At 67.3% G+C, this 57,671-nt stretch carries 51 protein-coding genes, 4 tRNA genes and 3 pseudogenes (2 of these 58 running past the window's edge); 43 read left to right on the plus strand and 15 right to left on the minus strand.

Translation table 11 applies throughout. The features are described 5' to 3' along the window. Nucleotides 1-205, minus strand: the 5' portion of a protein-coding gene (locus FHR82_RS37045) for an enoyl-CoA hydratase (protein ID WP_184815297.1). It extends 542 nt beyond the left edge of the window; the window shows 205 of its 747 coding nt (coding positions 1-205); the start codon lies at nucleotides 203-205; the stop codon falls past the left edge of the window. A gap of 275 nt (nucleotides 206-480) precedes the next feature. Beyond that, complete coding sequence (locus FHR82_RS37050; protein WP_184815298.1) at nucleotides 481-930, minus strand: Lrp/AsnC family transcriptional regulator; 450 nt, start codon at nucleotides 928-930, stop codon at nucleotides 481-483. A 75-nt stretch (nucleotides 931-1,005) separates the two neighbouring features. On the opposite strand from FHR82_RS37050, the gene ddaH reads away from it, so the two are divergent. The 3 genes from ddaH to FHR82_RS37065 all read left to right on the plus strand — a co-directional run bounded on the left by ddaH (nucleotide 1,006) and on the right by FHR82_RS37065 (nucleotide 3,258). After that, nucleotides 1,006-1,827 carry a dimethylargininase gene (gene ddaH / locus FHR82_RS37055; protein ID WP_221464752.1) on the plus strand — a complete coding sequence of 274 codons (822 nt, stop codon included), beginning with the start codon at nucleotides 1,006-1,008 and terminating at the stop codon, nucleotides 1,825-1,827. 258 nt (nucleotides 1,828-2,085) lie between these two features. Beyond that, entirely contained in the window at nucleotides 2,086-2,640 is a 555-nt protein-coding gene (cpt, locus tag FHR82_RS37060; RefSeq protein WP_311771455.1) for a chloramphenicol phosphotransferase CPT, read from the plus strand. 51 nt (nucleotides 2,641-2,691) lie between these two features. After that, nucleotides 2,692-3,258 (plus strand): dihydrofolate reductase family protein, encoded by a 567-nt coding sequence (locus FHR82_RS37065; RefSeq protein WP_184815299.1) that lies wholly within the window; start codon nucleotides 2,692-2,694, stop codon nucleotides 3,256-3,258. On the opposite strand, the gene FHR82_RS37070 is transcribed toward FHR82_RS37065, so the two are convergent. Both FHR82_RS37070 and FHR82_RS37075 read right to left on the minus strand, forming a co-directional pair. Continuing rightward, complete coding sequence (locus FHR82_RS37070) at nucleotides 3,243-6,362, minus strand: AfsR/SARP family transcriptional regulator (protein WP_184815300.1); 3,120 nt, start codon at nucleotides 6,360-6,362, stop codon at nucleotides 3,243-3,245. The two genes, FHR82_RS37065 and FHR82_RS37070, sit on opposite strands and share 16 nt — an antisense overlap. Before the next feature lie 9 nt (nucleotides 6,363-6,371). Then, nucleotides 6,372-6,734: a hypothetical protein gene (locus FHR82_RS37075; protein WP_184815301.1), complete on the minus strand. Its 363-nt coding sequence runs from the start codon at nucleotides 6,732-6,734 to the stop codon at nucleotides 6,372-6,374. An 89-nt stretch (nucleotides 6,735-6,823) separates the two neighbouring features. Between FHR82_RS37075 and FHR82_RS37080 the strand changes: the two genes are divergently transcribed. Beyond that, nucleotides 6,824-7,384: a helix-turn-helix domain-containing protein gene (locus FHR82_RS37080; protein WP_184815302.1), complete on the plus strand. Its 561-nt coding sequence runs from the start codon at nucleotides 6,824-6,826 to the stop codon at nucleotides 7,382-7,384. Then, nucleotides 7,381-8,433, plus strand: a pseudogene (locus FHR82_RS37085) (MFS transporter); the annotation flags it as partial. The gene FHR82_RS37080 and the pseudogene FHR82_RS37085, both read left to right, overlap by 4 nt. 30 nt (nucleotides 8,434-8,463) lie before the next feature. On the opposite strand, the gene FHR82_RS37090 reads toward FHR82_RS37085, so the two are convergent. Together FHR82_RS37090 and FHR82_RS37095 are read right to left on the minus strand one after the other, a co-directional pair. Next, nucleotides 8,464-9,003 carry a TetR/AcrR family transcriptional regulator gene (locus FHR82_RS37090; protein ID WP_311771456.1) on the minus strand — a complete coding sequence of 180 codons (540 nt, stop codon included), beginning with the start codon at nucleotides 9,001-9,003 and terminating at the stop codon, nucleotides 8,464-8,466. Beyond that, nucleotides 9,000-10,334: an amidase gene (locus tag FHR82_RS37095; protein ID WP_225944058.1), complete on the minus strand. Its 1,335-nt coding sequence runs from the start codon at nucleotides 10,332-10,334 to the stop codon at nucleotides 9,000-9,002. Before FHR82_RS37095 ends, FHR82_RS37090 begins: the two co-directional genes overlap by 4 nt. A gap of 67 nt (nucleotides 10,335-10,401) precedes the next feature. On the opposite strand from FHR82_RS37095, the gene FHR82_RS37100 reads away from it, so the two are divergent. Together FHR82_RS37100 and htpX are read left to right on the plus strand one after the other, a co-directional pair. Next, on the plus strand, nucleotides 10,402-11,181 hold the full coding sequence (locus FHR82_RS37100) for a siderophore-interacting protein (RefSeq protein WP_225944059.1): 780 nt from the start codon (nucleotides 10,402-10,404) through the stop codon (nucleotides 11,179-11,181). Between the two features lie 82 nt (nucleotides 11,182-11,263). After that, nucleotides 11,264-12,136, plus strand: coding sequence for a zinc metalloprotease HtpX (htpX, locus tag FHR82_RS37105; RefSeq protein ID WP_184815306.1), 873 nt, complete (start codon nucleotides 11,264-11,266; stop codon nucleotides 12,134-12,136). Between the two features lie 51 nt (nucleotides 12,137-12,187). Here the strand turns inward: htpX and rfbA are convergent, their stop codons facing one another. Continuing rightward, a complete protein-coding gene (rfbA, locus tag FHR82_RS37110; RefSeq protein ID WP_184815307.1) occupies nucleotides 12,188-13,069 on the minus strand; it encodes a glucose-1-phosphate thymidylyltransferase RfbA in 882 nt (293 codons plus the stop codon). Nucleotides 13,070-13,240: 171 nt separating this feature from the next. Next, complete coding sequence (locus FHR82_RS37115; protein WP_184815308.1) at nucleotides 13,241-13,732, minus strand: YajQ family cyclic di-GMP-binding protein; 492 nt, start codon at nucleotides 13,730-13,732, stop codon at nucleotides 13,241-13,243. Nucleotides 13,733-13,863: 131 nt separating this feature from the next. On the opposite strand from FHR82_RS37115, the gene FHR82_RS37120 reads away from it, so the two are divergent. The 4 genes from FHR82_RS37120 (at nucleotide 13,864) to FHR82_RS37135 (ending at nucleotide 15,435) form a co-directional block, all read left to right on the plus strand. Next, nucleotides 13,864-13,947: transfer RNA gene (locus FHR82_RS37120), tRNA-Tyr, on the plus strand. 108 nt (nucleotides 13,948-14,055) lie between these two features. After that, the gene (locus FHR82_RS37125) at nucleotides 14,056-14,577 is read left to right on the plus strand and encodes a transposase family protein (RefSeq protein WP_221464754.1); all 522 of its coding nucleotides are present in this window, start codon (nucleotides 14,056-14,058) and stop codon (nucleotides 14,575-14,577) included. Nucleotides 14,578-14,719: 142 nt separating this feature from the next. Next, complete coding sequence (locus FHR82_RS37130; protein WP_184815309.1) at nucleotides 14,720-14,938, plus strand: hypothetical protein; 219 nt, start codon at nucleotides 14,720-14,722, stop codon at nucleotides 14,936-14,938. A gap of 8 nt (nucleotides 14,939-14,946) precedes the next feature. Then, on the plus strand, nucleotides 14,947-15,435 hold the full coding sequence (locus FHR82_RS37135) for a hypothetical protein (protein ID WP_184815310.1): 489 nt from the start codon (nucleotides 14,947-14,949) through the stop codon (nucleotides 15,433-15,435). A gap of 15 nt (nucleotides 15,436-15,450) precedes the next feature. Here FHR82_RS37135 and FHR82_RS37140 read toward each other — a convergent pair. Continuing rightward, a pseudogene (locus tag FHR82_RS37140) lies at nucleotides 15,451-15,804 on the minus strand (IS30 family transposase); the annotation flags it as partial. A gap of 222 nt (nucleotides 15,805-16,026) precedes the next feature. On the opposite strand from FHR82_RS37140, the gene FHR82_RS37145 reads away from it, so the two are divergent. Continuing rightward, nucleotides 16,027-16,239, plus strand: a complete 213-nt coding sequence (locus tag FHR82_RS37145) for a transposase family protein (protein WP_184815489.1) — start codon at nucleotides 16,027-16,029, stop codon at nucleotides 16,237-16,239. A 90-nt stretch (nucleotides 16,240-16,329) separates the two neighbouring features. On the opposite strand, the gene FHR82_RS37150 is transcribed toward FHR82_RS37145, so the two are convergent. Next, entirely contained in the window at nucleotides 16,330-17,226 is an 897-nt protein-coding gene (locus FHR82_RS37150) for a DUF3592 domain-containing protein (RefSeq protein ID WP_184815311.1), read from the minus strand. 1,679 nt (nucleotides 17,227-18,905) lie between these two features. Here FHR82_RS37150 and FHR82_RS37155 point away from each other — a divergent pair. Genes FHR82_RS37155 through FHR82_RS48140 form a run of 4 tightly spaced genes read left to right on the plus strand, consistent with a single transcriptional unit; the run spans nucleotide 18,906 to nucleotide 22,869 of the window. Further along, nucleotides 18,906-19,937, plus strand: coding sequence for a Gfo/Idh/MocA family protein (locus FHR82_RS37155; RefSeq protein ID WP_184815312.1), 1,032 nt, complete (start codon nucleotides 18,906-18,908; stop codon nucleotides 19,935-19,937). A gap of 2 nt (nucleotides 19,938-19,939) precedes the next feature. Next, nucleotides 19,940-21,055 (plus strand): DegT/DnrJ/EryC1/StrS family aminotransferase, encoded by a 1,116-nt coding sequence (locus FHR82_RS37160; RefSeq protein ID WP_311771457.1) that lies wholly within the window; start codon nucleotides 19,940-19,942, stop codon nucleotides 21,053-21,055. 29 nt (nucleotides 21,056-21,084) lie between these two features. Next, nucleotides 21,085-22,383 carry a toll/interleukin-1 receptor domain-containing protein gene (locus FHR82_RS47780; protein ID WP_184815313.1) on the plus strand — a complete coding sequence of 433 codons (1,299 nt, stop codon included), beginning with the start codon at nucleotides 21,085-21,087 and terminating at the stop codon, nucleotides 22,381-22,383. Nucleotides 22,384-22,422: 39 nt separating this feature from the next. Beyond that, nucleotides 22,423-22,869 carry a DUF4231 domain-containing protein gene (locus FHR82_RS48140; RefSeq protein ID WP_184815314.1) on the plus strand — a complete coding sequence of 149 codons (447 nt, stop codon included), beginning with the start codon at nucleotides 22,423-22,425 and terminating at the stop codon, nucleotides 22,867-22,869. 90 nt (nucleotides 22,870-22,959) lie between these two features. Here FHR82_RS48140 and FHR82_RS37175 read toward each other — a convergent pair. Beyond that, nucleotides 22,960-23,752 (minus strand): IS5 family transposase gene (locus FHR82_RS37175; RefSeq protein WP_376706471.1). Its coding sequence is split into 2 segments (ribosomal slippage): nucleotides 22,960-23,428 and nucleotides 23,427-23,752, totalling 795 coding nucleotides; the frame shifts between segments, so codons are not numbered across the junction. Between the two features lie 743 nt (nucleotides 23,753-24,495). Between FHR82_RS37175 and FHR82_RS37180 the strand changes: the two are divergent. The 7 genes and pseudogenes from FHR82_RS37180 (at nucleotide 24,496) to FHR82_RS37210 (ending at nucleotide 29,712) form a co-directional block, all read left to right on the plus strand. Continuing rightward, nucleotides 24,496-25,397 (plus strand): annotated as a pseudogene (locus FHR82_RS37180) (DNA glycosylase AlkZ-like family protein). A gap of 149 nt (nucleotides 25,398-25,546) precedes the next feature. Then, nucleotides 25,547-28,210, plus strand: a complete 2,664-nt coding sequence (locus FHR82_RS37185; protein ID WP_184815316.1) for a putative bifunctional diguanylate cyclase/phosphodiesterase — start codon at nucleotides 25,547-25,549, stop codon at nucleotides 28,208-28,210. Nucleotides 28,211-28,291: 81 nt separating this feature from the next. Further along, nucleotides 28,292-28,364: transfer RNA gene (locus tag FHR82_RS37190), tRNA-Thr, on the plus strand. Between the two features lie 53 nt (nucleotides 28,365-28,417). After that, a tRNA-Met gene (locus tag FHR82_RS37195) sits at nucleotides 28,418-28,490 on the plus strand. Nucleotides 28,491-28,685: 195 nt separating this feature from the next. Further along, on the plus strand, nucleotides 28,686-28,853 hold the full coding sequence (gene rpmG, locus FHR82_RS37200; RefSeq protein WP_184815317.1) for a 50S ribosomal protein L33: 168 nt from the start codon (nucleotides 28,686-28,688) through the stop codon (nucleotides 28,851-28,853). 2 nt (nucleotides 28,854-28,855) lie between these two features. Beyond that, nucleotides 28,856-29,308 carry a MaoC family dehydratase N-terminal domain-containing protein gene (locus FHR82_RS37205; RefSeq protein ID WP_184815318.1) on the plus strand — a complete coding sequence of 151 codons (453 nt, stop codon included), beginning with the start codon at nucleotides 28,856-28,858 and terminating at the stop codon, nucleotides 29,306-29,308. Then, entirely contained in the window at nucleotides 29,305-29,712 is a 408-nt protein-coding gene (locus tag FHR82_RS37210; RefSeq protein WP_184815319.1) for a MaoC family dehydratase, read from the plus strand. The genes FHR82_RS37205 and FHR82_RS37210 overlap by 4 nt, the downstream gene beginning before the upstream one ends. Before the next feature lie 9 nt (nucleotides 29,713-29,721). Here the strand turns inward: FHR82_RS37210 and FHR82_RS37215 are convergent, their stop codons facing one another. Then, nucleotides 29,722-30,435, minus strand: coding sequence for an IclR family transcriptional regulator (locus tag FHR82_RS37215; protein WP_184815320.1), 714 nt, complete (start codon nucleotides 30,433-30,435; stop codon nucleotides 29,722-29,724). A 374-nt stretch (nucleotides 30,436-30,809) separates the two neighbouring features. Then, complete coding sequence (locus tag FHR82_RS37220) at nucleotides 30,810-32,030, minus strand: pyridoxal phosphate-dependent aminotransferase (RefSeq protein WP_184815321.1); 1,221 nt, start codon at nucleotides 32,028-32,030, stop codon at nucleotides 30,810-30,812. 243 nt (nucleotides 32,031-32,273) lie between these two features. Here FHR82_RS37220 and FHR82_RS37225 point away from each other — a divergent pair. The 5 genes from FHR82_RS37225 (at nucleotide 32,274) to rplA (ending at nucleotide 35,191) form a co-directional block, all read left to right on the plus strand. Further along, nucleotides 32,274-32,346 (plus strand) — tRNA-Trp (locus FHR82_RS37225). A gap of 62 nt (nucleotides 32,347-32,408) precedes the next feature. After that, a complete protein-coding gene (secE, locus tag FHR82_RS37230) occupies nucleotides 32,409-32,891 on the plus strand; it encodes a preprotein translocase subunit SecE (protein WP_184815322.1) in 483 nt (160 codons plus the stop codon). 71 nt (nucleotides 32,892-32,962) lie between these two features. Next, nucleotides 32,963-33,847 carry a transcription termination/antitermination protein NusG gene (gene nusG, locus FHR82_RS37235; protein ID WP_184815323.1) on the plus strand — a complete coding sequence of 295 codons (885 nt, stop codon included), beginning with the start codon at nucleotides 32,963-32,965 and terminating at the stop codon, nucleotides 33,845-33,847. Between the two features lie 67 nt (nucleotides 33,848-33,914). Further along, the gene (rplK, locus tag FHR82_RS37240) at nucleotides 33,915-34,346 is read left to right on the plus strand and encodes a 50S ribosomal protein L11 (RefSeq protein ID WP_184815324.1); all 432 of its coding nucleotides are present in this window, start codon (nucleotides 33,915-33,917) and stop codon (nucleotides 34,344-34,346) included. A gap of 125 nt (nucleotides 34,347-34,471) precedes the next feature. Then, nucleotides 34,472-35,191, plus strand: coding sequence for a 50S ribosomal protein L1 (rplA, locus tag FHR82_RS37245; RefSeq protein WP_184815325.1), 720 nt, complete (start codon nucleotides 34,472-34,474; stop codon nucleotides 35,189-35,191). Between the two features lie 70 nt (nucleotides 35,192-35,261). Here the strand turns inward: rplA and FHR82_RS37250 are convergent, their stop codons facing one another. After that, nucleotides 35,262-36,164, minus strand: a complete 903-nt coding sequence (locus tag FHR82_RS37250) for a S1 family peptidase (protein ID WP_221464755.1) — start codon at nucleotides 36,162-36,164, stop codon at nucleotides 35,262-35,264. Nucleotides 36,165-36,245: 81 nt separating this feature from the next. Then, nucleotides 36,246-37,064 carry a hypothetical protein gene (locus FHR82_RS37255; protein WP_184815326.1) on the minus strand — a complete coding sequence of 273 codons (819 nt, stop codon included), beginning with the start codon at nucleotides 37,062-37,064 and terminating at the stop codon, nucleotides 36,246-36,248. Nucleotides 37,065-37,307: 243 nt separating this feature from the next. Here FHR82_RS37255 and rplJ point away from each other — a divergent pair, with 243 nt between their 5' ends. The 15 genes from rplJ to FHR82_RS37330 form a co-directional block, all read left to right on the plus strand. Continuing rightward, on the plus strand, nucleotides 37,308-37,850 hold the full coding sequence (gene rplJ / locus FHR82_RS37260; protein ID WP_184815327.1) for a 50S ribosomal protein L10: 543 nt from the start codon (nucleotides 37,308-37,310) through the stop codon (nucleotides 37,848-37,850). A 26-nt stretch (nucleotides 37,851-37,876) separates the two neighbouring features. After that, complete coding sequence (rplL, locus tag FHR82_RS37265; protein ID WP_184815328.1) at nucleotides 37,877-38,263, plus strand: 50S ribosomal protein L7/L12; 387 nt, start codon at nucleotides 37,877-37,879, stop codon at nucleotides 38,261-38,263. 233 nt (nucleotides 38,264-38,496) lie between these two features. Then, nucleotides 38,497-39,633 carry an ABC transporter ATP-binding protein gene (locus FHR82_RS37270; protein ID WP_184815329.1) on the plus strand — a complete coding sequence of 379 codons (1,137 nt, stop codon included), beginning with the start codon at nucleotides 38,497-38,499 and terminating at the stop codon, nucleotides 39,631-39,633. Next, entirely contained in the window at nucleotides 39,630-40,424 is a 795-nt protein-coding gene (locus FHR82_RS37275; RefSeq protein ID WP_184815330.1) for an MlaE family ABC transporter permease, read from the plus strand. The genes FHR82_RS37270 and FHR82_RS37275 overlap by 4 nt, the downstream gene beginning before the upstream one ends. A gap of 1 nt (nucleotide 40,425) precedes the next feature. Next, entirely contained in the window at nucleotides 40,426-41,262 is an 837-nt protein-coding gene (locus tag FHR82_RS37280; RefSeq protein WP_184815331.1) for an MlaE family ABC transporter permease, read from the plus strand. Between the two features lie 28 nt (nucleotides 41,263-41,290). After that, nucleotides 41,291-42,640 (plus strand): MCE family protein, encoded by a 1,350-nt coding sequence (locus FHR82_RS37285; protein WP_184815332.1) that lies wholly within the window; start codon nucleotides 41,291-41,293, stop codon nucleotides 42,638-42,640. A gap of 61 nt (nucleotides 42,641-42,701) precedes the next feature. Continuing rightward, complete coding sequence (locus FHR82_RS37290) at nucleotides 42,702-43,751, plus strand: MCE family protein (RefSeq protein ID WP_184815333.1); 1,050 nt, start codon at nucleotides 42,702-42,704, stop codon at nucleotides 43,749-43,751. Beyond that, a complete protein-coding gene (locus FHR82_RS37295; protein WP_184815334.1) occupies nucleotides 43,748-44,740 on the plus strand; it encodes an MCE family protein in 993 nt (330 codons plus the stop codon). The genes FHR82_RS37290 and FHR82_RS37295 overlap by 4 nt, the downstream gene beginning before the upstream one ends. A gap of 58 nt (nucleotides 44,741-44,798) precedes the next feature. Next, the gene (locus FHR82_RS37300; protein ID WP_184815335.1) at nucleotides 44,799-45,977 is read left to right on the plus strand and encodes an MCE family protein; all 1,179 of its coding nucleotides are present in this window, start codon (nucleotides 44,799-44,801) and stop codon (nucleotides 45,975-45,977) included. Nucleotides 45,978-46,051: 74 nt separating this feature from the next. Further along, nucleotides 46,052-47,215, plus strand: a complete 1,164-nt coding sequence (locus FHR82_RS37305; RefSeq protein ID WP_184815336.1) for an MCE family protein — start codon at nucleotides 46,052-46,054, stop codon at nucleotides 47,213-47,215. A gap of 67 nt (nucleotides 47,216-47,282) precedes the next feature. Continuing rightward, nucleotides 47,283-48,545, plus strand: coding sequence for an MCE family protein (locus tag FHR82_RS37310; RefSeq protein WP_184815337.1), 1,263 nt, complete (start codon nucleotides 47,283-47,285; stop codon nucleotides 48,543-48,545). Nucleotides 48,546-48,594: 49 nt separating this feature from the next. Continuing rightward, on the plus strand, nucleotides 48,595-49,152 hold the full coding sequence (locus FHR82_RS37315; RefSeq protein ID WP_184815338.1) for a hypothetical protein: 558 nt from the start codon (nucleotides 48,595-48,597) through the stop codon (nucleotides 49,150-49,152). Nucleotides 49,153-49,164: 12 nt separating this feature from the next. Then, nucleotides 49,165-50,277, plus strand: coding sequence for a hypothetical protein (locus FHR82_RS37320; RefSeq protein WP_184815339.1), 1,113 nt, complete (start codon nucleotides 49,165-49,167; stop codon nucleotides 50,275-50,277). A gap of 473 nt (nucleotides 50,278-50,750) precedes the next feature. Next, complete coding sequence (gene rpoB / locus FHR82_RS37325; RefSeq protein ID WP_184815340.1) at nucleotides 50,751-54,245, plus strand: DNA-directed RNA polymerase subunit beta; 3,495 nt, start codon at nucleotides 50,751-50,753, stop codon at nucleotides 54,243-54,245. Nucleotides 54,246-54,339: 94 nt separating this feature from the next. Next, nucleotides 54,340-57,671 carry the 5' portion of a DNA-directed RNA polymerase subunit beta' gene (locus FHR82_RS37330; RefSeq protein ID WP_184815341.1) on the plus strand. Its footprint extends 568 nt past the window's final position, so the window shows 3,332 of its 3,900 coding nt (coding positions 1-3,332); the start codon lies at nucleotides 54,340-54,342; the stop codon falls past the right edge of the window.

The following is a 57,671-nucleotide window of genomic DNA, read 5'->3' on the forward strand; positions in this document are numbered from 1 at the left end:
CGCCCAGCGCGGTGAGATCGGCCCCGGCGCAGAAGGCGGGCGGTGTCCCGGTGACGACGATGGCGTGCACGGTCTCGTCCTGCTCACAGGCCCGGACATGCTCGACGAGCTGCGCGGACATCGGCAGGGTGAGGGAGTTCCGCCGCTCGGGAAGGTCGATCGTGATGACCCCGACCCCGTCGCGCCGGTCCAGCAGAACAGTCATGGCCAGGCACCCTAGCCGCCCGGAGCCCCCACCGGCGGAACCGACCTCCGAGCGAGGACAAGCACCGCGAGGGCAACCGTGACCTGCGAAAACCCACCGAACCGCTCGCGCGCGCGTTGCCCAACCCCCACCCTGTCCCGGGGGCGTCCCGCCTTGCCAGCTTACCGGCTCGCACCGACGAACACCCCGATGTCGATCTTGCCTGTGGATAACTCACTCACCTGTGGACAACCCGCGGCCCTCGATGTGCGGCAGGAAGTTCGGTCCCGACCTTGTCAGCTGACATCCCCCGCCGGCGGCCGCTCCAGCAGCGTGGACAGCACCACCGTCGACACCGTCCGGTCGATCATGTCCACCGCGCGCAGCCGCTCCAGCGCGTCCTCGAGGTGGTGGATGTTCGCCGCCCGCAGGTGGACGATCGCATCCGCGGCGCCCGACACCGTGTACGCGGCGACGACCTCCGGCAGGGGGATCAGCCGCGCCCGGATCCGGTCCGGCGAGACGTTGCCGATGCAGTGCACCTCGACGAACGCCTCGGTGCCCCACCCCAGGGCCTCCGGATCGACCACGGCGGTGAACCCGCGCAGCACCCCGCTGTCGAGCAACCGGTCCACCCGCCGCTTCACGGCGGGCGCCGACAACCCGACGACTTTGCCGATCTCCGAGTAGCTGCTGCGCGCGTCTGAAACCAGCTGCGAAATGATTCGCTGATCTATGGCGTCCACACGCAACATTCTGCTGGTTTCGAGAGCATGTTGCGACATTGATCGCTGCTCTGTCCCCACCGCACAATGTGAATCATGACGGGCACCCCCCGACGCGAGCCGACGCCGCGCCGCTACCTGATGTGCGAGCCGAAGTACTTCACCGTGGAGTACTCGATCAACCCGTGGATGAACCCGGACGAACCGGTCAGCGCCGAACTCGCCGTCAAACAGTGGACCGAGCTGGCGGACACCTACCGCCGCTTCGGTCACCGCGTCGACACCATCCGCCCCGTGCCCGGCCTGCCCGACATGGTCTTCGCCGCCAACTCGGGCACCGTCGTCGACGGCCAGGTGCTCGGTGCCCGCTTCCGCAACCCGCAGCGCACCGCGGAGGCCGACCACTACCGCCGCTGGTTCCTGGACCACGGCTACCGCGACGTGGTGATGCCGACCGCCATCAACGAGGCGGAAGGCGACTTCGCGTGGACCGGCCGCCTCCTGCTGGCAGGCACCGGCTTCCGCACCGACCCGGGCGCCCACGCCGAGGCACAGGAGGTGCTCGGCGTGCCGGTGCTGTCGCTGCGCCTGGTCGACCCGCGCTTCTACCACCTGGACACCGCGCTCTTCGTGCTGTCGGACGACCACATCGCGTACTACCCGGAGGCCTTCTCGCGGGGCTCCCAGCGAGTGCTGGCCCGCCTGTTCCCGGACGCGATCATCGCCAACGCGGCGGACGCGGAATGCCTCGGCCTGAACGGCGTCTCGGACGGCCGCAACGTGGTCCTGCCCCTGGAGGCCACACACCTGGCCGAACGCCTCATCCACGCGGGCTACGAACCGACCTTCGTGGACATCTCAGAACTCCGGAAGTCCGGCGGCGGCCCCAAGTGCTGCACGATGGAACTCAGGGACTGAATCAGTAACTGCCCGTCACGATCTCTCGGCCAGCGTCAGGCCCGAAACCGCTGCTCGGATGTGGTTTCGGTACACCGGCGCTGGCCGAGTCGTCTGTGACCGGCTGTCGACACGTCCCCGCAGACCGTCGGGGTGATCGGCTGCCGTCCTTCAGTCCGCGAAACACCCGTTCGTCCCGCGTAGACCGAGCCGCTCGCGTGCCCACGACTGACTCGAAAACACCGGATTCGGGTGCGGCTGAGCCTCTACTGTGGCGCCGTGACGACCAAGGTGATTGTCCTCAATGGTGGGTCCAGTTCGGGGAAGTCGGCCATCGCCCGATGTCTGCAGGGGGTGCTGCCGCAGCCGTGGCTGACCATCGGCACCGATGACTTCGTCGCCGCGCTCCCACCGGCCATGCAGGACTCCGACGACGGTATCGAGTTCGCGCCCGACGGTGGTGTCCAGGTCGGACAGGAGTTTCGGGAGCTCGAGCTCGCGTGGATCGCCGGTGTCGTCGCCATGGTCGACGCCGGGGCGCGGGTCATCGTCGACGAGGTGTTCCTCGGGGGTGCCGAGTCGCAAGGCCGCTGGCTGAAGGCGCTCGGTGACATCGACACCCTCTGGGTGGGCGTCCGCTGTGATCCCGCCACCGCCGCCCGGCGCGAGGCCGCCCGCGGGGACCGCATCCACGGCATGGCCGCCCAGCAGGCCGAGCTCGTCCACCGCGGCGTCACCTACGACTTCGAGGTCGACACCGCCGCCGCGGACGCGATGACCTGCGCTGACGCCATCGCCGCCCGCCTCGGGAACGGGACCGAAAGGAAACCGTAAGGGGGGTCGCGCAGGCTGGTGTCAACACGGAGACAGACCAAGGAGCACCAGATGCGCAAGATCATTGAATCCACGTTCGTCTCGCTCGACGGGGTCATCGACGACACCCGGCCGTCCACCGCGTCGCGGGCCGAGCCGCACAAGTGGGGGCAGCCCTACTGGGACGACGACCACGTGAACTACACGACCAAGGTCATGACCGACGTGGACGCCATGTTGCTGGGCCGGGTCACCTACGAAGGCCTGGCCGAGGCCTGGGGCGGCCAGGACAACCCGGTGGCCGACTCGATGAACAAGATGCCCAAGTACGTCGCCTCGCGGACGCTGACCGAGGCCACCTGGAACGCGACCATCCTGCAGGGCGACGTCGCGGCCGAGGTCGCGAAGATCAAGGAGCAGCCGGGCGGCAACATCATCAAGTGGGGCACCGGTGAGCTGGACCGCACGCTCGTCGAGCACGGTCTCGTCGACGAGTTCCACTTCTGGTACTTCCCGGTCATCGTCGGCGCGGGGCAGCGCCTCTTCGAGGGCGCCGGCTTCGACACCACCCACCTCAAGCTGGCCGACATCAGCCGCTTCGAGTCGGGGATCGTCGTGCACACCTACGTGCCCAAGTAGGACCTGGCCGCACTGGGGGTGAGTTCGGCGCCACTCGCGAAGTGGGCATCGAAGTCGGGGTCGGCGAGCTGGACCGCGGACGTGATCCGGTCCAGCTCGCCCCGGTCCGGTGTCGACAGCGGGTGGCCGGACTCGCGCCGCACCCGTGCCGCCGCGCCCAGGAAGCGAGCCGCCAGTTCCGCACGGCCGTCCAGTGTCAGCGCGGCGGCCATCCCTTCCAGTGCCCCCGCCACGGCGGGCGGCACGTCCTGGGACACGTCGAATGCCTCGCTGTGCCACTTCAGCGCACCGGCCGTGTCGCCCCGCTGCTCGGCCAGCAGACCCAGCTCGAGCAGCACCATCGGCAGGTACGGCGGCGCGCTCTCGTCACCCTGCTGGTCCCGCGCCGACGACAGCAGCCACCGCAGGTGCTCTTCTGCCACGTCGAGGTTGCCCGCCCGGCGGGCGGCGAACGCCAGGCTGATCGTCGCGAACACCTCGGCGACCCGCTGCCCCTGCTCGATCGTCAACCGCCGCGCCTGTGACGCGTACTCCTGCGCGGCGGCGTAGTCCGTGGTCTGCACGGCGATCCAGGCGAGCCACGACAGCCTTCCCGCGACGTCCGACCACAGCCCGAGTTCCTCGGCGATGCGCAGCCCCTCGCGGGCGAGGCGGGTCGCCTCCGCGTGGTCGCCGGTCATGTCCGCCAGGCCGATCAGCCACTCCGTCGCCTGCAGCACGCCCCAGTCGTCGCCCAGCGCACCGAACAGCTCGGCGCCGCGGCGGGCGTCCGCCTCCAGCGCCGCCACGTCGCCGCGCATGTGCGCGAGCATCGCGCGGATGCTGAGCACCGCCGCCTCGCCCCACCGGTCGCCCGCCTCGCGGAACCGCTGCAGCGCCCGTTCCAGCAGCTCGCCGGTCATCACGGTGTCGCCGAAGTCGACGATCGCCGACGCCAGGAACCACTCGGCACGCGCCAGCTCGACCGGGGTCGCGACCTTCTCGTAGGCGCGCAGCGCCTCGGCCGCCAGCTCCGGGCCCGCCTTGCCCTGCCGGATCGCCAGGCCCGTGTGCCAGTACTCGGCGGTGGCCCGCACCTCGGCGGGGGCGTCGCCGGCCACCTCCAGTGCGCTCGACAGCATCCGCTGCCCCTCGATGAGGCGGCCGCGCAGCAGCCAGTGCCAGCCCAAGGACGTGGTCAGACGCAATGCCTGTACGGGTGTACTGGAACGCCGGAACGTGTCCAGTGCCGCCCGCATGTTCGCGGCCTCGGCGTCCAGCACGCGCAGCCACTCGCGCTGAGCCGGGCCGTGCAGGTCGGCCTGTTCGGCGAGCGCCAGGTAGTGGTCGGCGTGCCTGCGCCGCACCGCGTCCTCCTCGCCCGCGTCCCGCAGGCGGTCGAGGCAGTACACCGACACCGACTCCAGCAGCCGGTACCGGGACCCGTCCACGCGTGCCACCAGCGAGCGGTCCACCAGCCCGGACAGCAGGTCCAGCACCTCGTCCACCGCACAGACGGCCTCGGCGGCGGCCAGTGTGCAGCCGCCGACGTGGACGGCCAGCCGCCGCAGCACGGTGCGCTCGTCGTCGGTCAGCAGCCGCCAGCTCCAGTCGATCACCGCGGCGAGCGTGCGCTGCCGGGCAGGCGCGTCCCGAGGACCGGACCCGAGCAGGCCGAACCGGTCGTGGGGCACCTGCAGGCGGGCCGCCAGCTCCGGCACACCCAGCGCGGGCACCCGCGTGGCGGCCAGCTCCAGCGCGAGCGGGATCCCGTCGAGCCGCCTGCACACCTCCGCCACTCCGGTGGTGATCTCCGGCGACGCCGTGAGACCGGCCCTGGCCAGGAACAGCCGCACCGCGGCGGAGTGGGCGAGCCGTTCCGGGTCATCCGTATCGGGAACGTCGAGGGGAGGCAGGTCGAAGCGCACCTCGCCACGCAGTCGCAGCGGTTCGCGGCTGGTCGCCAGCACCCGCACACCCGGCGCGGCGGGCAGCAGGGGCCCGACCAGGTCGGCGACCGGTTCGAGCACGTGCTCGCAGTTGTCCAGCACCAGCAGCATCCGCCGCTCCCGCAGCGTGGTCGCGAGCTGCTGCGTGCCCGGGATCGACAGCGCGGACAGCACCAGCTCGGTGAGGTCGCCCGCGCCGTCCCAGGTGGTCAGGTCGACCAGCCACGCGCCGTCCGGGTACGTCTCGGCCAGCGCGACGGCGACGGCCACGCTCGTCTTGCCGACGCCGCCCGGCCCGGTGAGCGTGACCAGCCGGCCGGCGGCCAGCAGCTCGCGCACCCGTGCGATCGCGTGGTCGCGGCCGATCAGCTCGGTCAGCGGAGCGGGCAGGTTGGTGGCTGGTGTGACCGGCCGGGGAGCGGGTGGGGGCGCGTCCTCGGCCGGGTCGCCGGACAGGACGGCCTGGTGCAGCGCGGTGAGCTCCGGGCCGGGGTCCAGGCCCAGCTCGCCGCCGAGCCTGCCGCGCAGGTCCTGGAAGCTGTCCAGTGCCTCACTGGTCCGGCCCGCCCGGTGCAGTGCCCGCATGTGAGCGGCCCGCAACCGTTCCCGGTACGGATGACTTACGACGTGCTCGCCGAGTTCGCTGACCAGCTCGTGGTGTTCGCCCAGTTCGAGGCGGGCCTCGGCGTGCGCCTCCACCGTCGCGAGCCGCCGCTCCTCCCACCTGGTCCTGGCGGCGTCGGTGAACTCGTCGTCGGCGAAGTCGGCGAGGACCGGGCCGCGCCACAGCGACAGCGCCTCGGTCAGCAGCGCGGCGCGGGCCCTCGGGTCGCCGGCGGCCTGCGCCTGGTCGACGAGTGCCGCGAACCGGGTCGCGTCCAGCGCGTCGGTCCGCAGTGTGTACCCGGGCGCCTGCGACACGACCAGCTCACGGCCGCCGGGCTCGGCGTTCGCCAGCGCCCGCCGCAGCTGCGAGACCCGGACGTGCAGCGCCGCGGTCGGGTCAGCGGGCGCCGCCGCACCCCACAGGTCGTCGACGAGCCGGTCCGCTGACACCGGCCGGCCGGCGTTGACCAGCAGGTTCGCGAGCAGTGCGCGCACTTTTCGACCAGGTACGGTCACGGGCTCGCCGTGGTCGGTCCACACGGCGAGCGGCCCCAGCAGCCCGAATCGCACGGGCACAGGCTAGATGGGCACGAACCCCGAACACATCACGCGGGCCCAGCTGATCCGGCCGTCGGTGACGTCGTAGTACATCTGTTGTTCCATCAGCGAGTCGCCCCGCGCGTTGCGCAGGTGCAGGCGGTAGGCGACGTGACCGCGCGTCGACACCTCGCCCGTCGACGTGGACAGCAGCGCCACCACCTCGTCGGTGGGCTCCAGCCAGTGGCCGAACAGGACGTCGAGCAACTCGTCGTGGTCGTGCGCCTCCCAGTAGCGGCGCGGCGTCATCGCGCGGAAGTCCAGGTCAGGGGCCGTGATGGCACGGACCCCGGCCACGTCCCTCGCCGCCAGGGCCTTCGCGAACTCCTCACCCGGGGTCGTCATGCCGGACAGCCTGCGCCGATCCGCCGCGGAACACCATGGACCTTCGGGCAAAAATGTGAAAGAGTTCTTTCGAAAGGAGGCTTTCAGATATGGCACAGCGGCACCGCGTCACCGACGTCGAGCTGATGACCGCCCTCGCGCACCCACTGCGCGGCGAACTGCTCCGCCACCTCCTCGCGCACGGCCCGCGCACCGCGAGCGAGTGCGCCGACGCGGTCGGGTCGACTGCCTCGAACTGCTCGTGGCACCTGCGCCAGCTCGCCAAGTTCGGCCTGGTCGAACCGGTCGACGGCGCCGACGGCCGGCAGCGGCCGTGGCGTGCCACGATCGTCGGCCTCGAGCTGGGGGAGCTGGCCGAGGACGACACCATGCGCACCGCCCAGCTCGCCGTCCTCGGCAGCGCCCTGCGGCAGGACCAGCAGCTCACGCAGCGTTTCCTCGACCACGCCGACGAGGTCCCGGCGGAGTGGCGGCACGCGGGCGCGCTCGACAGCTACGCGCTCAAGGTAACCCCGGAGGAGCTGACCGAGCTGGCCGCGAAGGTCGACGCGCTGCTCCGGCCGTACGTCACGACCGTCCGCGACGACGCTCCGCCGGAGGCGCGCACGGTGCACGCGGCGTTCCGCGCGTTCCTGTGGCTGACGAGATGAAGCGGCTGCTGCTGGCCTCCTTCTGCTCCGAGACCGGCGAGTGGATGCTCCAGATCGCGTTGCCGGTGCTGGTCTTCCAGGCCACCGGGTCGGTCGCGTCGACCGCGGTGATGATGATCGTCGGGCTGCTCCCGATGGTGCTGCTCAGCCCGCTCACCGGCTTCGTCGCCGACCGCGTGCACCGGCCGCGGCTGCTGCTGGTCGTGTGCCTCGGACAGGCGGTCGTCGCGGCGCCACTGCTGGCCGACGACGCCATGTGCTGGGTCGTCATGGCGCTGCAGACCAGCCTCGCCGCGTTCTTCGAGCCCGCCCGCAACGCGCTCGTGGCCGACCTGGTGCCCGTCGAGCGCCGCACCGCGGCCAACGGGCTGCTCGCGGCGAGCGCCAACATCGCGCGGCTCGTCGGCGCGTGGCTCGGCGGGATGCTCCTCGCCGCCGGCGGGATCCCGCTGGTCTACGCCGTCTACGCGGGGATCCTGGTCGTCGGTGCGGTCGCCATGTGCGGACCGTTCCCGGTCACCCGACCTGCGAAGGCCGTGAAGCTGCCGCCCCTGCGCGTCGACCGGAGTCTCCTGCCGATCGGCATCGCGCTGACACTCATGTGTGTCGCACAGGGGATCTTCCTCGTGCGTTTTGTGCCGTTCGTACTGGAAACGCTCGGCGCGGGTGCCGGCGGTGTCGGCCTGCTGCGCGGGGTGCAGGCGATCGGTGGGCTCGCCGCCGGGTTCGCCGTCGCCACGGTCGCGCGCAAGGTCGCGCCGACGGGCCTGTTCGCGTGGGGTGCGGTCGCGTTCGGGCTGGTGTCGGCGTGCATCTGGCACGGGCCCGCGCTGACCACCGCCATCGGCGTGTACGTCGGGATGTTCATCGCCGTCGGCGCGCCGGGGGTGATCGCCAACTCGGGACTCGCGGCCGTGCTGCAGTCCGCGGTGCCTGCGGCCATGACCGGCAGGCTGCTCGCGGCCGCGTTCGCGCTGATGACGCTCGGAACGACCGCGGGCATGCTCGTCGCCGGGGCCGTCGCGTCGCCGCTTCTCCTTGACGCGCAGGCGTTCCTGCACGTCGCGGCCGGTGTGCTGCTACTCGCGCACCAGCATCGTCACCGCGTCCGCGATGCTCGTCGGGCCCGGTTCGCCGGTGGCGAGGCGCCGCAGCTGCAGACCGGTGAGCAGCGCGACGACCGGGCCGGCGACCCGGTCCGGTGACGGCACACCGAGACGGGTCAGCACCGTGATCGCAATTCGGTCGTATGCCTCGAAACACGACGCGGCCGCGTCCCGCAGCGACGGGTCGCGCCCGGCGTGGATGTACAGCTCCAGCGGCGCGATCTGCTCGTGCCCGAACCGGGTGTCCACCGCGACCCGCTCGACCAGCGCCGCCGCCGACTCCAGCGTCGCGCCGGGGTGCGCGTCCGCCAGTGCCGCGAGCCGCTCGGTCTCCTCGGCCACGAACAACACCATGGCCTCCCGCAACAACTCCCGCTGCGACTCGAAGTGGTACGTGAGCGAGCCCAGCGACACCTCGGCCTCCCGCGCCACGCGGCGGTTCGTCACGCCGGCGACGCCGTCGGTGCCGATCACGCGCAGCACGGCGTGCAGGATGCGTTCCCTGGTGGTCACGGCCGCTGAGTGTCCCAGCGCAGCACCGATTCCAGCTGCGCGGCCAGTGAGATCAACAGTTCCTCGCCGCCGCGCGGGGCCAGCAGCTGTGCGCCGACCGGCAGTCCCTCGCCGGTGAGTCCGGCCGGGACGTTCATGCCCGGCCAGCCGAGCGCGTTCCAGGGCCACGCGTACGGGCAGGCCGCCATCACGGTCCGGTCCGTGCGCCACCCGGAAAGCCCGTCGATGGCGCCCACCGGCAGCGGCGGGGTGGCGGTGGTGGGCGCCAGGACCACGTCCACCCGCTCGAACAGGCGGCCCACCTTGCGGCGGTAGTGCTGCTGAGCCGCGTTGGACAGGGTCAGTGCGCGACCGGCGAGGCGGGCGCCCATCCGTCCGGTGTCACTCGTACGGAAATCGAGCAGCGACCGGTCCGGCGCGGCGGCACACCACTCCTCGACCCCGGCCAGCGACCGCGGCAGGAACGTCAGCCCGAGCAGCCCGTACGAGGGGTCGTCGACCACGATCTCGTGGCCGAGCGCGTTGAGGTGCCGGGCGACGCCGACCACCGCCGCCCGGACCTGGGGATCGAGCCGCACCCGGATGCCGCCCATGAACGCCGGTCGCAGCGACAGTGCGACCCGCAGGCGGCGTGGTGCCCGGTCGGCCGCGGCGCGGAACCGCGACTCACCGGCCAGGACGTCCAGCAGCAGCGCGGCGTCGGCGGTCGTGCGCGCGAGCGGGCCCCACTCGGTGATCCCGTTGAACGCCGCCGGCGTCGGCAGCGTGCCGCGACCGGGTTTGATGCCGACGAGGTGCGTCCACGCGGCCGGGATGCGGATCGAGCCCGCGCCGTCCGACCCGACCGCCGCCGCGACGATCCCCGCCGCCACCGCGGCCGCCGACCCGCCCGAGGAACCGCCGGGCGTGTGGTCGAGGTGCCACGGGTTGCGGGTGACGCCGAACGCCTCGCCCTCGGTGATCGGCCACAACCCGAACTCCGGGGTGTTCGTCTTCCCGACGATCACCGCGCCCGCCGCCCGCAGCTGCCGGACCAGCACCCCGTCCCCGGTGGCGACCGGGTAGTCGCCCGCGCAGCCGAACGCCGTTGGCTCACCGGCGAGGTCCATGTCGTCCTTGATCGCGATCGGCACGCCGAGCAGTGGCAGCCGCTCACCGGCGGCGAGTCGCCGGTCCGCGTCCTTGGCCTCGACGAGCGCCGCGTCCCGGCGCAGGCGGCGGAACGCGTTGAGCGTGGGCTGGGTGGCATCGGCTTGGTCGAGCGCGTCCTGTGTCAGCTGTACAGAAGTGGTCTCACCCCGCGTCAGTGCCGTCGCCTGAGCCGCCAGCATGCCGGTCCCCTCTCGTTCGTTCGAACGAACGGTAATCGCGAAACCGGCCGGTGCGAAGATGGACGGGATGAACACCACGGTGAGCAGGCGTTCGCGCCGGCAGCAGACGAAGTTGTGGCGGGTGCCCGTGCTGCGGGTCGAGCGGGTGACCCCGCACATGGCGCGGGTGACCGTCGGCGGACCCGACCTGGCCGACTTCGCGTTCGCGGGCACCGACCAGAACGTGATGCTCTACTTCTACCCCGACGACGTGGCGCTGCCGGAGCCGCTGACGCTGGAGTCCGCGCGCGGCATGTGGTCCCAGGTCAGGCCGCTGACCAGGACGTACACGGTCCGCCGCTACGACCGCGACGCCTGCGAGATCGACTTCGACTTCGTGCTCCACGACGACGCGGGCCCGGCCTCGGACTGGGCGAAGAAGGCCGTGCCCGGCGACCGCCTGATCTTCGTGGGCCCGTCACCCGCGTACGTGCCCGACACCACGGCTGACTGGCATCTGCTGGCCGGTGACGAGTCGGCGCTGCCCGCGATCTCGGCGATCCTGCGCGAACTGCGACCCGGCGTGCCGGCGCACGTGTTCGTCGAGGTCCACGACGAGGCGGAGGAGCAGCCCCTGCCGACCGCCGCCGATCTGCGGGTGACCTGGCTGCACCGAGACGGTACGGCCGACTTGCTTGCGAGGGCCGTGGCCGAGGCGCAGCTGCCGCCCGGTCGCGTCGACGCGTGGCTGGCAGGAGAACGGTCGTCGATGGTCGCGCTGCGCGCCCACCTGCTGAACGACCGCGGTTTCGAGCGGGGCAGGGTGCGCCCGACGACGTACTGGCGCAGGGGCGAAACAGGCAACTGACCAGCGGGTTTGGCGTATCCGGGGAACTTTGCCCCTGCTGTGACCGTTACGCGTGAGTAGGAACGGTCACGGAGGCGGGAAAGTGCACAAGCACTACAACGGGCTGAAGACCGCGTTGTTGCTCGGCGGCATGAGTGCGCTGATCATCGCGATCAGCGGCGCGTTCGGGCGTGGTGCGTTGTTCATCGGTCTCGCGGTCGCCCTGCTCATGAACGGCTACGCGTACTTCAACTCCGACAAGCTGGCGCTGCGTGCGATGCGCGCCAGGCCGGTCTCGCAGGCGGAACAGCCCGCGATGTACCGCATCGTCCGCGAACTGGCGACCTCCGCCCGCCAGCCGATGCCGAGGCTGTACGTCAGCCCGACGCCGGCGCCGAACGCGTTCGCGACCGGCCGGAACCCGCGCAACGCAGCGGTCTGCTGTACGACGGGCATCCTGGAACTACTCGACGAACGTGAGCTGCGGGCGGTCCTGGGCCACGAACTGTCCCACGTCTACAACAGGGACATCCTCATCTCCTGCGTCGCGGGCGCCCTGGCGTCGGTGGTGAGCGTGCTGGCCAACCTGGCGATGTTCGCCGGCCTGTTCGGCGGCTCGGACGACGACCGCCCGAACCCGCTCGCCATGCTGCTGCTGGCCATCCTCGGCCCGGTGGCGGCGGGCATCGTCCAGATGGCGGTGAGCCGCTCCCGGGAGTACCAGGCAGACGCGTCCGGCGCCGAACTCACCGGCGACCCGCTCGCGCTGGCATCGGCACTGCAGAAACTGGAGTACGGCACCGCGCGGGCCCCACTTGCCCCGGAACCGAAGGTCGTGTCCCAGGCCCACCTGATGATCGCGAACCCGTTCCGCCCCGGCGACGGCATGTCCCGCCTGTTCTCGACCCACCCCCCGATCCCGGACCGAATCCGCCGCCTGGAGGAGATGGCCCGCCGCGGCGGCCTGGGCCGCTGAACGAACAACGGCCCGGTGCGAGGCGCACCGGGCCGTCTGTCGTACCTGGGGTCAACCCGTGGCGCCCGCGGCCAGGGCCACGTCCATCACGTAGTCGCCGTAGCCGGACTTCGCCAGCTTGCGGCCCAGGGCGTAGCAGTCGTCCGCGCTGATGAAGCCCTTGTCGAGGGCGATCTCCTCGAGGCAGGCGATGCGCACGCCGGTCCGGTGCTCGAGGACCTGCACGAACTGCCCGGCCTCGAGCAGGGAGTCGTGCGTGCCGGTGTCCAGCCAGGCGAAGCCGCGGCCGAGGTCCATCAGCCGCGCGCGGCCCTGTCGCAGGTAGGTGAGGTTGACGTCGGTGATCTCGAGCTCGCCGCGCGGCGACGGCTGCAGGCCCTTCGCGATCTCGACCACGTCGTTGTCGTAGAAGTAGAGGCCGGTGATCGCCCGGTTGGACTTGGGCTTGTCCGGCTTCTCCTCGATCGAGATGAGCATGCCGGTCTCGTCGACCTCGCCGACGCCGTAACGCTCGGGGTCCTTGACCGGGTAGCCGAAGAGCACCGCCCCGTCCATGCTGGCGACATACCGCTGCATGACCGAGGAGAACCCGGTGCCGAAGAAGATGTTGTCGCCCAGCACCAGCGCCGCGTCGTCGCCACCGATGAACGACTCGCCGATGATGAACGCCTCCGCGAGGCCGTTCGGCTGCGGCTGCTCCGCGTAGCTGATCTCGATGCCCCACTGGTTGCCGCTGCCCAGCAACCGCTGGAAGGTCGGCATGTCCTGCGGCGTCGTGATGACCAGCACGTCCCGGATGCCGGCCAGCATCAGCACCGACAGCGGGTAGTAGATCATCGGCTTGTCGTAGACGGGCAGCAGCTGCTTGGAGACGGCCTGCGTGATGGGGTGCAGCCGGGTCCCACTGCCACCCGCGAGGACGATGCCTTTCATTGGGCCCACCCTAGCGGGCCCAATCGCGGGGAATTCACAGTCCGGCCCGCGCTCACCCTGGGAGCGCGGTGTGGTGGTGTCCACCACATGCCCCGCATCACCATGCCGTGCCCCTCCGCGATCAGCGTGCGCCACGACATCGCGTGACGCCCACTGTCCGGTTCGGTGGCGTCAGCGATAGTTCGTGAACTGCAGCGCGATGCCGAAGTCCTCGCCCTTGAGCAGCGTGATGACGTCCTGCAGGTGGTCCTTCTTCTTGCCCGAGACCCGCAGCTGGTCACCCTGGATCTGGGCCTGCACGCCCTTCGGGCCCTCGTCCCGGACCTTCTTGGCGATCTTCTTCGCGTGCTCGGAGTCGATCCCCTGCACGATCTTGCCCGTGACCTTGTAGATCTTCCCGGACACGGCGGGCTCACCCACGTCGAACGCCTTGAGCGAGATCTGCCGCTTGATCAGCTTGTCCTTGAACACGTCGATGGCGGCCTTGCACCGCTCCTCGGTCTCCGCCTCGATCGTGATGCCTTCCTCGCCTGCCCACTTCACCGAGGCGCCCGTACCGCGGAAGTCGAACCGCGTGGACAGCTCCTTGCTCGCCTGGTTGAGCGCGTTGTCGACCTCCTGCCGGTCGACCTTGCTCACCACGTCGAAGGACGGATCCGCCACCAGTCTCACCTCTCGAGCCGCCGTACTGCCATGTGCCGGACGCGAGCCTACCGCTGGAGGGGATACCGGTTGTGAGCGCCGCGAGGGCATTGGGTATGGTTTCGCCCGTCCGGTCACGGCCGGACACTCCCGGCGGGTTGCCCGAGCGGTCAAAGGGAGCAGACTGTAAATCTGTCGCGCAAGCTACGCAGGTTCGAACCCTGCACCCGCCACCACAAGCCGTAACAGCCCGTTGACCAGTGAGAACTGGTCAGCGGGCCGAAGGCCCACGAACCGGCGGCAACGTGCAAGCGCTCTCCGGACCAGGTGGATTTCCGCTCTGAGTGGCCGATGCCGAGTCCGGCTTCACACACGACCTGACCGTCGCCCGTGAGCACGTGCTCGGCGCCGTGTACTGGGCCGCCTCCCACCTCGGCCTCCCCACGCTGACCGACGGCGGCTACGACGGCGCCGGTATCGGCGTGCACACCCCGTACAAACAACCCGCCGGCGACCAGATCCTCCACGCGGACAACCGCACCTACAACGCCCTCCCGCGCGGTCTGCGCTGCCTGGGCGAACGCGGCTTCGCCGTCCTCACCGGCCGTTGGCGCACCCTGCACCACATCACCGCCAGCCCAGCAAGATCGGCGACATCGTCAAAGCCGCACTCGTCCTCACCCACCTCGAACACGGCCGACACAGCAAAGTCGGTGAGATCACTTCACTGCTCGCGCTCCGATCACTCACCGATGCTGTCCCAACCCAACCCGACGCGCTCGCGGACCTGCTGTGCACGGTCACCGCGTGCCAGTTCGCTGGCACCCACCGGGGTAACCCGCCCCGGCCGGCGCACCGGTACGTGATAGCGACTCGCGGTCTGTACGAAACTCCCACGACCATTCTTTTTGGACCAAACCGGTAATAACCCCAGGTAAGCCCGGTGCTCGCGGTGTCGCGGGGCGATCGGGCTCGACCAGTCCCGGTGCGCGCATTAAACTCGTCCTGGTGACGATCCGGCGAGCGCACGAAATAACCGAGGAACCGGGACATTTTCTGTCGGCGCGACGCGCCTGCATGCACGGGCGCCGCGTGCGGAACCTGATCAGCCCCGTCGTTCGAGGTCTACTGTTGATCGGCATGCTGGCGGTTGCCATCATCAGCAGAGATCCGATTCTCATAATTTTCGGGATCATTTTCTTTTTACGCTGGGGCTCTTCCCTGTAGTCGCAGTGGTGCGCGAGCTTGTCAATATTCGCAGGACGCGGCGGGCATGGAACCGCGCGGCGAGCGGCGACGTGCGGCAGGTGCTGGTCGGGATCGCGTTGCCATGGGTGCGGATGACGGCCGACCACCCGGTACACACCGTCGTCGTCCCCGAGGCCGGACAGGCGCGGCTCGTTCGTCTCGCAGTAACCCACGAGAGTCCGCGACTGGCCCCTGGGCCGGTCGAGGTGGACCTGTTCGACCCCGAGAAAGTGCGTGCCCCGGCGCGACTTCGCCCGTTGAACGGGCCCGTGGTCTGGGCATTCGCGAAGCGGAACGGAGGCCTCGCGCTCACCGGGAAACCGTGGAAGCTCGAGAATGGCTGGCAGACGTCGTGGCGGGACGACTGGCCGGACTACATCGAGCACACCGACCCCGAATTCGACAGCTATTCCAAGTACCGCGGAGGTCGTGGCGGACTCGGCGGCGGAGACGGGGATGGCGGCGGCGGGGAGTAGCTCGACAGGGCGGGTTCAGGCGGTGGAAGCATCCAGGTCGAGTAGTTCAGTGAATATTTCGCTGGGTTTGCGCCAGTTGTAGAGTTTACGGGGTCGGTCGTTGATCTCGGCGGCGATCGCGGCCAGGTAGGTTGGGTCGTGGGTGATGGTGGTGCCTTTGGGTAGGTACTCGCGGACGATCCGGTTGAGGTTCTCATTGCTGCCGCGTTCCCAGGGTGAGTGTGGATGGGCGAAGAACACCGGTAGCCCGGTAGCCGTGATGTTCTTGTGCAGGGCTATTTCCGATCCGCAGTCCCAGATCAGGGGTCGTTTGATCGATGTCGGGAGTGGACCGACAGCGGAGATGATCGCCTCGCTGACGGTCAGTGAAGTGATCTCACCAAGCTGATCTTCACGACACGGGCGTTTCGCCTATACCGGACAGTGCTGGATATGGACGTGGAGTCCCCGGTAGATGAGTTCTCACCACAAGATCCATCCGTCCAGAGGACTCCACGTGATTGCCTATCCTGCCATGGTTGATGTTCCCCGCGAGTTGGTGACCTACGTGTCGAGGCTGTTAGCCGCGCAGCGGCGGGTGCGAGGCACACGCTGCAACAGCAGGGTCTCGACATCGACAACCGCACACGCAACGCCCTGCTCCGCGGACTGCGCTGCCTGGGCGAACGCGGCTTCGTCATCCTCACCGGACGCTGGCGCGCCCTACAACACTTCACCACCAGCCCCAGCAAAATCGGCACCATCGTCCAAGCCGCACTCGTCCTCACCCAATTCGAACACGGCCAACACAGCAAAAGTCGGTGAGATCACTTCACTGAGCGTCACAACTATTCACCCGTCCCCCAACCATGTGACGAACCCGCCAACCTTGGCGAGCTGACGCAGCCCTCGATGTCATGACACGTTCGGCGAGATGAAGACCACGAAAAGCATGGAAAACATTGACGCCAGCGTCATTAACAACCCAACGAGCATCAGATATAGAGGCAAGGTCACATTCCGCATCGGTGGGGCGACCACGGCGACATGCGGCTGGGATGGCAAGTACACTACCGGCACTTCAGCGCCAATCGAGCGTGGTCCCCTGCTGCCAAGGACCTGGAATCGGCGGCCCGCGTAGTCAATGAAGTCAATTACCGGTTTTCGTTTACTTCCCTCCCGTAAGAGCGGTCCTATGCTGAACCCGAGTCCGCTCTTGGCCTTGATCGTGCGCGTTACGACACCGGTCGCCTTGAAGCCAACTCGTTGCAACACAAAGAGGCGGCGAACCCTCCAAGCGCCGGCTACAAGGATAGACAGGCTGACAACCATCGCGAGACAGGGGATAACGACCATCTCCGGATGGTTGGGCTCCCAGTTCAATTTTTGGACGCGCAGTAGGCCCATCGTCAGTATTAAAGATCCGAAGGCAAGAAGGATAAAGCCGACGGCGACACCCGCGGTCAAGGATCTAAATGGCGATTGCGACTTGATTAGGACTCTTGAAGGTCGACGCGGATCATACACCAGTGAAACTTGCTCTCCCACCGGAACAAACCTGTTCAATGAGCCCAATACGTGCTCGGACTCGGGCCCTTGATGATCGACGAACTGAATCGCACGTCCATGATAGTCGATGAACTGAATCACGGGATGGTCTAGGCTGTCATTTTGGGGAACGTGTTTGACCACGGTGCCGATCGCGGGGAAGCCCTTTCTTTGTAGGTGATGGCTCCGACTCGAACTCCAGATCCCTGCCAGGCCGATGATCACCATAAGTGCACCACCGATGATCTTTATCGTCGAGTCCATGGGGGGATCATATCAAGAATGGAACCTTCGGGTAAACCTTGAGTCAATAAAGAAAGGGGATCGCAATGGACTTAGAATTGGTCGCGTTTATTTGATCGAGATTAGTTTGATGGCGCGACGAGCTGTTGTCCTATTCGACGTATGGCTTTGGAGATGTTGGTGCGCCCGGTCAGGTGCAGCAGGGTGACGGCGAGGCGATCTGTGTCGGATGCGTCCTCCATGAACGCAGTATCGATGCCCTGTCTGTGTTGCGTCACCTTGGTTACTTTGCGCTATGTGCCGATGGCCCACAGCTATCGCCAGACTGCATCAGCGAAGGGCGCGCGGTAGAAGTGATGCGCCTGCTCCGTTTGCGATCTGCACGTCAGACTTCCCGCACCTTGGTGGGTGCTGTGTACAGCAGGCGGGCGGCGTGGATCGATCGTCCCGCCGTTGGGTGCGAGTTTGGGTGCGAACTTCATTGTGGAAGCGTGATCAGTGGCACGCTGGCGATCTTCAAAGGGACGCCCGTGCTGGTCAGAGACCTACGGGATGCCATCCAGCCGCATGTAAATCTGTCGCGCAAGCTACGCAGGTTCGACCCTGCACCCGCCACCAACACGGCCCGTTGATCAGGCAGAGCCTGTCAGCGGGCCGTTTACTGTCTCCGAGCTCAGTCGGCCGTCTAAGGCTGCTGTGGGCCTTCGCGAGTCACCCTCCTGAAGGTTGTGGGCGGCGGAACAGAGACTGAACCATCAGGTAAATCCGAGGGATACCGGTCCTGGCCGTGCTGGTCTCGATGGTCAGGATGGCGCGGCCCGACTGACAGACTTTCTGTTGGTAGTGCCATCTGGCACATCCGTGCCGCTTAGAGAGACCGAGTCGCGTGGCGATTGTCGGGGATCCCAACCGCGCAAACGTAGGCAAGGTTCCCTTGCATCATAATTCCGGGACATATTCATGGACGCGCATCCCGAGAAAGAGCAATAATACCGCGTTCGTAGTGCCAGATGGAGACCGTACGGCAAATTGTTTGGGTTCCTTTAGGTGGCATCCTGTGGCATATAGTGAGCATGGGACGGCGTCATCGGACGTAACCGTCACTCGCGTGGCTGACCACCGGCCGATGCGCAGACCAATAGGAAACAGTATCTAGTATCGCGCGTCGTAGACCTATATACGTGCGATCTTGATGATGAGTCCGTCGAAGGTTGGTCCAGGTGAGGAGCTGACGCGTTCGATGAGGCGCGGATTGAGTCTTCGAGGGATACCGCCCGCGCGCAGCGGTCCCGCCGCTTCAGAACCGTCGCTCTGCTCATGCGCATCGGACTCCGCGGCCAACATCAGACCATCGCCCGCCGCGCCACAACCTCAGGCACGGTCGAACCGCGCCTGATGGCTTCCAACCGGTCACTATCACCAGCACGCAACCCGCAACGCCTGCGCCCAATACATGCAGTCACCTTCTCTCCGCTTCCACTAAATGCATCAACGACACAAGACACTGGGGCGTCGAAACGAGGAGGACCCTAATGTGTAGACGTTTCAGCAGGACTATAAAGAGCGGGTTTGCTAGACTGGTGGCGATTTCATGACCTGGCGTACAGCGGCATGCGTTTGTGCAACCGTTTAAAGGAGGGATGAGCCAACGGTGACCGAGGATCTCCTGAGTTTGCATTAGTCAGTGAATGGAGTCCGGCGTGGAAAGAGCGCGCACTAACGTAGCAGTTGTCGGCTATGGCTACTGGGGAGCTCACCATGTACGGGTGTTGAACCGTATTCCTGGTGTAAGCGTCACTGTCGTGGAAATCGATTCAGATCGCTCACGAGATGCTGCCGATATCTATCCGGCCATACGTTGCGTGACGAGTCTTGATGAGGTTCTAGCGGATGTAGATTGTGTAGTGGTCGCCACGCCGCCGCATGAGCACTACTCAGTAGCGCTAAAAGCATTGCGTAGTAAAAAACATGTTTTGGTTGAGAAGCCGTTCACGACATCCGTTGAGAGTGCCAACCGACTTGTCGCCACCGCAGACTCGGCAAATGTCCATGTGATGGCCGGTCATACTTTTGAATACCACACAGCGGCGCAGAAATTACGGTCAATTATCTCGTCTGGAGAACTTGGACGGATTCTATACATTGATTCGGCTCGGCTCGGTCTGGGGAAGTATCAAAGTGACATCGATGTCGTGTGGGACTTGGCGCCACATGATGTCTCGATCATTTCTTTCCTGCTCGGGGGCGAACAGCCGACGTCCGTATCTGCCTGGACGCGATCGAATATCGCTGGGCAACCGATCGACCTGGCCTATCTGCGCTTGGACTTCGAGCGCACAGATGCCGTCGCGTTCATCAACGTCAGCTGGATCTCTCCGGTGAAGGTCAGGCGCGTAACCGTCGTGGGAGATCGGAAGATGGCGGTGTACGACTATCTATCAACCATTGAGCCGATTCGGATATATGAAACTAACGTCGAGGTTTGCGCAACAAGCCTCGACGTCATGAGATCGGAACAGAGTGTCAAGTACAACTCGGACGGAGTTGTATCGCCGATGATACCGTTTATCGAACCATTAATCTCGCAAGATACGCACTTCATTTCATGTGTCAAAACCGGAATGCGACCGAGCACGCCGGGTGAAGACGGTGTAGCGAACGTGCGGGTACTTGCTGGACTCGAAGTGGCGCACCGAAGCGGGCAACGAGTTGCTCTAACAGGAGAGGAATAGGAGTGGCAAATTCTCGTAGCGGTAGCGGTTCAGCTATTCCATTCCTCGACCTCAGATGGACGAACGCGTTGGTCCATAAAGAAGTCGCCACTGCGTGGCAAAAGATCATGACACATGGAAAATTCCTTGATGGCCCAGAAGTTGATTTGTTCGAACAAGAATTCGCAACCTACTGTGGTGTGGCAGGTTGTGTCGGGGTTGCCAATGGCACGGATGCTCTTGAACTTATTCTCAGAAGTTTGGATATCGGCCCAGGGGATGAGGTAATAGTACCGACTAATACCTTCGTCGCAACCCCAGAGGCTGTTTGTGCGGTTGGTGCGCGGCCGCATTTCGTCGATGTTCGCCGTGACACACTTCTGATGGACGAGCACACTGTTCGCGAGGCAATCAACCATGCAACAGCCGCAATTATACTCGTGCATCTCTTTGGTCAGATGGTCGATTACGAAGAAATAATTAAGCTTGCCTCCAAGCGTGGTGTTTTGGTCATAGAGGATGCTGCACAGGCGCATGGTTCCACATTCTCGGGTCGTCGAGCGGGTGCGGTTGGCAAGGCGGCCGCATTCAGCTTCTATCCAGGGAAGAACCTGGGTGCGATGAGCAACGCTGGCGCAGTAGTTTCCAATGACTTCGAGCTTCTGTCAAGAATAAGATCTCTTGCCAACCATGGTCGCGATCGCAAGAATCGGAGCCACCATATACTGATAGGCCGAAACAGTCGTTTGGATTCGCTCCAGGCTGCTGTGCTGTCAGCTAAACTCCGGCACCTTGAAGATAATAATAGTCGGCGGATATCGGTTATGCGCACGTATCGAGCGAATCTTCCCAAAGAATGTGTTCCACTTTCCGTAAATAAAAACGCCAGCCCTGTATATCATCTGGCTGTCGTCCGCGTGCAAGATCGACTGCGTGCCAGTGATGCGTTGACGAGCGAAGGTATCGGCTGGGGGATTCATTATCCCGTTCCGTGTCATCTCCAGCCTGCATTCTCGACATATTCTCGCGAACTTCCAGTCGCCGAAGAAGCCGCAATGCACATCTTATCGTTACCTATGTCGCCTAATTTGACATCCGCTGAGATAGACAGGGTGTGCGCTTCTCTGGATATCGCATGATTCGATCAAATCAATTGAATGGAAACGTCGTGAGTAAACATGTGTCACTTCAATGGCGCCCATTGGTGGAGAAGGTGCGCGCTGAACAATTTGAGCCACAGGGAGAAACTGGTGATATTGAGTACCTGTACTCTCAAACAAGAAACGTCTTCATTAGTGATCCTTATCTTATAAAAGAGATTCTTTACGCGCGCAAGCATCGCCATCCATTCATGTTGATCGGTGAATTCGGAACAGGAAAGAATATATTTCTTGAACTGGTGGCGTACGGGAGCGCTGGCGACGAGCCGATCGAATGCATTGACGAGAACATTGACGGAACTGAAGAGGAGATGGTCGAGAAGTTCTTCGGTGTTAATGGTCTGGTGCAACAGCATCCACAGTCTTTGTTCCACTTTGATCTCTTGCAGAATGCCATCACATGGCCGATTTTCATGGATAAGGTCCACGCGCTCGCCAGAAGTGGAACTCTGTATCGCACTGACGGGCAAGTCGTAAGGGGCATGCCCACTCGCGTGGTCGGAGGTGCCACCATCGAACTGAGCAATCTTATCGGTGACGTCGGCGCCTCGAGTGCCAAATACCTCTACGACTACCTCTCCACAAATCAGCTCGCGCGTACGCTCAAGTTGAGCGATCAGCGTAGCAGGATAGAAACGGTTCTCGCGGAAGTGCTTGCAACTCAAGTACTCGACGAACGTAGTTCGGTGAGCGAAGACGATATTGCAGCGATCGAGTCCGTTCCTGAGTCTGTTATGAACACGCTTCAAGGATATCATTGGCCCGACGGCTTCTACGAACTCGTTCGCTTGGTGCGTACTTCGTTGGTTGAGGAACGATGGGCGGTGGAATCACTCCGTGCAGCATCGATGGAGAGGGTAAAGGCATTTATATCGCATTCATCCGTCGATCATGAGAAGGTTGCCGCCGTACGTGACTGGCTTATTGAAAACAATGTCGATCCGTGGGTTAGTTCGGAACGCCTGTTGCCCGGCCAGGATTGGGAACTCGAGATAAACAAGGCCATCCATTCAAGCGATGTGATCATCGTCTGTCTAACAGATCGATCCATCGATAAGGCCGGATACGTTCACGCCGAGATACGGCGGGCCCTGGATCTGGTAGAACGAATGCCTGAGGGCGAGATATTCTTGATTCCACTTCGACTAGAACTATGTGAACCACCGTTTAGAATTTTGAAGTATCATTATGTCGACTTCTTTGAGCCCTCTGGAAGGACTCAGTTGATGAGGGCGCTTCGGCAGCGTGCTACAACATTGGCAAAAGCGCCGCTTGGATCGCGTCGATACACAGGAACCACATCGTAATTCGCGCCATTCGCACAACTGTGGAGGTGACGTGCTTCGATGGCCGAGGATAGCTCTTCCTTATCTGATAATCACGACTACGCGTGGAAGCTGCTGCACGGCTCCTATGAATGGTATCGGGATCGGGCTATTCGTTGTCGTCGAGCGCACCGAGTATCCGAGACGGTGATTCTGCTTGCCTCAAGTGCGGTGCCGGTCTCCATTGTTATATTTCCGGACGGGCGAGTCTTACCGGCAATATTGGGGTCTTTGGTTGTGATTGCCTCCGGGCTGCGAAGTGTCTTTCACTGGCAGGATAATTTTTTGCGATTCAGTGAGGCGCGTGAAGCGATAGAGAGGCAGCGTCGACTGTATTGCACTGGATCTCCTCCGTATGATGTTGAGAATAACCGGGCGCAACTACTCGTGGCAATGCTGACACAGATCGAACAGAACGAGATGAGTCAGTGGTTGGAACTCGCGACAGAACGCCCCAGGGTGCAGTAAGCCTCGAGGGCTCATGGTGGCTGAGGCATTTCGGGTTGACGAACCGCACCTCGCGACGCCATGTTGCCAATGGCCGGCTTAGAGGGTGTCTCACGTGGCCTCTTTGCGGAGTTTCTTGTAGCAGGTGAGGGCGGCGGCGAGGGCGAGGAAGGCGCTGAAGTGGTTGGCATAGCGTTCGTATCGGATGGTGAGTCTGCGGTAACCGAACAACCATGCGATCGATCGTTCGATCACCCAACGGTGTTTGCCCAGCTTCTTGCTGGTCTCGATGCCTTTGCGGGCGATCCGGACGGTGATGCCGCGGTCGCGGACCCACGTCCGCAGTTCGGCGTGGTCGTAGGCCTTGTCGGCGTGCAGTTTTGCGGGGTTTGCGCCGACGAGGCCGCGTCGGAACTTGATCGCTGGGATCGCTCGGATCAGAGGTTTGAGGGCGTCGGCGTCGTTGGTGTTCGCGGCGGACACGGCCACTGACAGCGGCACTCCGGCGCGGTCGGACAGCACATGGATCTTCGAGCCGGGTTTGCCTCGGTCGACCGGGCTCGGTCCGGTCAGAGATCCCCTTTTTGGCCCTGACGGATGCTCCGTCCAGGACTGCGCGCGACCAGTCGATCAACCCTTGGCTGCCCAACTCGTCGAGCACCGCATGGTGCAACCGGCGCCACAGACCGGCTTTGGTCCACTCGCTGAACCGGCGATACGCCGTGGGCACCGTGACCCCGAACGACGGAGGCAGCAAGCGCCAGGAACACCCGCTGGTCAGCACGAACACGATCGCGGTGAGCACAGCACGGTCGTCCACCGGTGTCGTCCCGCCGCCCTGCGGCCGCGGATCGAACCCCGGAATCAACGGCTCCGCCAACGCCCACAACTCGTCCGGCACCACCGCCGCGACAACTCATCAACCACAAGACCGGATCATGACAGATCAAGATCAATCCACGTGAGACACCCTCTTAGCGGGCGTAGGAAAGCGTGTCAGAGGTCGAACAAGGCGTCGAGTGGCCACTCTTGACGCGGACGAGACGTCGCCACCACTGAGGAGGAGATCAGAGGAGGGGCGGTATCGGATCGTGCGTGCGATCGCCTGTACTGAGGTGCCTATTGCGCGCGATGATCCGAAACACGAAGACCTGCGGCCGACCTGCTATGGCGCACCGTGGCTGGTAGTTCGCAAGGGCTGCCCAGGCGAAAGGTATCGCTGCCCGTCGAGTCGCTGCTCGTCGCCCGCTCAGCCGCCGACCGGAAGCCGGCGGGCACACCATCGGAAGCAGATGCCGGTGGATGTCAGGGCTGACGCCAGCGCGCGGCCGTTGCCGAAGCAACGGTTGCCCTCTACTCAGACACCCGAGACGTTGAAACGTTGACCCTTGTCGACACCTACACGATTGCCGTCCCGCCGACGTTTATCACGCAGTGTGGTGGTCGGACGCGCTCGATGGTTGACAATGTGCACGGGTTGGGCCACCAGATGCGGCTCGGGCAGCCGCTAGCGTCGGCGCGTGGACGTCTGGGCTGCTCGTGCGTACGCCAACGGGCTCGGGAGCGATCGGGCCGCGACCGTCAAGCGCGGCCGTCGAACGGGTGGTCGCGCTCCAGGGGCAGGACGTCCGCGCCACGCGGCTCGCGGTGCGGGCGCGGACCGACGGGCTCACCGCGGACGACGTGGACGCCGCCGTCGCGCGCGGAGACGTGGTGCGGACCTGGGCCATGCGCGGAACGCTGCACCTCCTCGCCGCCGGTGATCTGCGGTGGGTCCTCTGTGTCTTCGGGGCCTACTTCCGGGACCGGCAGCGGCCCCGGCGGATGCGGCTCGGGCTCACCGACGACGCGTGTGCCCGTGGGGTGGAGCAGCTCACGTCGTTCCTCCGTGCGCCCATGACCCGGGCCGAGATCGTCGAGCGGGTCGATCTCGGGCTCGCGGGCCAGGCCGCGCCTTACTTTCTCGCGTTCGCCGCGCTCGAAGGGGTCATCTGCCGAGGGCCGGAGCGGGGGAGCGAGCCCACCTACGTGCTCGTCGACGACGGGGTCCGCGGCGGACAGGACAGTCTTCTCGCCGAGCGGTATCTCCGGGGATACGGGCCCGCGACGCCCGCGGACCTCGCGGTGTGGTCCGGGCTGCCGCTGACCACCGCGCGGAAGGCGTTCGACGACGTCCGGGATCTCGTCGAGCCCGTGGACGGGGGTTTCGACTGCGGGACGGGGACCACCGGGAGGCCGATCGGGTCCGCCTGCTCGGGCACTTCGACGCCTTCTTGCTTGGTTACCGAGAGCGAGCGGTTTCACTTCAGAACGCGAAAGCCGTCCAGACGGGTGGTGGGTTCGTGATGCCGGTTGTCTCAGACAGTGGGCGGATTCACGGTGTCTGGAGCCTCCAGTCCACAAAGGACTATCTCGGTTTCGACGTGACGCCTTTCACAACGATCTCGGTACGGTTGCATCGTGAACTATCTGCTGACGCGGCTGACCTGGGTAGATTCCTCCGGCGTCGATCGACCCTGTCCGTTGGCGAGCCGAAAAGTGCGGACTGACCAGCCGGTTAACCGCTCCGAGCGGCCACTTAGCACAGTCGGATTCTGTGCACGGACGGGGTACAGTTACGCGACCGTGACTAGCCCGATCGGGGGGCGTCGTCACCTGCGGCGGATTGGTCTGCCACCTGGGCGGCCGAGGAGGTTGCATGCCGGACCACGCCATGCCGGCGCCCACTGACCGCACGACCGATGACTACCCACTGCTGGACCGCCGGTTCAGCGTTTTTTCGGTCCTCGTGCTGGTCTCGGCAGTGGCGGCGGCGGCAGGTGTCTCCTGGTGGCTCCCCTTCACGGGCGGCCCCGAACTCATCTGGACCGGGCTGCTGCTCGTCCTCGGGTTCCTCGTCGTCGAACAGCTCTCCGTCAACATCGACGTCCGCGGGGGCGTCTCCTGGACGATCTCCTTCACCGAGATCCCCCTGGCCATCGGCCTGTTCGTCGCCCCGTTCCAGGTCGTGCTCGCCGCGCACCTGATCGCGGGGGTCAGCACGTTGCTGGCGCGGCGGGTGCAGGACCGCGTCCTCTACAACACGGGCGCGGAGATCTTCGAGATCGCGGTCGCCTACTCCGTGTTCACGGTCGTCGCGGGCGCGGTGGGCACCGGCGACCCGGACTGGTTCGCGGTGTTCGTCGGCGCGTTGTCGGCGCCGATCACCAGCACCCTGCTCGCGCTGGTCGCGGTGTACGTCCTCGGGCGGCGGATGCGGCTCGGCGCCGCCACCAAACTCGTGTCCCGCACCCTGGTCCTCGGCCTGGTCAACGCGTCCGTCGGCGTGGTCGGGTTCGAGGTCGCCACCGGGGTCGACCACGGCTGGCCGCTCGTCATCGCCCTGCTCGGCGGGCTGTGGGCGCTCTACCTCGCCTACTCCGGACTGCTCCGCGAACAACGCGACCTGGAGGCGTTGTCCGAGGTCAGCCTCATCGTCGCCCGCTCGGGGCGGCGGGCGGCGGCCCGGCCGGCCGCCGGACCGGAGACCGCGACCGCGGTCAGCGCGGAGGACTGGCTCGGCATCGCCCAGCGGATCAAGGACCAGCTCGGCGCCGCCCGCGTGGTGCTGCGCCTGCGGTTCGACCCCGGGCAGCCGATGCACACCGTCGTCGCCGGTGAGGAGCTCGCCGCCGACATGCACGACGTCGAGCCGAACGGTGCCCGCGCCGACGCGCTGCTGCGGCTGCCTGGCTCGCACGTCCGCCACTTCCGCCGCGCCGACGCGTTGCCCGAGGTCCGGACCGCGCTGATGCAGCGCGCCACGCAGGAAGCGCTGGTCGTGCCACTGCGCAGCGCCAGCCACCTGCTCGGGGTGGTCGAGGCGCACGACAAGCTGTCGCGCTGGCGCGGGTTCGGCCAGGCCGACATCCGCATGATCGGCACGACCGCGAGCCACCTCGCGACCGCGCTCGACAACCGGCGGCTCCTCGCCACGCTCCGCCACGACGCCTACCACGACCCGCTGACCGGCCTGTACAACCGGCCCGGCTTCCGCCAGGTCGCCACCGAGCTGCTCACCACCAACCCCGGTTCGGTGATGCTGCGGCTCGACCTGGAGGTGCAGCCCGCGATCAGCGACGCGCTCGGGTACGCGTGGAGCGACCGGATCGTGATCGCGGCCGGGCGGCGGCTGCGCGAGACGCTCGGCCAGGACACCCCGCTCGCGCGGCTCGAAGGTGGCGCGTTCGCGGCGCTGCTCGTCGACTCGGACTTCGAGCAGGCGCAACTCGTCGCGAACCGGCTGGTCACGAGCCTGTCCGCGCCGTACCCGGTCGACCGGCTGTCGATCGAGGCCGGTGTGGTCATCGGCTACTCCTCCGCCACGATGGCGGACGGGGTGCTGTTCTCCGACTCGACGTCGGCACCGTCGGGGGCCAGGGATGCCGCGCCCGCCGGGCTCGACGTCGACGAGCTGCTCAAGCGGGCCGACGTGGCGTTGCGTGCGGCACAGTCCAGCGGTGAGCGCACCAGGGCGTACGTGCCCAGCATGGGTCAGATGTTCCTGCGCCGGTTCCAGCTGGTCACGCAGTTCCGGCAGTCCATGGAGACCGGTCAGGTCAAGATCCACTACCAGCCGAAGATCGCACTGCCCAGCCGCGAGGTGCTGGGCGTCGAGGCACTGGTCCGCTGGCGGCACCCGGACTTCGGTGACCTGCACCCCGACGAGTTCGTGCCCGCCGTCGAGGCGGCCGGCCTCGTCGACGCGCTGACCGACTTCGTGCTCGACAAGGCGCTGATCAAGGTCCGCATGTGGATGGACCGCGGCCTGCGGATCGGCGTCGCCGTGAACCTGTCGGTGCGCAGCCTCGCGAACCTGGACTTCCCCGACGGCGTGGCCGCGGCGCTCGCACGGCACCGCGTGCCGCCGGAGCTGCTGACGCTCGAGCTGACCGAGTCCGGCGTGATGGCCGACCCGCAACGGGCGCTGCCCGTCCTGCGGGCACTGCACAACCTGGGCGTCGTGCTGGCCGTGGACGACTTCGGCACCGGCTACAGCTCGCTCGCGTACCTGCGGCAGCTGCCGGTGGACGAGGTGAAGATCGACAAGAGCTTCGTGTTCGGCATGGGCAGTGATCTCGGTGACCTCGCCGTGGTGCGGTCCATCGTCGAGCTGGGGCACTCGCTCGGGCTCACCGTGGTCGCCGAGGGCGTCGAGGAGGACGTGGCACGGGACCAGCTGGCCGCCATGGGCTGTGACGTCGCGCAGGGCTACCTGATCTCGCGGCCGCTGTCCGAGGAGCGGCTCGAGGCGTGGCTGCAGGCGCGAACCGCGCAGGCCAGAGGCTTGCGGGACGAGATGGTGCTGACGTTGCTGTCGTAGGGGATACCCGATTTCGTTCTCCCCGCGGCGTTGTGTAGTCTTCTCTCGGCTCCACAAGAACGGCTAGCACGTTCTGGATCCGCCCCAATAGCTCAGTCGGTAGAGCGTCTCCATGGTAAGGAGAAGGTCTACGGTTCGATTCCGTATTGGGGCTCGGTGAACTGGCCGCGGTGTTCGATTCCGGGCACCGCGGTACAGGCATGTCAAGGCGGTGTAGCTCAGTCGGTAGAGCAAGCGGCTCATAATCGCTGTGTCGCCGGTTCAAGTCCGGCCACCGCTACGCGATTGGGCGAGGTGTGCCTGCGGAGTACGCAGGCCCGCATCGCTTCGCATAATCCTGGGGGCCCAGCCCCCAGACCCCGGCCGGGGCGAGCCCCGGACCCCAGGTGGGCGGGTGCGTTTCGCATGTGCGGTTCGGCATGTGCGGTTCGTGGTTTGCTTCCGGGGACACGAGTTTGGAGAAGAGGAACCTCAGGTGGCTGGTGGCAGCGACGTTCGCCCGAAGATCACGCTGGCGTGCGAGGAGTGCAAGCACCGCAACTACATCACCAAGAAGAACCGGCGCAACGACCCGGATCGCTTGGAGATGAAGAAGTTCTGCCCGAACTGCGGCACGCACCGCCTGCACAAGGAAACTCGCTGAGGGTGCCGCTGGATCCGTCGTTCGCCGGGCACACGTACCCGACGTCCGAGGTCTACGAGGTCGGCCGGGCCAAGATCCGGGAGTTCGCCGAGTCGATCGGTGACGACCACCCGATGTACCGCGACCCCGCCGCCGCACAGGCGGCGGGGCATCCGGACGTGATCGCACCGCCGACGTTCCCCATCATTCTCTTCAGCCACTACTCGATGGCGGACATCATCAACGACCCCGAGCTCGGGGTCGACTACGGCCGCCTCGTGCACGGTGACATGGGATTCCAGTACGCGCGGCCCGTGCGCGCCGGCGACCGGCTCACGGTGACCACGCGCATCGCGACGATCGACGTCCGCATGGGCAACAGCTTCCTCAACCTGGACGCGCTGATCGACACCGAGGACGGCGAACGCGTCGTCACCGCGACCGCGCAACTGGTGATCCGCGCGGAGGACGCATGACCGCGGCCGGCGACGAACTGCCCCCGCTCGACGTGCGGGTGCGCCGCGCGGACCTGGTCCGCTACGCGGGTGCGTCGCTCGACTTCAACCCGATCCACTGGAACGACGAGGTCGCCGAGTCGGTCGGGCTGCCGGGCGTCATCGCCCACGGCATGCTGACCATGGCGCTCGCGGGCCGCCTCGTCACCAACTGGACCGGCGACCCGTCCGCGGTCCTCGAGTACAGCGCCCGCTTCATCCGGCCGGTCGTCGTGCCCAACGACGAGGACGGTGCGCAGGTCGAGCTGACCGGCAAGGTGAAGGAAGTCCGCGAGGACGGCACCGCCCGGGTCGACATCACCGCCAAGTTCGACGGCAAGGCCGTGCTCGGAAAGGCCGTCGCGATCGTCCGCTTGCCCGCCTAGGCGCTGTTCTCAGAACGCGGGCGCGAGGTCCTCCGCGGCCCGCACCGTGTGCCACACGACCTCCTGCGGCACCTCGTCCGCCCTGGTCGACGACGCGATCACCCACGACGTCTCCGCGGTCTCGCGGCGGACCACCGCGCCCACGCACGACACCCCGTCGCGGAACTGCCCGGACTCCAGCACCGGACCGGCGCCCAGCGCTCCCAGCTCGTGGTCCAGCGCGTCGCGGTCGATCACGGTCCGCGACGTGAACCGCCGCAAACCCTGGTCGTCGAGGTACTCGGCGCGTCGCGCCCTGGGCAGTTCGCCGAGCAGCACCTTGCCGATCACCGTCGCGTGCGCCGCTACCCCCAGTCCCACCTCGAGGTCCTCCAGGTAGGGCGACTCGGGTCCCTCGACGAGATCGGTGATCAGGATCCGCCCCGCCACGAACTGCCCCAGGTAAACGGTGCGGCGGGTCATCGCCGACAGGTGCCGCAGCACCTCGTGCACCTCAGGTGGCTGGTCGAACGACGACAGCAGGTCCCGGAACCGCCGCGCCACCGAAGCGCCCAGCATGTAGCCGCCGTCCGGTGTGCGGACCAGGTAGCCCTCGTAGGTCAGGGTGCGGACCAGGTGGTAGGTGGTGGACAGGTTGAGGTGGCACCGGCGGGCGATGGCCTTGACGGTGAGGGGCGGGCAGTTCGCGCCGACCTCCTCGAGGATCCGGAAGGCCCTGGACACCGAACGTACGAGATCCGATGGTTCGGGCGCCTTGTCGGGCATTGCGTCACCGTCCCGTAGAGCCGCTTTCACCATCTGAAATATTACGGCTTCCTCGCGGCACCGACCGCTGTCAGCCTCGATGCGTGGCCGACGTCCCGCAGCGGTTCATCGACACGCTCGCCGGCGTGTCCGACCCCGTGCTGCCGCGAGATGGCATCTCCGTCGAGGTGGGGTGTGTGGCTCCCAGTTTTCCGCAGGACCCGTGCGGGTATTGCTATCCCGCCGAGCCGTCCGGGTAGCGGCTCCCCCTGATCGCCGGCCTTGACCCTGCCGGAGTGGAACTGAATGGCGTCTTCCGGGCTCTCGGATGTCCGGAAGACGCCATTCAGGCGCTACTTGGCCTCGGAAAGCAGAGCACCCATCCGGGTGACGCCGGTAGCGAGGTCCTCATCCCCGAGCGCGTAGGACAACCGGAAGTAGCCGGGCGTCCCGAACGCCTCCCCGGGCACCACGGCCACCTCGGCGTGCTCGAGCACCAGCGCCGCCAGGTCCACACTGGACTCGGCGCGGACCCCGCGGATCTCCTTGCCCAGCAACCCCTTCACCGAGGGGTACACGTAGAACGCCCCCTGCGGAGTGGGCACCTCGACGCCGGGGATCTCCGACAGCATCTTCACGATCGTCTGCCGCCTGCGGTCGAAGGCCGACCGCATGGCGTGCGCGGCGTCCAGGGACCCGGACACGGCGGCGAGCGCGGCACGCTGGGAAACGTTCGCCACGTTCGACGACAGGTGCGACTGCAGGTTGCCCGCCGCCTTCGTGACGTCGGCGGGGCTGATCATCCAGCCAACGCGCCACCCGGTCATCGCGTAGGTCTTGGCCACACCGTTGACGACGATGCACGTGTCGGCGATCTCGGGCACGACGACCGGAAGGGACGGCGCGGTGACGGCGTCGTACGTGAGGTGCTCGTAGATCTCGTCGGTGATCACCCAGATGCCGTGCTCGACCGCCCAGCGGCCGATCGCCTCGACCTGCTCGCGCGGGTACACCGCACCGGTCGGGTTGGAGGGGGAGCAGAACAGCAGCGCCTTGGTGCGGGGCGTACGGGCGGCCTCCAGCTGCTCGACCGTGACCAGGTAACCCGTGGTCTCGTCGGCGACGACCGGCACGGTGACGCCACCAGCCAGGCCGATGGCCTCGGGGTAGGTGGTCCAGTACGGCGCGGGCAGCAGCACCTCGTCGCCGGGGTCGATGATCGTGGCGAAGGCCTGGTACACGGCCTGCTTGCCACCGTTGGTGACCAGCACCTGGTTCGCGGCGACCGCGTAGCCGGAGTCGCGCTGGGTCTTCGCCGCGATGGCCTCGCGCAGCTCGGGCAGGCCCGCGGCGGGCGTGTAGCGGTGGTTCCTGGGGTCCTCGGCCGCGGCGACGGCGGCTGCCACGATCTCCGGGGGCGTCGGGAAGTCCGGCTCGCCCGCACCGAAGCCGATGACCGGCCGCCCGGCGGCCTTCAGCGCCTTGGCCTTCGCGTCCACCGCCAGCGTGGCGGACTCGGCGATGCCGCCGATACGGGCGGAGATCCGGCGCGGGGTCACGGTGGTCTCGCTCATGTGGGCATCGTCGCAGATCGGCCGAACGGATCAGCGACCCGGTCCGCCGGTGTCGCCGGGTCTGAACCAAACACTTCTCAGGCCGGGGAGGCGGGTTGGGGGCTGGCTGGGGGGCGTGCTTGCGGGCCGACATCGCGGTTGCCGTACACTCTTGAACTTGGAAGTTGACGACTCGCTCCGCGCGGCGACACGGGGCTGGTCGAATGCGTCCGAATTCGTGGTGCCGAGTGATCGGCGACGCGAAGGGGTGTAGCTCAATTGGCAGAGCAGCGGTCTCCAAAACCGCAGGTTGCAGGTTCAAGTCCTGTCACCCCTGCGTCAGGCGCAAGGCCGGGGAGGACCTCCCCGGTTCCGTGAACACCGAGCGGAGGAACTGGCGTGGTTGACGACCGGGACAAGGAGCCGAGCAAGGGACAGGAGCGCCCTTCTCGTCCGGTCACCGCCGCGGCGCGGCGTGAGCGCCGTGCTTCCGCTCGCCCTGCCGCGGGCAAGGAGTCCTCGGCGGAGGACACCAAGGCCGCGCGTGCGAAGAGCACCGAGGACAAGGCGAAGCCGAAGGCCAAGGCGAAGTCCGACAGCGACGCGAAGCCGGCTGCCAAGACCGCCCCGAAGAAGGGCGAGCACAAGGGCAGGCCGACGCCGACGCAGGACAAGAGCAAGGATTCGCGTCCCGGGCTGTTCGCCAGGCTCTTCCGCTTCCTGCGGGAAGTGGTCGCGGAGCTGCGCAAGGTCATCTGGCCGACGCGCAAGCAGATGATTACGTACACGGCTGTCGTGTTGGTTTTCGTGGCCTTCATGGTGGCGCTGATCGCGGGTCTCGACCTCGCGCTCGCCCAGGGCGTGACCGCACTGTTCGGCTGAGCTGCGCCTTCGCGGGCGCACCGGCACAGTAGGCGGGGTACGCGATCTATGAAAGGAAGCGGGACCGAACAGTGAGCTCCGACAACGGTGCGGCTGGCAGCGAGGAGCTGACCGGTCTGGCCGAGGACGGCGACGTGCGCACGGAGGACATCTCGGCCGCCGAGGCGGCGCTGGCCGTCGACTCCGACGCGGCGACGACCGAGGCCACGGACACCGAAGACGCCGAGGGCAGCGACGACGCTGAAGACGCCGACGACACCGACAACGACACCGACGACACCGATGACGCGGACGCGCCGGTCGAGACGGTGGCGGACGACGACGCCGCGGCCGCCGGTGAGGTCGAGGACCCGGTCGCCGAGATGCGTGACGCGCTGCGGCGCGCGCCGGGCGAGTGGTACGTCGTGCACTCCTACGCCGGCTACGAGAACAAGGTCAAGACCAACCTCGAGACCCGGATCCAGACCCTCGACATGGAGGACTACATCTTCCAGGTCGAGGTGCCGACCGAAGAGGTCACCGAGATCAAGAACGGGCAGCGCAAGCAGGTCCAGCGCAAGGTGCTGCCCGGCTACATCCTCGTGCGGATGGACCTGAACGACCCGTCGTGGTCCGCGGTGCGCAACACCCCGGGCGTCACGGGCTTCGTCGGCGCGACGTCCAAGCCCTCGCCGCTGACCATCGACGAGGTTCTCAAGTTCCTCCTTCCGCAGGTGGAGGAGGCCAAGCCGGCAACCGCGGGCAAGGGCGCGACGGCCACACCGGCCAAGGGCCCCATCGTGGAGGTCGACTTCGAGGTCGGCGAGTCGGTCACCGTCATGGACGGGCCGTTCGCCACGCTCCCCGCGACCATCAGCGAGGTCAACGCGGACGGGCAGAAGCTCAAGGTCCTCGTGTCGATCTTCGGTCGGGAGACTCCGGTCGAGCTGTCGTTCAGCCAGGTCTCCAAGATCTGACCGAACGGAGCTTGCGGAGAGAGCCATGTCACCGTGGCTGCCGGAAGACATCCAAGCAAGGAAGAAAATGCCACCCAAGAAGAAGAAGCTGTCCGCGATCATCAAGCTGCAGATCACGGCAGGCCAGGCCAACCCGGCGCCGCCCGTCGGCCCCGCGCTGGGCCAGCACGGCGTCAACATCATGGATTTCTGCAAGCAGTACAACGCCGCGACGGAGTCGCAGCGCGGCACCGTGGTGCCTGTGGAGATCTCGGTCTACGAGGACCGCTCGTTCGACTTCAAGCTCAAGACCCCGCCGGCGGCGAAGCTGCTGCTCAAGGCCGCGGGCGTCGACAAGGGCTCAGGCGAGCCGCACCGGAACAAGGTCGCCAAGGTGACCTGGGACCAGGTGCGTGAGATCGCCGAGACGAAGAAGGCGGACCTCAACGCCAACGACATCGACCAGGCCGCCAAGATCATCGCGGGCACCGCCCGCTCGATGGGCATCACGGTCGAATAGCGACATCGACCAGGCCGCGCAGGCGGGCACCGCCCGCTCGATGGGCGTCACGGTCGAATAAGTCATCTCGAACGCGTGGGAGAGCCAGGCGCTGGCTCGTTACCACTGACTGGTTAGGAACAGATATGGCAAAGCGCAGCAAGGCCTACCGCGAGGCCGCCGAGAAGATCGACCGAGAGCGGCTGTACTCGCCGCTCGAGGCCGCGCAGCTCGCGAAGGAGACCTCGAAGGTCAAGCTGGACGCGACCGTCGAGGTCGCCATCCGGCTCGGGGTCGACCCCCGCAAGGCGGACCAGATGGTGCGCGGCACGGTGAACCTGCCGCACGGCACCGGCAAGACGGCACGCGTGATCGTGTTCGCGACCGGCGACAAGGCCAACGAGGCCGTCGCCGCGGGCGCGGACGAGGTGGGCGCCGAAGACCTGATCGAGCGTATCCAGGGTGGCTGGCTCGACTTCGACGCCGCGATCGCGACCCCCGACCAGATGGCCAAGGTCGGTCGCATCGCCCGCATCCTCGGCCCGCGTGGCCTCATGCCGAACCCGAAGACCGGCACCGTGACCCCGGACGTGACGAAGGCCGTCGCCGACATCAAGGGCGGCAAGATCAACTTCCGCGTCGACAAGCAGGCCAACCTGCACCTGGTGATCGGCAAGGCCTCCTTCGACCAGGACAAGCTGGTGGAGAACTACGCCGCCGCCCTCGACGAGGTGCTGCGCGCGAAGCCGTCCGCCGCGAAGGGCCGCTACCTGAAGAAGGTCACCTTCTCGACCACCATGGGCCCGGGCATCCCGGTGGACCCGGCTCGGACGCGCAACCTGCTGCAGGACGAGCCGGTCGCCTGAGCGATCGCTGAACGGCCGAGGGCCGCACTCCTGCGCGGGGTGCGGCCCTCGTCGTGTTCGTGCCCTTGTGTCAGCCGATCTCGGCGCCGACCGCTTCGAGCGCTGTCGTGACCGGCTGGAAGAACGTCTCACCCCCTGCCGTGCAGTTGCCGCTGCCACCCGAGGTGAGACCGATCGCGGCGCCCTCCTCGGTGAACAGCGGGCCGCCGCTGTCGCCCGGCTCGGCGCACACCGTGGTCTGGATCAACCCGGTGACCGTGCCCTCCGGGTAGTTCACGGTGGCGTCCAGCCCGACGACCTCGCCGTCGAACAGCCCGGTCGTGCTGCCCATGCGGAAGACCTGCAGCCCGACCTGCGCCTCCTCGACGCCGGTGATCTCGAACAGCTGGTCGCCGAGGTCGACGACGCTCTGCGCGTCCTCGGCGGGATCGTCGTAGGTGAGCAGGGCGAAGTCGCCCTCACCGGGGAAAACGGCCTCCTGGACGGTGGCGACGGGGGCGCCGTCCGCGCTGTCCGACCACTGCTCGGCGGCCACACCGCAGTGGCCGGCGGTGAGGAAGCCCGGGGCGCCGTCCTGGGTGACGACGTTGAAGCCGAGCGAGCACCGCGAGCCCTCGGAGAAGATCGCGTCACCGCCCTCGGCGAACAGCCGGAACTCGCCGTCGCTGCGCCGGAGTCTCGCCTGGTCGCCGACCGCGGCCACGGCGCCCTCGAGCTCGTTCCAGGTGTCCCCGGTGACGGTGGCGTCGGCGGTGACGATCATCCGGTCGGTGCGCGGGTCGACCGCCCACGCGGTGCCGGGGATGCGCTCCTGCCGCAGGCTCGTCAACGCGTCCATCGCGGACACGGAGTCCTGCGCGCTCTGCTCGGCGTTGGCCTGCGGCAACAACACCGCGACAAGACCACCGAGCGCGACGACCCCAGCGGCGGCGAACAGGCCCCTACGGGTGGCTGTCCGATGTCGTGCTGGCAATTCGCGACCTCCTCGGTAACGGAATCGGGCGAACTGGATCCGTTCCGTACACGAGGAGACCTCAGCGGCGGTTCACCGACCTCAACTGGTCGGACCTGTGGAGCCGGTCGGACACGCCGGTTCGTCCTGGTGGCCCGACACGATCCACTGGGCCTCGCCGCCGGGGCCTTCGGAGTTAGGGATCTGGCTCAGTGTCAGGAGTCCGAGCCGGGGGCCGCCCACGACCTCGATCGCGCAAGAACTGACGGTGGCGGACTTGCCGTCGATGGTCACGGCGGACGCGGGGATCCAGGGTTCCCCGTACTCGGCCTTCATGCTCTGGGCGTCCACGGACTCGTGAATCGTGGTGACGATCTCGGTGCAGGAACCGCCGTACTGCGACATGTTCCGCGTGAACTCCGCGCGCGCGTCGTCAGTGAAGCGGCTGCAAGCGCTCTTGGTGTCGCCTTGGGCGATGTCCTCGTAGACCTTCCACACCGCGAGCCTCGGCTCCGTCTCGAAGATCAGGTTCGTCTCCGCCTTGCCGCCGCCGGTCTGGGAGGCCGGGAGCTGGTCGCGGTCCTCGCCGAGGAAGTAGTCGATCGCGAACCAGACGCCCAGCGTCAGGATGGCCAGGACCACCAGGCCCGTCACGATCTTGCTGACCGCGCTCTTCAGGAGTCGTTTGCCCAGACCCTCCTTCGGGGGAGGCGGGCCCCACGGCTGCAGCAGGCCGGGCGGCGGGTTGCCGGGTGGGAAACCCTTCTCCGCCTGTTCGCGCATCAGTTCCTGGAACCGTTGGAACTCCTGGAACTGGCGCACCTGGTCCGGTGTGATGTCGGTCGGCTCGCGCACCGCGGGTGGGGGCGCGACGGGGTCGTGCTCACGCGGGTGCTCGTTGTCGGCCACGAGGTCCATCATGCCGTGGTCGACCCCTGTGTGCCCTACACCCTACAAACCTTGTATCCTCTAGAACGGTTCTACCGAAGACCGCTGGTTTCTGCCGTCAGGCAGACGAAGGCCCCACGAGTACGTGGGCGGCCCGCGCAGGAGGAACGTGGTTGTCCTGAGCGTGCTCAGGTTATGCGCCCCGTGCCGTCTGCGCCGGGGCGTTCGTCGTCTCCCAGGGCTGACAGTGGCTACAGCCAATGAGAGGAGGCGACCATGGCGAAGGCAGGCAAGGTCGAGGCCGTCGCTGAGATCGCGGACCGGTTCCGCAACAGCTCGGCTGCCGTTGTCACCGAGTACACCGGTCTGACCGTGTCCCAGCTGACCACCCTGCGTCGCGCTCTCGGCACGGGCACGACCTACCGGGTTGCCAAGAACACCCTGGTCCAGCGTGCCGCGGAGGCCGCCGACGTCAAGGGCCTGGACGCCCTGTTCGTCGGGCCCACCGCGATCGCGTTCGTCGAGGGTGAGCCGGTGGACGCCGCGAAGGCTCTTCGCGAGTTCGCCAAGGAGAACAAGGGCCTGGTCATCAAGGGCGGCTACATGGACGGCCGCCCGCTCACGGTCGACGAGGTCGACAAGATCGCCGACCTCGACTCCCGCGAGGTGCTGCTCGCCAAGCTGGCGGGTGCCATGAAGGGCAACCTTTCGAAGGCCGCCGGGCTGTTCAACGCCCCGGCCTCGCAGGTCGCCCGTCTGGCCGCGGCACTGCAGGAGAAGAAGGCGTCCGCCGAGCAAGCGGCTCCCGCCGAGAGCTGAACAACCACTAGAAAGGAAATGCCGTCATGGCGAAGCTCAGCACTGACGAGCTGCTCGACGCGTTCAAGGAGATGACGCTGCTCGAGCTGTCGGAGTTCGTGAAGCAGTTCGAGGAGACCTTCGAGGTCACCGCTGCTGCCCCGGTCGCCGTCGCGGCCGCAGGCCCGGCCGCCGCCGCGGCCGAGGCGCCCGAGGAGCAGGACGAGTTCGACGTCGTCCTCGAGGGCGCCGGCGACAAGAAGATCCAGGTCATCAAGGTCGTGCGTGAGGTCGTCTCGGGCCTCGGCCTGAAGGAGGCCAAGGAGCTGGTCGAGTCCGCTCCGAAGCCGATCCTGGAGAAGGTCACCAAGGAGGCCGCCGAGGCCGCCAAGGAGAAGCTCGAGGGCGCGGGCGCTTCCGTCTCGCTCAAGTGAGCTAGTCCTCAAGCCACCGAAAGCCGGTGCCCGATTCGTCGGGTACCGGCTTTCGTGCGTCCAGACTGGACAACCCCGCCTTCACACACGGTGAGTGACTGGGTAACTTGCCTCCTCATGGCCTAACCGGCCAGTAACCCACATGGGACACGCTCGTTCTACACATAGTCGGGGATGCGAGAAGCCGCGAGCGCAGCTTGCGGAGCTCGCCATCAGCTTGAGCGGGAGGTTCGATGGGCGCCGAGGTGGTCGTCGAGGGCCTGACGAAGTCCTTCGGTCGCCAGACCATCTGGCGGGACGTGACACTGACGCTTCCTCCTGGCGAGGTCAGCGTCATGCTCGGCCCGTCAGGTACGGGCAAGTCGGTGTTCCTCAAGTCGATGATCGGGTTGCTCAAGCCCGACCGCGGCCGCTGCGAGATCAACGGCGTGGACATCGTCACCTGTTCGGAGCACAAGCTCTACGAGATCCGGAAGCTGTTCGGCGTCCTGTTCCAGGACGGCGCGCTGTTCGGCTCCATGAACCTGTACGACAACGTCGCCTTCCCGCTGCGCGAGCACACGAAGAAGTCCGAGTCGGAGATCCGCAAGGTCGTCTTCGAGAAGCTGGACATGACCGGCCTCAACGGCGCGGAGAAGAAGCTGCCGGGTGAGATCTCCGGCGGTATGCGCAAGCGCGCGGGCCTGGCCCGCGCGCTGGTGCTGGACCCGGAGATCATCCTCGTCGACGAGCCGGACTCCGGCCTCGACCCGGTCCGCACCTCCTACATCTCGCAGCTGCTGATCGACCTCAACACGCAGATCGACGCCACGATCCTGATCGTCTCCCACAACATCAACCTCGCGCGGACCGTGCCGGACAACATCGGCATGCTGTTCCGCCGCGAGCTGATCATGTTCGGGCCCCGCGAGGTGCTGCTGACCAGCGAGGAACCGGTCGTGAAGCAGTTCCTCAACGGTTCGCGCATCGGCCCGATCGGCATGTCCGAGGAGAAGGACGAGGCCACCATGGCCGCCGAGCAGGCCCAGGTCGACGCCGGTCACCACGACGGCGGCACCGACGACGTGCGTGGTGTCGTGCCGCAGATCCAGCCGACCCCGGGGCTCGGGGAACGCGCCGGCGTGCGCCGCCGCCTCGATCGGGTCATGTCGATCCTCCACACGCTGCCGCCCGCCGCGCAGCAGGGCATCCGCGACTCGCTCACCGAGGAGGACCGGGCCAGGTACGGCGCCGGTGCTGGTGCCACCACCGCGCTCCGGCCGAGCCCGCACCCGCGCAACGGCGACGGCGGCTGGCAGCCGGCGTCGGGTGACCTGAACGTCGCCGAGCTGCCCACCTCGAACTACCGCGAGCCGCGGGGTGGTCAATGACCACCCGTCCCGCACCGGCGAGCTTTCCCGGGGCAGGCGCGCTTCGCGAGACGGGCCGTCTCTTCGCCCTCGCACTGGACGTGATCGTCCAGACCTTCCGGCGGCCCTTCCAGGTCCGCGAGTTCGTCCAGCAGTGCTGGTTCATCGCGTCCGTCACGATCCTGCCGACGGCACTGGTCGCGATCCCGTTCGGCGCGGTCGTCGCGCTGCAGCTGGGGTCGCTGATCGTCCAGCTCGGCGCGCAGTCGTTCACCGGCGCGGCCGCGGTGCTCGCGATCATCCAGCAAGCGGCGCCGCTGGTCACCGCGCTGATGGTGGCCGGTGCGGGCGGCTCGGCGATCTGCGCGGACCTCGGCGCCCGCACCATCCGCGAGGAGATCGACGCGATGGAGGTGCTGGGCGTCAACCCGATCCAACGCCTGGTCGTGCCGCGCGTGCTCGCCGCGATGGTGATCGCCGTCCTGTTGAACGGCCTGGTCAGCGTCGTCGGTGTGCTCGGTTCGTACTTCTTCAACGTGGTCCTGCAGGGCGGCACGCCGGGTGCGTACCTGGCGAGCTTCTCCGCGCTCGCGCAGCTGCCGGACCTGTGGATCTCGGAGATCAAGGCGCTGATCTTCGGCTTCATCGCCGGGGTGGTCGCCGCCTACCGGGGCCTCAACCCGAAGGGTGGTCCGAAGGGCGTCGGCGATGCGGTCAACCAGTCCGTGGTGATCACGTTCCTGCTGCTGTTCTTCGTGAACTTCGTGCTCACCGCCGTGTACCTGTCCGTCGTACCGCAGAAGGGCAGCTGACATGGCGATCGGAGACACCGCGCGGCGGGTGGCGAACGCCCCGCTGAACTTCCTCGACACGCTGGGCGACCAGCTGTCGTTCTACCTGCGCGCACTCGCGTGGATCCCGCGCACGCTGCGCCGGTACATGCGCGAGACGATGCGCATCCTCGCCGAGGTCAGCTTCGGGTCGGGTGCGCTCGCGGTCATCGGCGGCACCATCGGCGTGATGGTCGGCATGACCGTCTTCACCGGCACGGTGGTCGGCCTGCAGGGCTACGCGGCCCTCGACCAGCTCGGCACCTCCGCGCTGGCGGGCTTCGCGTCGGCCTACATCAACACCCGCGAGGTCGCGCCGCTGGTCGCGGGCCTCGCGTTGTCGGCGACGGTCGGCGCGGGCTTCACCGCACAGCTCGGCGCGATGCGGATCTCGGAGGAGATCGACGCGCTCGAGGTCATGGGGGTGCCGTCGCTGCCGTTCCTGGTGACGACCCGGATCATCGCGGGCTTCATCGCGGTGATCCCGCTGTACATCATCGGGTTGCTGTCGAGCTACCTCGCGTCCCGCACGATCGTCGTCTACTTCTACGGCCAGTCGGCGGGCACGTACGACCACTACTTCAACCTGTTCCTACCGCCGCAGGACGTGTTCTGGTCCTTCGGCAAGGTGCTGATCTTCAGTGTGGTGATCATCCTGACGCACTGCTACTACGGCTACCGCGCCTCCGGCGGCCCGGCGGGAGTCGGCATCGCGGTGGGCCGCTCCGTGCGGACGACGATCGTGACGGCGGCGTTGCTGAACTTCTTCATCGGCTTCGCCATCTGGGGCACGACGACGACGGTGAGGATCGCGGGATGAGCGCAGCTTCCGTAGCGAAAGGACAGTCGTGAGCCGCGGCGCGTGGGGCACGGTACGGCGGCGGCTGCTCGGCCTCGGCTTCATCGTGCTCGTCGCGGCGCTGGTGAGCCTGTCGATCGCCATGTACAACAAGGCGTTCACGCCGGTGGTGAAGGTCTCGCTCTCCACGGACAAGATCGGCAACCAGCTGCAGGTCCTCGGTGACGTGAAGGCCAGAGGGCTGATCGTCGGCGAGATCCGCGCCATCACGCCGACGGCGGAGGGCGCGGTGCTGGAGCTGGCGCTGGACCCGGAGAAGGCGGACCTGCTGCCGCGCAACGTATCCGCGCGGTTCATCCCGAAGACGCTGTTCGGCGACCGGTACGTGGCGCTGCAGATCCCCGAGGACCCGGACTCGCGTTCGCTCGGCGAGGGCGACCGGATCGAGCAGGACCGGTCGGCGCCCGCCGTGGAGCTGTCGCAGGCACTGGACCACCTGCTGCCGGTGCTGCAGGCGGTCCAGCCGCAGAAGCTGTCGACCACGCTGACCGCGATCTCCACCGCGCTCGACGGCCGAGGCGAGCAGCTGGGGCAGACGCTGGTGGAGCTGGGGCAGCTGGTCGAGGAGATCAACCCGCACGTGCCGCAGCTGACCCACGACCTGCGTGCGCTCGTCGAGGTCAGCGACACCTACACCGAGGCCATCCCGGACTTCGTGTCCGCGCTCGACGACCTGACCGTCACCTCGCGCACGGTGTACGAGCAGCGCGCCAACCTGGACGCCCTGTTCGCCGACCTGACGATGTCCAGCCGCGACCTGGAGTCCTTCCTGCGAGCCAACTCCGACAACCTGATCCGCCTGGCCGACAGCTCCCGCGACACGCTGGAGCTGCTGGCGAAGTACTCGCCGTCCTACCCGTGCTTCCTGAAGCAGATGGCCGCACTGGTCGACGCCGCCAAGCCGGTGTTCGGCGGGGGCACCGACGCGCCCGGTCTGCACGCGACCATCGAGGTCGTCGTGAACAAGGGCAAGTACGAGCCCGGCAAGGACACCCCGGAGTTCAACGAGCACCGCGGCCCGCGCTGCTACGACCCGAAGCAGATGGGCAGCCCGTTCCCGGACCAGCCGCCGGACGGCCCGCTGCAGGACGGCACCTCGCACGGCCCGCAGAACCGGACGCAGCAGGACGGCCTGCTGCCACCCGCGAACGGTGAGGAGTACCTGACCGAGCCGAACGCGCTGACCAGTGCCGACTCGATCGCGAACACCCCGGCCGAGCAGGAGTTCCTCGCCCAGCTGATCGCGCCGGGCATGGGTGTCGAGCCGGGGCAGGTGCCGGGCTGGTCGACGCTGCTGCTCGGCCCGATGTTCCGCGGTGCGGAGGTGACGGTGCGGTGAACGGAGCTTGCGGAGTGAACCATCGGGCACCGTGGCCGCTCGGAGCCTGCGAGGAGCGGCCATGACAAAAGGGAGTGCGCTGGGCATCGCGGGCCCGCTGGTCAAGCTCGTCATCTTCACCGTCGTCACGGTCATGGCGACCGCGCTGCTCGCGATCAGCATCGCCAACGTGAACCTGTCCGACACGCAGGACTACAAGGCCAGGTTCTCGGACGCCACCCTGTTGCTGCCCGGCGACGACGTGCGCATCGCCGGGGTGCGGGTCGGCCAGGTCGAGGAGGTCGGCATCGTCGACCGCAAGCAGGCGGAGGTCACCTTCTCCGTCAGCGCTGGCAAGAAGCTGCCGAAGAACGTCATCGCGCAGATCAAGTTCCGCAACCTGGTCGGCCAGCGGTACGTGTCGCTGTCGCAGGGCAGCGGCGGCAACCCGAACGCCGTGCTCGAACCCGGTGACACGATCCCGCTCGAACAGACCAGGCCCGCACTGGACCTGACCGAGCTGTTCAACGGGTTCAAGCCGCTGTTCCGCGCGCTGTCGCCGGACGACGTCAACAAGCTGTCCTACGAGATCGTCCAGGTCCTGCAGGGGGAGGGCGGCACGGTCGAGTCGCTGCTCGCCCACACCGCGTCGCTGACGTCCGCGATCGCAGGCAAGGACAAGGTGATCGGCGAGGTCATCAACAACCTCAACAACGCGCTGACCACGATCAACGAGCGCGGCCAGAAGCTGTCCACGCTGATCGTCCAGGTGCAGCAGCTCGTGTCCGGGCTCGCCGCCGACCGCGAACCGATCGGTGACGCGATCGAGGCGCTCGGCGGGCTGACCGACACCACGGCCGGGCTGCTCGAACAGGCCCGCCAGCCGCTCAAGGAGGACATCGCGGCGCTGGGTGGGCTGGTGAACAACCTCAACGACAGCGAGGCGGTCGTCGAGCACTTCATCCAGTTCCTGCCGGAGAAGACCGCGAAGCTGACCAGGACCGTGAGCTACGGCTCGTGGTTCAACTTCTACGTCTGCTCGATGTCGGGCTCGATCGGCATCCCGGGGATCATCACCCAGCCGATCGAGGTGCCGCTCACGCCGGCGACCCCGGAGAGGTGTGTCCGATGAGGTCGTTCCGCTCCCGCAACCCGATCCCGATCGGCATCGCCGGGATCGTGGTGATCGCGCTCGGGTTCACGGTCGCGATGTTCTCCGACGACCTGCCGATCGTCGGCGGCGGCACCAGCTACTCGGCCGAGTTCAGCGAGGCCGCGGGCCTGTCGCCCGACGACGAGGTCCGCATCGCGGGCGTCAAGGTCGGCAAGGTGAGCGACGTCGAGCTGTCCGGCGCGGTCGTCGTGGTCACGTTCAAGGTCAAGGACGCGTGGGTCGGCGACCGGTCGCTCGCCGCGATCAAGATCAAGAACGTGCTGGGCCAGAAGTACCTGGCGCTCGAGCCGGAGGGCCGGGACGTGCTCGACCCGGCCATGCCGATCCCGAGGGACCGGACGATGGCGCCCTACGACGTGCTCGAGGCGTTCCGCGGCCTGGCCGACACGACGAACGCGATCGACACGACCCAGCTCGCGCAGAGCTTCGAGGTCATCGCGGAGACGTTCAGCGACACCCCGGACGACGTGCGGGGCGCGCTCACCGGTCTGCAGCAGCTGTCGACCACGATCTCCAGCCGCGACCAGCAGCTCGCCACGCTGCTGTCCAACACGCACAAGATCAGCGACACGCTCGCCGAGCGGGACGCCGAGGTCGTGAAGCTCCTCCAGGACGGCAACCTGCTGCTGGAGGAGATCGGCAAGCGCCGGGACGCGATCTCGACGCTGCTCGAGGGCACACAGGCCCTGTCCAAGGAGCTGAAGGGCCTGGTCGACGACAACAACGAGCAGCTGGGGCCGGTCCTGGAGAGCCTCGACCAGCTGACCGGCATGCTGGCCCGCAACCAGGACGCGCTCGGCAAGGGCATCAAGAACATGGCCCCGTTCGTGCGGTTGTTCAACAACGCGGTCGGCAACGGGCGCTGGTTCGACAACTACCTGTGCGGCCTGCTGCCACCGCAGCTGGGACCGATCAACGAAGAAGGCTGCCTCGGGAGGACCTCGTGAGCGGAGCTTGCGGAGCGGTGATGACACCGAGGCGTCCCGGAGCCTGCGAGGGGGCGCCATGACATTCGCCTCCCGGTTCAGCAGGGATCTCGCCCGCGGGGTGTCCATCGCGGTCGTGCTCGCACTGGTCGTCGCCCTGTTCCTCTGGTGGCTGCTGGTGGAGGGCAACCAGAAGCGGTACTCGGCCGTGTTCACCGGCGTCGTCGGCCTGTACGAAGCCAACGACGTGCGGATCCTCGGCGTGAAGGTCGGCCACGTCGACAAGGTCACCCCGAACGGCGACACCGTCCGCGTCGACATGCTGGTCGACCGCACGGTGCGGATCCCCGCCACCGCCAAGGCCGTGATCGTCTCGCCGTCGCTGGTCAGCGACCGGTACGTGCAGTTCACGCCGGTGTTCACCGGCGGTCAGGCCATGGCCGAGGGCACGGTCATCGGCAAGGAGCGCACCGCCACCCCGCTCGAGGTCGACGACCTGTACGCGAGCCTCAACCGCGTCAGCGTCACCCTCGGCCCCAACGGGGTGAACAAGGACGGCGCGCTCGCCGACCTGCTGAACACGCTCGCGGCGAACGCCGACGGCAACGGGGCGGCGCTCAACCAGACGATCACGCAGCTGTCGCAGATGGCGCGCACGCTGTCCGGCAGCGACGAGGACCTGTTCGCGACCGTCGACAACCTGCAGAAGTTCACCTCCGCCCTCGCCGCGAACGACGCGGCCGTGAACGAGTTCAGCGCGCAGGCCGCCGACGTCACGGCGTTCCTCGCCGACGAACGCGAGGACCTCGGCGCCGCGGTGCGGCAGCTGGGCATCGCGCTCGGCGCCGTGCAGCAGTTCATCAACGACAACCGCGCACACCTCAAGGGCAACGTCGACAAGCTCGCGTCGATCACCCAGGTGCTCGTCGACCAGCGGGCCGCGCTGTCGGAGGTGCTGGACGTCGCACCGCTCGCGCTGTCCAACATCATCAACTCGTACAACGGTTCGTCCGGCACGCTCGACGCCCGCGCCGACCTCAACGACCTGGCGCAGCCGCCGATCGTGACCCTGTGCAACCTGGTCCGGCAGGGCACGCCGAACGACCTGCCCCAGGTGCTCGCGGACACGTGTGACCAGCTGAAACCGCTGGTCGAGGGCCTCGTGCCGCTGCCGTCGGCCGCCGAGGTGCTGACCGCGCTGCAGAACGGCACGGCGCCGCCGCTGCCCATCCCCGGCAGCATCGAGGGGGGCAACTGATGAGTGAGCGGAGCTTGCGGAGCGAACCATCCGGCACAGCGCCGTCCCGGAGCCTGCGAGGGGGCGGCGGGAGGATGAAACGAACCGTCGCGGCCGCCGCGTCCGTGCTCATGCTGTCCGGTTGCAGCTCCTTCACCGGCATCTACGACATCCCGCTGCCGGGCGGCGCCGACCTCGGTGACCACCCGTACACGGTGAAGGCCGAGTTCCGGGACGTGCTGGACCTCGTGCCGCAGTCCGGCGTGAAGGTCAACGAAGTGCCGGTGGGCCGGGTGGAGAACATCCAGCTCGCGCCCGACGGGTGGAGCGCCGAGGTCACCATGCGCGTGAACGGCGACGTCGAGCTGCCGGCCAACGCACTGGCCATGCTGCGCCAGTCCAGCCTCCTCGGCGAGAAGTACGTCGAGCTGTCCTCGCCGCCGTCCGGCAAGGCACAGGGGACACTGGCCGATGGCGCACGCATCCCGATCGAGCGGACCAACCGCAACACCGACATCGAGGAGGTGCTCGGCGCGCTGTCCATGCTGCTCAACGGCGGCGGCGTCGAGCAGCTGCAGAACATCGCGCAGGAGCTGAACAACGCGCTCGAGGGCCGCGAACCGGACCTGCGCGCCACGCTGGCCAGTGTGGACACGCTGGTGTCCACACTGGATGAGAGCAAGGACGACATCACCCAGGCCATCGACGGCGTCAACAAGCTGTCCGCCACGCTGTCCGCGGAGAAGGACCAGCTGGCCGGCGCCATCGACTCGCTCGGCCCCGGCCTGGAGGTGCTGAACCAGCAGCGCAGCCAGCTGGTGACGATGCTGCAGAGCCTGCAGTCGCTGTCGGACGTGGCCGTCGACACCGTGAACGCGAGCCAGGAGGACATCGTCGCCGACCTGAAGGCGCTCACCCCCGCGCTGCAGAAGCTGGGGGAGGCGGGCACCGACCTGCCGAAGTCGCTGGAGCTGCTGTTCACCATCCCGTTCAGCGACGAGGCCGTGCACGGCGTGAAGGGCGACTACTTCAACCTGTACGCCAAGATCGACCTGAACCTGCAGACCATCCTCGACAACCTGTCCCGCAGCAGGCGCAACCCGCTGCAGGACATCCCGATCGTGGGTGGTCTCATCGAGGGGCAGGAAGGCGGGGCGGACAGCCCGCTGCTGCCGATCCCCGGCACGGAACAGCCGTCCGGCGGCGGCGACGGTCTCGGTGGCCTGCTCGGTGGGCTGCTCGGGGGAGGTGGCCGGTAGTGAGCGGAGCTTGCGGAGCGAACCATCGACACTCACGACGGCACCGAGCCTGCGAGGGGGCGTCGTAATGCTCACCAGGAGAGTTCGGCTCCAGCTGATCGCGTTCTTCGTGATCGCGATCGTCGCGATCGTGTACGCGGCGTTCCGGTTCACCGACCTCGGCCGCGTGTTCGGCGCCGATGGCTACACGGTGAAGATGAACCTCGAGGAGTCCGGCGGCATCTTCACCAACGCCGAGGTCACCTACCGCGGCTACAACGTGGGCCGGGTGGGGGAGATCCACCTGACCGAGGAGGGCCTCCAGGTCGACCTGAACATCGACCCGGACGCGCCGGAGATCCCGTCGGACCTGGACGCGGTCGTCGCGAACCGGTCCGCGGTCGGTGAGCAGTACGTCGACCTGCGCCCACGCGCGAACGACGGCCCGTACCTGTCGGGCGCGTCGGTGATCGCGGCCGACCGCACGGTCACCCCGGTCTCGACCGACACGGTCATCCGCGACCTCGACAGCCTGGCGAGCTCGGTCCCGACCGAGTCGCTGCGCACGGTCGTCGACGAGCTGGACCGCGCGTTCGCGGGCACCGGGGACGACCTGCAGATCCTGCTCGACTCGACGCGGGACTTCACGGCGATGGCCCAGCAGCACCTGCCGCAGACCATCGCGCTGATCCAGGACGGCGGCACGGTCCTCGACACGCAGAACGTGCAGGCGGGCAACATCACGTCGTTCGCGAACGACCTGAACCTGCTGGCCGAGCAGCTGAAGACGTCCGACCCCGACCTGCGCAGGCTGATCGCCGAGGGCCCGAAGGTGGCCGCACAGGTCTCGAACCTGCTCGCCGAGTCCGGTCCCGGCCTGGGCGTGACGGTCGCGAACCTGCTCACCACGTCGGACATCCTGCGGGCCCGCAAGGACGGCGCGGAGTACTTGCTGGTCGCGTACCCGCTGCTCAGCGCGGCCGGGCAGGGCCTGCTCGCCGACGACCCCGGCCAGGCGCACCTCGGTCTGGCGCTCAACCTGTTCAACCCGCCCCCGTGCACGCAGGGCTACGAGCAGACGCAGCGGCGCAACGGCAACGAGGTCACCCCGTCGCCGGAGACACCGCCGCAGACCTACTGCGCGGAGCCACCGGGCAGCCCCGTCAACGTGCGCGGTTCGGCGAACGCGCCCTACGGTGGTAAGCCCGTGGCACAGGACCAGCCCGCGATGCCGCCGGTCAGCGGCGCGGCGCAGGGACCCGTGAGCCCGCTGGACGGCCTGCCCGGGACGGTGAGCCTGCCGGGTGGCACCCAGCCGGGCCTCGCCGCACTGCTCGGTCTGCCGAGCTGATATGTCTGGAGTGTCCGTGAAGTCAGCGGTGGAACCCGAGGTGGAACCCGTGACGGAGACCGAGGCGGAGGAGTCCGCCGAGCGCGAGAGCAGGCTCCCGCAGGTACTGCTCACGGCGGCCGTGGCGCTGGTGGTCGCCGCCGCGGCGGTCGCCGGGTGGTTCGGCGTCGCGTGGTTCAACGCGGCGAACGACGACTCGCTCGAGTACTCGCGGGTCCGGGACGAGGTGAACCGCGTCGGCCAGGCCGCGGTGGTCACGATGAACACCCTGGACTACCGCAAGGTGGACGCGGGCCTGAAGGACTGGGAGACCGCCACCACGGGCCCGTTGCACGACGAGGTGGTCAAGGGCAAGGCGACCAGCCGCGACGCGATCGTGGCCGCCGAGTCGGTCACCAAGGCGACGGTCCTGTCGTCCGCGGTCTCGGAGCTGGACGACCGCGCGGGCCAGGCCTCGGTGCTGGTGGCGTTGAAGGTGAACGTCACGGTCAAGGGCGAGGAGCCGAAGGACAAGTTCATGCGGCTCGCGGCCAAACTCCAGCGCACCGACGACGGCTGGAAGCTGTACGAGATCGGTCAGGTCCCGTACCTGCAGCCGGGTCAGTAAGGGGAGAACGACGTGCCACCGCACCGCCGCCGCCCGAACCCGAGCGCGGGACAGACACCTCCGGTCCGCCGCCGCAAGGTCGCCGGGCTGGGCAACCGCCCCGGCCACCCCGAGAGCGCGGCCGAGCAGACCACCGAACAGCCCAAGATCCCCGCCGAGCCGGAGACCACCGAGCCGGAGCGGGAGAACGAGAGCGTCTCCGGCGTGCTGGACGGCGTACTGGGCCAGCCCCCGGCCCGCCGCACCGAGACCGACGCCGCCGAGGCAGACGCCGCCGAGACCGACGGTGTGGACGCCGAGGACGAGACCGACATCGAGGCCCTTCGCGCCGCGGCGGCCGCGGCCGAGCCACCGCCGGTCACCAAAGACGGCGAGGACGGCGAGGACGGCGAGGACGGCGAAGCCGAGGCCAGGCCCACCCGCACACCCCGCACCGTCCCGGCCGCGGGCAGCCGTCCGGCAGGCAAGCGCCGCTCGACCGGCAAGGCCCGCCCCGACAACCTGGCCAGCGCCGAGAGCGACGCGGGCACCGAGCGCAGGTCCCGGTTCGCACGCCTGGACGACCGCCCGGCCCGCACCAAGGACCAGCGCCAGATCTCCGTCGCGGTCGTCCTGGCCGTGGTGGCCGTCGTGCTGGGTGCGCTGGCGGTGTTCTTCCGCGGCCAGACCGACGACCTGACCAGCGGCGACCCCAACACGGCCCTCACCGACTCCGCCGCGACGAGCCAGGTCAAGGGCCAGCTCACGAACGCCATCAAGCAGACGTTCAGCTACAACTACACCGACCTGGACTCGACCGAGAAGGCCGTCAAGGAGAACCTGGTCGGCAAGGCCCTGTGCGAGTACAACCTGCTGTTCGGCGAGGTCAAGGAGTACGCCCCCCAGCAGAAGATCGTCCTGGACACCACGGTCCGCGAACTGGCCCTGGTCCGCATCGACGGCGAACGAGCGGAGGCCCTGGTCTACATCGACCAGCTGTCCACCCGCGTGGACGTGAACAAGACCGTCGCGGTGGGCGGCCAGTTCTCGGTGCACGCAGCCAAGCAGGGCGACCACTGGAAGATCACCGAGTTCGACATGTTCGGCCAGCCCCTCTTCAACGGCAAACCAGCCCCGAAGTGCTGAGGCGCGGGCACGGCACCGGACAGGTCCCGAACGCGCCGGAAGGGCCGAGCGCGGCCTGGGCAAACCCAAGATCAAGGTGACGTTGCGCACACTTCCAGAATGCTCGCCACGCCCGATCGGGAGATCGTCATCCCTCCCGGCCCCGACCCGGCGCCGACCCCGGCTCACCAGCGCTCACCTGCTGATCCATCCTTCGGACAGCGCCGGCATCCGACCTGAACAAGCCGTGAGAACATGGCGCGGCATCTTGACTCAGGGCCACGTCGGGGTCACGCTATTCCCCAAGCACGCCTTCAGCGGGAGGATGGTTGAGCGCGGGTGTAGACAGTCGCCGACTCTTTGGCTAGACTGCCCCTTTGCGCTGCCCAATTTCGCATGCCCTAAGCTGTTGGGCACGACCGCACCCCTGAACGGCCCCGTATGCAGTTGCTGACGAGGCTGCTCAACCGCACATAGTCCTGGAAGGACGCATCTTGGCAGTCTCCCGCGCGACCCAAGCCACTGCTGCGACCAACTCCACCATGTCGAACTCTGGCATCCCAGGCGCGCCGTTGCGGGTCTCGTTCGCGAAGATCCGCGAGCCGCTGGGCACGCCGAACCTGCTCGACCTGCAGATCCAATCGTTTCAGTGGTTCACCGGTGACGAGGCGTGGTTCCAGCGCCGCGTCGACGCCGGTGACGAGACCCCCGTCGGTGGTCTCGAAGAGGTTCTCAACGAGATTTCCCCGATCGAGGACTTCTCCGGCTCGATGTCCCTCTCCTTCTCCGACCCGCGCTTCGACGAGGTCAAGGCCTCGACCGAGGAGTGCAAGGACAAGGACATGACCTACGCGGCCCCACTCTTCGTGACGGCCGAGTTCACCAACCACGGCACCGGCGAGATCAAGAGCCAGACCGTGTTCATGGGTGACTTCCCGGTCATGACGGACAAGGGCACGTTCATCATCAACGGCACCGAGCGCGTCGTGGTGTCGCAGCTCGTCCGTTCGCCCGGCGTGTACTTCGACACGTCCGTCGACAAGACCACCGACAAGGACGTCTTCGTCGCCAAGGTGATCCCGAGCCGCGGCGCGTGGCTCGAGTTCGACGTCGACAAGCGCGACACGGTGGGTGTCCGCATCGACCGCAAGCGCCGCCAGCCCGTCACCGTGCTGCTGAAGGCGCTCGGCTGGACGACCGAGCAGATCCGCGAGCGTTTCTCGTTCTCCGAGACGCTGCTCGCGACGCTCGAGAAGGACCACACGGCCGGCACCGACGAGGCGCTGCTCGACATCTACCGCAAGCTGCGCCCCGGCGAGCCGCCGACCAAGGAGTCCGCGCAGACGCTGCTGGAGAACCTGTTCTTCAAGGACAAGCGGTACGACCTGGCCAAGGTGGGCCGGTACAAGGTCAACAAGAAGCTGGGCGTCGCGCTGCCGACCGACGCCGGTGTGCTGACCGAGGACGACATCGTCACCACGATCGAGTACCTCGTCCGCCTGCACGCCGGTGAGACCACGATGGCCGGCCAGGACGGCACCGACGTGCCGGTCGAGGTCGACGACATCGACCACTTCGGCAACCGTCGCCTGCGCACCGTGGGTGAGCTGATCCAGAACCAGATCCGGGTCGGCCTGTCCCGCATGGAGCGCGTCGTCCGCGAGCGCATGACCACGCAGGACGTCGAGGCGATCACGCCGCAGACCCTGATCAACATCCGGCCCGTCGTGGCGGCGATCAAGGAGTTCTTCGGCACCTCGCAGCTGTCGCAGTTCATGGACCAGACCAACCCGGTCGCGGGCCTGACCCACAAGCGCCGCCTCTCGGCGCTGGGTCCGGGTGGTCTGTCGCGTGAGCGCGCGGGCATGGAGGTCCGGGACGTCCACCACAGCCACTACGGCCGCATGTGCCCGATCGAGACGCCGGAAGGCCCGAACATCGGCCTGATCGGCTCGCTCTCCTCCTACGCGCGGGTCAACCCGTTCGGCTTCATCGAGACGCCGTACCGCAAGGTCGTCGAGGGTCAGGTCACCGACCAGATCGACTACCTGACCGCGGACGAGGAGGACCGGCACGTCATCGCGCAGGCGAACGCGCCGCTCGACGACGCGTACCACTTCGCGGAGGACCGCGTCCTGGTCCGCAAGAAGGGCGGCGAGGTCGAGCTGATCGAGCCGTTCGACGTGGACTACATGGACGTCTCGCCGCGTCAGATGGTCTCCGTCGCGACCGCGATGATCCCGTTCCTCGAGCACGACGCCGCGAACCGCGCCCTGATGGGCGCGAACATGCAGCGCCAGGCCGTGCCGCTGCTGCGCAGCTCGTCGCCGCTGGTCGGCACGGGCACGGAGCTCAAGGCCGCCGTCGACGCCGGTGACGTCATCGTCGCCGAGAAGGACGGCGTGGTCGAGGAGCTGTCGGCCGACTTCATCACGGTCATGGCCGACGACGGCAGCCGCCGCACGTACCAGCTGCACAAGTTCCGCCGGTCCAACCAGGGCACCTGCGTGAACCAGCGGCCGATCGTGTCCGAGGGCGACCGCGTGCTCGCGGGCCAGGTCGTCGCCGACGGGCCGTGCACCGAGAACGGTGAGATGGCGCTCGGCAAGAACCTGCTCGTGGCGATCATGCCGTGGGAGGGCCACAACTACGAGGACGCCATCGTCATCTCGCAGCGGCTCATCCAGGACGACGTGCTCACCTCGATCCACATCGAGGAGCACGAGATCGACGCCCGCGACACCAAGCTCGGTGCCGAGGAGATCACCAGGGACATCCCGAACGTCTCCGAGGAGGTCCTCGCGGACCTCGACGAGCGCGGCATCATCCGCATCGGTGCCGAGGTCGGCGACGGCGACATCCTGGTCGGCAAGGTCACCCCGAAGGGCGAGACCGAGCTGACCCCGGAGGAGCGGCTGCTCCGCGCGATCTTCGGTGAGAAGGCGCGCGAGGTCCGCGACACCTCGCTGAAGGTGCCCCACGGCGAGACCGGCAAGGTCATCGGCATCCGGGTGTTCTCCCGCGAGGACGAGGACGAGCTGCCCCCGGGCGTCAACGAGCTGGTCCGGGTGTACGTCGCCCAGAAGCGCAAGATCCAGGACGGTGACAAGCTCGCGGGCCGCCACGGCAACAAGGGCGTCATCGGCAAGGTGCTCCCCGTCGAGGACATGCCGTTCATGTCGGACGGCACCCCGGTGGACGTCGTGCTGAACACGCACGGTGTGCCTCGTCGTATGAACATCGGCCAGGTGCTCGAACTACACCTCGGGTGGCTCGCCTCCCAGGGGTGGAAGGTCGAGGGCAGCCCGGACTGGGCCAAGAACCTGCCCGAGGAGCTGGCCGACGTGGCGCCTGGCACGAACACCGCGACGCCGGTGTTCGACGGTGCCAAGGAGGACGAGATCACCGGGCTGCTCGGCTCGACGCTCCCGAACCGGGACGGCGAGCGCATGGTGGCGCAGGACGGCAAGGCGACGCTCCTGGACGGGCGTTCCGGCGAGCCGTTCCCGTACCCGGTCGCGGTCGGCTACATGTACATCCTGAAGCTGCACCACCTGGTGGACGACAAGATCCACGCCCGCTCGACCGGCCCGTACTCGATGATCACGCAGCAGCCGCTGGGTGGTAAGGCGCAGTTCGGTGGCCAGCGCTTCGGTGAGATGGAGTGCTGGGCCATGCAGGCCTACGGCGCGGCGTACACGCTCCAGGAGCTGTTGACGATCAAGTCCGACGACGTGCTCGGTCGCGTCAAGGTCTACGAGGCCATCGTCAAGGGCGAGAACATCCCGGAGCCGGGCATCCCCGAGTCGTTCAAGGTGCTCCTCAAGGAGCTCCAGTCGCTGTGCCTCAACGTCGAGGTGCTGTCTTCCGACGGCGCCGCGATCGAGATGCGCGACGGCGACGACGAGGACCTCGAGCGTGCTGCCGCCAACCTCGGCATCAACCTGTCCCGCAATGAGTCGCCGTCTGTTGACGACGTCGTGAACTAGCTGAGTGAGCGCGGGCGCGGCGAACCAGCCGCGCCCGCCGCCCTCGCTCCCCAAGAACTACAAGGCTTGAACCAACAAAAGGGGAAGACCCGACGTGCTGGACGTCAACTTCTTCGACGAGCTTCGCATCGGCCTCGCCACCGCAGACGACATTCGCCAGTGGTCCTTCGGCGAGGTCAAGAAGCCGGAGACCATCAACTACCGCACGCTCAAGCCAGAGAAGGACGGCTTGTTCTGCGAGAAGATCTTCGGTCCCACCCGGGACTGGGAGTGCTACTGCGGCAAGTACAAGCGCGTGCGCTTCAAGGGCATCATCTGTGAGCGCTGTGGCGTCGAGGTCACCCGCGCCAAGGTGCGCCGTGAGCGCATGGGCCACATCGAGCTGGCCGCACCCGTCACCCACATCTGGTACTTCAAGGGTGTTCCTTCCCGCCTCGGCTACCTGCTCGACCTGGCGCCGAAGGACCTCGAGAAGATCATCTACTTCGCCGCCTACGTGATCACCACGGTGGACACCGAGCAGCGGCACGCCGACCTGTCGACGCTCGAGAGCGAGATGAACGTCGAGCGCAAGCAGGTCGAGAACCGGCGCGACTCCGACATCGAGGCGCGTGCGCAGAAGCTCGAGGCCGACCTGGCCGCTCTCGAGGAAGAGGGCGCCAAGTCCGACGTCCGCCGCAAGGTCAAGGAGGGCGGCGAGCGTGAGATGCGCCAGCTCCGCGACCGGGCCCAGCGCGAGCTGGACCGGCTCGACGAGATCTGGACGACCTTCACCAAGCTCGAGCCCAAGCAGCTGATCGCGGACGAGCTCCTGTACCGCGAGCTGGTGGACCGCTACGGCGACCACTTCACCGGCTCGATGGGTGCCGAGGCCATCCAGAAGCTGGCCGCGGACTTCGACGTCGACGCCGAGGCCGAGAACCTGCGCGACACCATCCGCAACGGCAAGGGGCAGAAGAAGCTCCGCGCGCTGAAGCGGCTGAAGGTCGTCGCGGCGTTCTCGCACACCAGCAACTCGCCGATGGGCATGGTCCTCGACTGCATCCCGGTGATCCCGCCGGACCTGCGGCCGATGGTCCAGCTCGACGGTGGCCGGTTCGCCACGTCCGACCTGAACGACCTGTACCGCCGCGTCATCAACCGCAACAACCGGTTGAAGCGGCTGATCGACCTCGGCGCGCCCGAGATCATCGTCAACAACGAGAAGCGGATGCTGCAGGAGGCCGTCGACGCGCTGTTCGACAACGGCCGCCGCGGCCGCCCGGTCACCGGTCCCGGTAACCGTCCGCTGAAGTCGCTGTCCGACCTGCTGAAGGGCAAGCAGGGCCGGTTCCGCCAGAACCTGCTCGGCAAGCGCGTCGACTACTCGGGCCGTTCGGTCATCGTGGTCGGCCCGCAGCTGAAGCTGCACCAGTGCGGTCTGCCGAAGGCGATGGCGCTCGAGCTGTTCAAGCCGTTCGTCATGAAGCGGCTGGTCGACCTCAACCACGCGCAGAACATCAAGTCCGCCAAGCGGATGGTGGAGCGCGCGCGGCCCGCGGTGTGGGACGTGCTGGAAGAGGTCATCACCGAGCACCCGGTGATGCTGAACCGCGCACCGACGCTGCACCGCCTCGGCATCCAGGCCTTCGAGCCGCAGCTGGTGGAAGGCAAGGCCATCCAGCTGCACCCGCTGGTCTGCGAGGCGTTCAACGCGGACTTCGACGGTGACCAGATGGCCGTGCACCTCCCGCTGTCCGCGGAGGCGCAGGCCGAGGCCCGCATCCTGATGCTGTCCTCGAACAACATCCTGTCGCCCGCGTCGGGCCGCCCGCTGGCCATGCCGCGTCTGGACATGGTGACGGGTCTGTTCCACCTGACCCGTCTCAAGGAGAAGGGCGTTGGCGAGGGCCTGGCGTTCTCGTCGCCGGCCGAGGCCATCATGGCCTTCGACCGCGGCGTGATCGACCTGCAGGCCACGGTCAAGATCCGCATCTCCGACCGCACCCCGGGCCCGGCCGACAAGCCGGAGGGCTGGGAGCCCGGTCAGCCGTGGCTGGCCAACACCACCCTGGGTCGCGTGCTGTTCAACGACTTGCTGCCCGACGACTACCCGTTCATGAACGAGCCGATGCCGAAGAAGCGTCAGGCCGCGATCGTGAACGACCTCGCCGAGCGGTACCCGATGGTCACCGTGGCGCGGACGCTCGACAAGCTCAAGGACGCCGGCTTCCACTGGGCCACCCGGTCCGGGGTCACGATCGCGATCTCCGACGTGGTCGTGCCGCCGACGAAGCAGGCCATCCTCGACGAGTACGAGAAGAAGGCCGACGCGGTCGAGAAGCGGTACCAGCGTGGTCAGCTCTCCGCCACCGAGCGGAACAACGAGCTGGTCAAGGTCTGGGGCAACGCGACCGAGGAGGTCGCGAAGGCCATGGAGGACAACTACCCCGACACCAACCCGATCCCCACGATCGTGAAGTCGGGCGCGGCGGGCAACATGACCCAGATCCGCCAGCTGTCCGGCATGAACGGCCTCGTGACCAACCCGCGTGGTGAGTTCATCCCGCGGCCGATCAAGGCCAACTTCCGTGAGGGCCTGTCGGTGCTGGAGTACTTCATCGCGACGCACGGCGCCCGCAAGGGTCTCGCGGACACCGCGCTGCGTACCGCCGACTCGGGTTACCTGACCCGTCGTCTGGTGGACGTGTCGCAGGACGTCATCGTCCGCGAGGTCGACTGCGGCACCACGCGTGGCATCTTCATGAAGGTCGGCGAGCTGGGTGCGGACGGCAGGATCATCCGCGACCAGCACGTGGAGACCTCGGTCTACGCGCGGTCCATCTCGACGGAGATCACCGACAAGGACGGCAACGTCCTGCTCAACCGCGGTGACGACCTCGGCGACCCGGCGATCGAGAAGCTGGTGAACGCGGGTGTCACCGAGGCGAAGGTCCGCTCGGTCCTGACCTGTGAGTCCGCGGTGGGTGTCTGTGCCACCTGCTACGGCCGCTCCATGGCGACGGGCCAGCTGGTCGACGTCGGCGAGGCGGTCGGCATCGTGGCGGCGCAGTCCATCGGTGAGCCGGGTACCCAGCTCACGATGCGTACGTTCCACCAGGGTGGTGTGGCCGGTGAGGACATCACGACCGGTCTGCCGCGTGTCCAGGAGCTGTTCGAGGCCCGCCAGCCCAAGGGCAAGGCCCCGATCGCGGACGTGGACGGCCGCGTGCGCATCGAGGACGGCGACCGGTTCTGGAAGATCACGCTGATCCCGGACGACGGCAGCGAGGAGATCATCTTCGACAAGCTGTCGAAGCGGCAGCGCCTCGCGGCCACGCCGGACGGCCCGCTGGCGGACGGCGACCACGTCAAGGTCGGTCAGCAGCTGCTCGAGGGCACGCCGGACCCGCACGAGGTCCTGCGCGTCATGGGGCCGCGTGAGGC

This window comes from Actinophytocola algeriensis (assembly GCF_014203735.1).
Classification (GTDB): domain Bacteria; phylum Actinomycetota; class Actinomycetes; order Mycobacteriales; family Pseudonocardiaceae; genus Actinophytocola; species Actinophytocola algeriensis.

Coding starts and splice junctions, on each gene's coding strand:
- ddaH (WP_221464752.1), top strand. CDS start 1,006: ATGACGGGCACCCCCCGACGCGAGCCGACGCCGCGCCGCTACCTGATG.
- FHR82_RS37065 (WP_184815299.1), top strand. CDS start 2,692: ATGCGCAAGATCATTGAATCCACGTTCGTCTCGCTCGACGGGGTCATC.
- FHR82_RS37075 (WP_184815301.1), bottom strand. CDS start 6,734: ATGACGACCCCGGGTGAGGAGTTCGCGAAGGCCCTGGCGGCGAGGGAC.
- FHR82_RS37080 (WP_184815302.1), top strand. CDS start 6,824: ATGGCACAGCGGCACCGCGTCACCGACGTCGAGCTGATGACCGCCCTC.
- FHR82_RS37095 (WP_225944058.1), bottom strand. CDS start 10,334: ATGCTGGCGGCTCAGGCGACGGCACTGACGCGGGGTGAGACCACTTCT.
- FHR82_RS37100 (WP_225944059.1), top strand. CDS start 10,402: ATGAACACCACGGTGAGCAGGCGTTCGCGCCGGCAGCAGACGAAGTTG.
- rfbA (WP_184815307.1), bottom strand. CDS start 13,069: ATGAAAGGCATCGTCCTCGCGGGTGGCAGTGGGACCCGGCTGCACCCC.
- FHR82_RS37150 (WP_184815311.1), bottom strand. CDS start 17,226: ATGGACTCGACGATAAAGATCATCGGTGGTGCACTTATGGTGATCATC.
- FHR82_RS48140 (WP_184815314.1), top strand. CDS start 22,423: ATGGCCGAGGATAGCTCTTCCTTATCTGATAATCACGACTACGCGTGG.
- FHR82_RS37185 (WP_184815316.1), top strand. CDS start 25,547: ATGCCGGACCACGCCATGCCGGCGCCCACTGACCGCACGACCGATGAC.
- FHR82_RS37210 (WP_184815319.1), top strand. CDS start 29,305: ATGACCGCGGCCGGCGACGAACTGCCCCCGCTCGACGTGCGGGTGCGC.
- FHR82_RS37220 (WP_184815321.1), bottom strand. CDS start 32,030: ATGAGCGAGACCACCGTGACCCCGCGCCGGATCTCCGCCCGTATCGGC.
- rplK (WP_184815324.1), top strand. CDS start 33,915: ATGCCACCCAAGAAGAAGAAGCTGTCCGCGATCATCAAGCTGCAGATC.
- rplA (WP_184815325.1), top strand. CDS start 34,472: ATGGCAAAGCGCAGCAAGGCCTACCGCGAGGCCGCCGAGAAGATCGAC.
- FHR82_RS37255 (WP_184815326.1), bottom strand. CDS start 37,064: ATGATGGACCTCGTGGCCGACAACGAGCACCCGCGTGAGCACGACCCC.
- rplJ (WP_184815327.1), top strand. CDS start 37,308: ATGGCGAAGGCAGGCAAGGTCGAGGCCGTCGCTGAGATCGCGGACCGG.
- rplL (WP_184815328.1), top strand. CDS start 37,877: ATGGCGAAGCTCAGCACTGACGAGCTGCTCGACGCGTTCAAGGAGATG.
- FHR82_RS37270 (WP_184815329.1), top strand. CDS start 38,497: ATGGGCGCCGAGGTGGTCGTCGAGGGCCTGACGAAGTCCTTCGGTCGC.
- FHR82_RS37275 (WP_184815330.1), top strand. CDS start 39,630: ATGACCACCCGTCCCGCACCGGCGAGCTTTCCCGGGGCAGGCGCGCTT.
- FHR82_RS37280 (WP_184815331.1), top strand. CDS start 40,426: ATGGCGATCGGAGACACCGCGCGGCGGGTGGCGAACGCCCCGCTGAAC.
- FHR82_RS37290 (WP_184815333.1), top strand. CDS start 42,702: ATGACAAAAGGGAGTGCGCTGGGCATCGCGGGCCCGCTGGTCAAGCTC.
- FHR82_RS37295 (WP_184815334.1), top strand. CDS start 43,748: ATGAGGTCGTTCCGCTCCCGCAACCCGATCCCGATCGGCATCGCCGGG.
- FHR82_RS37300 (WP_184815335.1), top strand. CDS start 44,799: ATGACATTCGCCTCCCGGTTCAGCAGGGATCTCGCCCGCGGGGTGTCC.
- FHR82_RS37305 (WP_184815336.1), top strand. CDS start 46,052: ATGAAACGAACCGTCGCGGCCGCCGCGTCCGTGCTCATGCTGTCCGGT.
- FHR82_RS37310 (WP_184815337.1), top strand. CDS start 47,283: ATGCTCACCAGGAGAGTTCGGCTCCAGCTGATCGCGTTCTTCGTGATC.